This window comes from Brachybacterium sp. J144, from assembly GCF_036321705.1.
GTDB lineage: Bacteria > Actinomycetota > Actinomycetes > Actinomycetales > Dermabacteraceae > Brachybacterium.
Genome location: NZ_JAZDCG010000024.1, coordinates 1 through 56,031, shown reverse-complemented (window position 1 = coordinate 56,031; position 56,031 = coordinate 1). Strand labels below are relative to the sequence as shown.

The 56,031-nt window shown below is 72.8% G+C and carries 52 protein-coding genes and 1 pseudogene (1 of these 53 only partly in view); 21 read left to right on the top strand and 32 right to left on the bottom strand.

The genetic code is table 11. The features are described 5' to 3' along the window. The 3 genes in view from dnaG to dusB are tightly spaced (at most 4 nt apart) and all read right to left on the bottom strand, a layout consistent with a single transcriptional unit that may run on beyond the window. Positions 1-84: the beginning of a DNA primase gene (dnaG, locus tag V1260_RS09500; protein WP_329746575.1), read on the bottom strand. 1,905 nt of this gene lie to the left of the window's left edge; 84 of the gene's 1,989 nt are visible here — the first part of the coding sequence; the start codon lies at positions 82-84; the stop codon falls past the left edge of the window. A gap of 4 nt (positions 85-88) precedes the next feature. Further along, the gene (locus V1260_RS09495) at positions 89-1,426 is read right to left on the bottom strand and encodes a deoxyguanosinetriphosphate triphosphohydrolase (RefSeq protein WP_329746574.1); all 1,338 of its coding nucleotides are present in this window, start codon (positions 1,424-1,426) and stop codon (positions 89-91) included. A gap of 4 nt (positions 1,427-1,430) precedes the next feature. After that, a complete protein-coding gene (gene dusB / locus V1260_RS09490) occupies positions 1,431-2,663 on the bottom strand; it encodes a tRNA dihydrouridine synthase DusB (RefSeq protein ID WP_329746573.1) in 1,233 nt (410 codons plus the stop codon). A 184-nt stretch (positions 2,664-2,847) separates the two neighbouring features. Here dusB and V1260_RS09485 point away from each other — a divergent pair, with 184 nt between their 5' ends. Together V1260_RS09485 and V1260_RS09480 are read left to right on the top strand one after the other, a co-directional pair. After that, on the top strand, positions 2,848-3,882 hold the full coding sequence (locus tag V1260_RS09485; RefSeq protein WP_329746572.1) for an LLM class flavin-dependent oxidoreductase: 1,035 nt from the start codon (positions 2,848-2,850) through the stop codon (positions 3,880-3,882). Between the two features lie 107 nt (positions 3,883-3,989). Further along, positions 3,990-4,358: a helix-turn-helix domain-containing protein gene (locus V1260_RS09480; RefSeq protein WP_329746571.1), complete on the top strand. Its 369-nt coding sequence runs from the start codon at positions 3,990-3,992 to the stop codon at positions 4,356-4,358. Here V1260_RS09480 and V1260_RS09475 read toward each other — a convergent pair. The 4 genes from V1260_RS09475 to V1260_RS09460 all read right to left on the bottom strand — a co-directional run bounded on the left by V1260_RS09475 (position 4,336) and on the right by V1260_RS09460 (position 8,219). After that, the gene (locus V1260_RS09475) at positions 4,336-4,938 is read right to left on the bottom strand and encodes a ClpP family protease (RefSeq protein ID WP_329746570.1); all 603 of its coding nucleotides are present in this window, start codon (positions 4,936-4,938) and stop codon (positions 4,336-4,338) included. The two genes, V1260_RS09480 and V1260_RS09475, sit on opposite strands and share 23 nt — an antisense overlap. Next, positions 4,935-5,597 carry a ClpP family protease gene (locus V1260_RS09470; RefSeq protein WP_329746569.1) on the bottom strand — a complete coding sequence of 221 codons (663 nt, stop codon included), beginning with the start codon at positions 5,595-5,597 and terminating at the stop codon, positions 4,935-4,937. The genes V1260_RS09475 and V1260_RS09470 overlap by 4 nt, the downstream gene beginning before the upstream one ends. Positions 5,598-5,735: 138 nt before the next feature. Further along, positions 5,736-6,776 (bottom strand): DUF4037 domain-containing protein, encoded by a 1,041-nt coding sequence (locus V1260_RS09465; protein ID WP_329746568.1) that lies wholly within the window; start codon positions 6,774-6,776, stop codon positions 5,736-5,738. Positions 6,777-6,827: 51 nt separating this feature from the next. Then, positions 6,828-8,219 carry a glycine--tRNA ligase gene (locus V1260_RS09460; protein ID WP_329746567.1) on the bottom strand — a complete coding sequence of 464 codons (1,392 nt, stop codon included), beginning with the start codon at positions 8,217-8,219 and terminating at the stop codon, positions 6,828-6,830. A gap of 126 nt (positions 8,220-8,345) precedes the next feature. On the opposite strand from V1260_RS09460, the gene V1260_RS09455 reads away from it, so the two are divergent. The 5 genes from V1260_RS09455 (at position 8,346) to V1260_RS09435 (ending at position 12,141) form a co-directional block, all read left to right on the top strand. Then, positions 8,346-9,353 carry a metal ABC transporter substrate-binding protein gene (locus V1260_RS09455; RefSeq protein ID WP_329746566.1) on the top strand — a complete coding sequence of 336 codons (1,008 nt, stop codon included), beginning with the start codon at positions 8,346-8,348 and terminating at the stop codon, positions 9,351-9,353. Continuing rightward, positions 9,350-10,165 (top strand): metal ABC transporter ATP-binding protein, encoded by an 816-nt coding sequence (locus V1260_RS09450; RefSeq protein WP_329746565.1) that lies wholly within the window; start codon positions 9,350-9,352, stop codon positions 10,163-10,165. Before V1260_RS09455 ends, V1260_RS09450 begins: the two co-directional genes overlap by 4 nt. Further along, positions 10,162-11,067, top strand: coding sequence for a metal ABC transporter permease (locus V1260_RS09445; RefSeq protein ID WP_329746564.1), 906 nt, complete (start codon positions 10,162-10,164; stop codon positions 11,065-11,067). The genes V1260_RS09450 and V1260_RS09445 overlap by 4 nt, the downstream gene beginning before the upstream one ends. Before the next feature lie 67 nt (positions 11,068-11,134). Further along, entirely contained in the window at positions 11,135-11,584 is a 450-nt protein-coding gene (locus tag V1260_RS09440) for a Fur family transcriptional regulator (protein WP_329746563.1), read from the top strand. Further along, positions 11,581-12,141, top strand: coding sequence for a DedA family protein (locus V1260_RS09435; protein WP_329746562.1), 561 nt, complete (start codon positions 11,581-11,583; stop codon positions 12,139-12,141). Before V1260_RS09440 ends, V1260_RS09435 begins: the two co-directional genes overlap by 4 nt. 47 nt (positions 12,142-12,188) lie before the next feature. Here V1260_RS09435 and V1260_RS09430 read toward each other — a convergent pair whose 3' ends face one another. Both V1260_RS09430 and recO read right to left on the bottom strand, forming a co-directional pair. After that, positions 12,189-12,995, bottom strand: coding sequence for an isoprenyl transferase (locus tag V1260_RS09430; RefSeq protein ID WP_329746561.1), 807 nt, complete (start codon positions 12,993-12,995; stop codon positions 12,189-12,191). 67 nt (positions 12,996-13,062) lie between these two features. Further along, entirely contained in the window at positions 13,063-13,797 is a 735-nt protein-coding gene (gene recO, locus V1260_RS09425) for a DNA repair protein RecO (protein ID WP_329746560.1), read from the bottom strand. 117 nt (positions 13,798-13,914) lie between these two features. On the opposite strand from recO, the gene V1260_RS09420 reads away from it, so the two are divergent. Continuing rightward, positions 13,915-14,640: an EcsC family protein gene (locus tag V1260_RS09420; RefSeq protein WP_329746559.1), complete on the top strand. Its 726-nt coding sequence runs from the start codon at positions 13,915-13,917 to the stop codon at positions 14,638-14,640. Between the two features lie 9 nt (positions 14,641-14,649). Further along, positions 14,650-15,285 carry a maleylpyruvate isomerase family mycothiol-dependent enzyme gene (locus tag V1260_RS09415; RefSeq protein ID WP_329746558.1) on the top strand — a complete coding sequence of 212 codons (636 nt, stop codon included), beginning with the start codon at positions 14,650-14,652 and terminating at the stop codon, positions 15,283-15,285. Between the two features lie 18 nt (positions 15,286-15,303). On the opposite strand, the gene V1260_RS09410 is transcribed toward V1260_RS09415, so the two are convergent. Further along, positions 15,304-16,230 carry a LysR family transcriptional regulator gene (locus tag V1260_RS09410; protein WP_329746557.1) on the bottom strand — a complete coding sequence of 309 codons (927 nt, stop codon included), beginning with the start codon at positions 16,228-16,230 and terminating at the stop codon, positions 15,304-15,306. A gap of 92 nt (positions 16,231-16,322) precedes the next feature. Between V1260_RS09410 and V1260_RS09405 the strand changes: the two genes are divergently transcribed. Then, a complete protein-coding gene (locus V1260_RS09405; RefSeq protein WP_329746556.1) occupies positions 16,323-17,345 on the top strand; it encodes an EamA family transporter in 1,023 nt (340 codons plus the stop codon). Between the two features lie 52 nt (positions 17,346-17,397). Here V1260_RS09405 and leuA read toward each other — a convergent pair whose 3' ends face one another. The 7 genes from leuA to V1260_RS09370 form a co-directional block, all read right to left on the bottom strand. After that, on the bottom strand, positions 17,398-19,212 hold the full coding sequence (gene leuA / locus V1260_RS09400) for a 2-isopropylmalate synthase (RefSeq protein WP_329746555.1): 1,815 nt from the start codon (positions 19,210-19,212) through the stop codon (positions 17,398-17,400). Positions 19,213-19,365: 153 nt separating this feature from the next. Next, a complete protein-coding gene (locus tag V1260_RS09395; RefSeq protein ID WP_329746554.1) occupies positions 19,366-19,764 on the bottom strand; it encodes a hypothetical protein in 399 nt (132 codons plus the stop codon). A 70-nt stretch (positions 19,765-19,834) separates the two neighbouring features. Next, positions 19,835-20,857 (bottom strand): GTPase Era, encoded by a 1,023-nt coding sequence (era, locus tag V1260_RS09390; RefSeq protein ID WP_329746553.1) that lies wholly within the window; start codon positions 20,855-20,857, stop codon positions 19,835-19,837. Further along, a complete protein-coding gene (locus tag V1260_RS09385; protein ID WP_329746552.1) occupies positions 20,847-22,331 on the bottom strand; it encodes a hemolysin family protein in 1,485 nt (494 codons plus the stop codon). The genes era and V1260_RS09385 overlap by 11 nt, the downstream gene beginning before the upstream one ends. Before the next feature lie 28 nt (positions 22,332-22,359). Beyond that, positions 22,360-22,821, bottom strand: a complete 462-nt coding sequence (ybeY, locus tag V1260_RS09380; protein ID WP_329746551.1) for an rRNA maturation RNase YbeY — start codon at positions 22,819-22,821, stop codon at positions 22,360-22,362. A 1-nt stretch (position 22,822) separates the two neighbouring features. Then, the gene (locus V1260_RS09375) at positions 22,823-23,869 is read right to left on the bottom strand and encodes a PhoH family protein (RefSeq protein WP_329746550.1); all 1,047 of its coding nucleotides are present in this window, start codon (positions 23,867-23,869) and stop codon (positions 22,823-22,825) included. Beyond that, complete coding sequence (locus tag V1260_RS09370) at positions 23,866-24,240, bottom strand: histidine triad nucleotide-binding protein (protein WP_329746549.1); 375 nt, start codon at positions 24,238-24,240, stop codon at positions 23,866-23,868. Before V1260_RS09370 ends, V1260_RS09375 begins: the two co-directional genes overlap by 4 nt. A gap of 77 nt (positions 24,241-24,317) precedes the next feature. Between V1260_RS09370 and V1260_RS09365 the strand changes: the two genes are divergently transcribed. Next, positions 24,318-24,869, top strand: coding sequence for an NADPH-dependent FMN reductase (locus tag V1260_RS09365; RefSeq protein WP_329746548.1), 552 nt, complete (start codon positions 24,318-24,320; stop codon positions 24,867-24,869). A 173-nt stretch (positions 24,870-25,042) separates the two neighbouring features. On the opposite strand, the gene V1260_RS09360 is transcribed toward V1260_RS09365, so the two are convergent. The 3 genes from V1260_RS09360 to hrcA form a co-directional block, all read right to left on the bottom strand. Beyond that, positions 25,043-25,831 carry a 16S rRNA (uracil(1498)-N(3))-methyltransferase gene (locus V1260_RS09360; protein ID WP_329746547.1) on the bottom strand — a complete coding sequence of 263 codons (789 nt, stop codon included), beginning with the start codon at positions 25,829-25,831 and terminating at the stop codon, positions 25,043-25,045. Between the two features lie 16 nt (positions 25,832-25,847). Next, positions 25,848-26,978, bottom strand: coding sequence for a molecular chaperone DnaJ (gene dnaJ / locus V1260_RS09355; RefSeq protein WP_329746546.1), 1,131 nt, complete (start codon positions 26,976-26,978; stop codon positions 25,848-25,850). A 67-nt stretch (positions 26,979-27,045) separates the two neighbouring features. Beyond that, the gene (hrcA, locus tag V1260_RS09350) at positions 27,046-28,056 is read right to left on the bottom strand and encodes a heat-inducible transcriptional repressor HrcA (RefSeq protein ID WP_329746545.1); all 1,011 of its coding nucleotides are present in this window, start codon (positions 28,054-28,056) and stop codon (positions 27,046-27,048) included. 180 nt (positions 28,057-28,236) lie between these two features. Here hrcA and V1260_RS09345 point away from each other — a divergent pair, with 180 nt between their 5' ends. Both V1260_RS09345 and V1260_RS09340 read left to right on the top strand, forming a co-directional pair. Further along, positions 28,237-29,121, top strand: a complete 885-nt coding sequence (locus V1260_RS09345; protein WP_442878148.1) for a DUF3097 domain-containing protein — start codon at positions 28,237-28,239, stop codon at positions 29,119-29,121. A 146-nt stretch (positions 29,122-29,267) separates the two neighbouring features. Further along, entirely contained in the window at positions 29,268-29,984 is a 717-nt protein-coding gene (locus tag V1260_RS09340) for a DUF4870 domain-containing protein (protein WP_329746543.1), read from the top strand. Between the two features lie 237 nt (positions 29,985-30,221). Here the strand turns inward: V1260_RS09340 and V1260_RS09335 are convergent. The 6 genes and pseudogenes from V1260_RS09335 to V1260_RS09310 form a co-directional block, all read right to left on the bottom strand. After that, positions 30,222-30,431 (bottom strand): annotated as a pseudogene (locus tag V1260_RS09335) (DUF1801 domain-containing protein); the annotation flags it as partial. Positions 30,432-30,591: 160 nt separating this feature from the next. After that, positions 30,592-31,755 carry a radical SAM family heme chaperone HemW gene (hemW, locus tag V1260_RS09330; protein ID WP_329746542.1) on the bottom strand — a complete coding sequence of 388 codons (1,164 nt, stop codon included), beginning with the start codon at positions 31,753-31,755 and terminating at the stop codon, positions 30,592-30,594. Between the two features lie 17 nt (positions 31,756-31,772). Further along, positions 31,773-32,492, bottom strand: a complete 720-nt coding sequence (locus V1260_RS09325) for an MOSC domain-containing protein (RefSeq protein WP_329746541.1) — start codon at positions 32,490-32,492, stop codon at positions 31,773-31,775. Continuing rightward, positions 32,489-34,369, bottom strand: coding sequence for a translation elongation factor 4 (lepA, locus tag V1260_RS09320; RefSeq protein WP_329746540.1), 1,881 nt, complete (start codon positions 34,367-34,369; stop codon positions 32,489-32,491). Before lepA ends, V1260_RS09325 begins: the two co-directional genes overlap by 4 nt. Positions 34,370-34,510: 141 nt before the next feature. Then, the gene (locus tag V1260_RS09315) at positions 34,511-35,428 is read right to left on the bottom strand and encodes an alpha-E domain-containing protein (RefSeq protein WP_329746539.1); all 918 of its coding nucleotides are present in this window, start codon (positions 35,426-35,428) and stop codon (positions 34,511-34,513) included. Then, on the bottom strand, positions 35,415-37,097 hold the full coding sequence (locus V1260_RS09310; protein WP_442878147.1) for a circularly permuted type 2 ATP-grasp protein: 1,683 nt from the start codon (positions 37,095-37,097) through the stop codon (positions 35,415-35,417). The genes V1260_RS09315 and V1260_RS09310 overlap by 14 nt, the downstream gene beginning before the upstream one ends. A 62-nt stretch (positions 37,098-37,159) precedes the next feature. Between V1260_RS09310 and V1260_RS09305 the strand changes: the two genes are divergently transcribed. The 5 genes from V1260_RS09305 (at position 37,160) to holA (ending at position 42,950) form a co-directional block, all read left to right on the top strand. Continuing rightward, positions 37,160-37,849, top strand: coding sequence for a type II toxin-antitoxin system PemK/MazF family toxin (locus V1260_RS09305; RefSeq protein WP_329746538.1), 690 nt, complete (start codon positions 37,160-37,162; stop codon positions 37,847-37,849). A 281-nt stretch (positions 37,850-38,130) separates the two neighbouring features. Beyond that, positions 38,131-38,397 carry a 30S ribosomal protein S20 gene (rpsT, locus tag V1260_RS09300; RefSeq protein WP_329746537.1) on the top strand — a complete coding sequence of 89 codons (267 nt, stop codon included), beginning with the start codon at positions 38,131-38,133 and terminating at the stop codon, positions 38,395-38,397. A 261-nt stretch (positions 38,398-38,658) separates the two neighbouring features. Beyond that, positions 38,659-39,552, top strand: coding sequence for a helix-hairpin-helix domain-containing protein (locus tag V1260_RS09295; RefSeq protein WP_329746536.1), 894 nt, complete (start codon positions 38,659-38,661; stop codon positions 39,550-39,552). A 7-nt stretch (positions 39,553-39,559) separates the two neighbouring features. Further along, positions 39,560-41,926 (top strand): ComEC/Rec2 family competence protein, encoded by a 2,367-nt coding sequence (locus tag V1260_RS09290; protein WP_329746535.1) that lies wholly within the window; start codon positions 39,560-39,562, stop codon positions 41,924-41,926. 34 nt (positions 41,927-41,960) lie between these two features. Then, entirely contained in the window at positions 41,961-42,950 is a 990-nt protein-coding gene (gene holA, locus V1260_RS09285) for a DNA polymerase III subunit delta (protein WP_329746534.1), read from the top strand. A 61-nt stretch (positions 42,951-43,011) separates the two neighbouring features. On the opposite strand, the gene V1260_RS09280 is transcribed toward holA, so the two are convergent. The 5 genes from V1260_RS09280 to V1260_RS09260 form a co-directional block, all read right to left on the bottom strand. Further along, a complete protein-coding gene (locus tag V1260_RS09280) occupies positions 43,012-43,749 on the bottom strand; it encodes a vitamin K epoxide reductase family protein (RefSeq protein WP_329746533.1) in 738 nt (245 codons plus the stop codon). A 96-nt stretch (positions 43,750-43,845) separates the two neighbouring features. Beyond that, positions 43,846-44,832, bottom strand: a complete 987-nt coding sequence (locus V1260_RS09275) for an NAD-dependent epimerase/dehydratase family protein (protein ID WP_329746606.1) — start codon at positions 44,830-44,832, stop codon at positions 43,846-43,848. A gap of 5 nt (positions 44,833-44,837) precedes the next feature. Continuing rightward, positions 44,838-47,531: an alpha/beta fold hydrolase gene (locus V1260_RS09270; RefSeq protein ID WP_442878146.1), complete on the bottom strand. Its 2,694-nt coding sequence runs from the start codon at positions 47,529-47,531 to the stop codon at positions 44,838-44,840. Further along, positions 47,528-48,565 carry a 3-oxoacyl-ACP synthase III gene (locus V1260_RS09265; protein ID WP_329746531.1) on the bottom strand — a complete coding sequence of 346 codons (1,038 nt, stop codon included), beginning with the start codon at positions 48,563-48,565 and terminating at the stop codon, positions 47,528-47,530. Before V1260_RS09265 ends, V1260_RS09270 begins: the two co-directional genes overlap by 4 nt. 122 nt (positions 48,566-48,687) lie before the next feature. Further along, positions 48,688-49,722, bottom strand: coding sequence for a sugar phosphate isomerase/epimerase family protein (locus tag V1260_RS09260; protein ID WP_329746530.1), 1,035 nt, complete (start codon positions 49,720-49,722; stop codon positions 48,688-48,690). A 66-nt stretch (positions 49,723-49,788) separates the two neighbouring features. Here V1260_RS09260 and V1260_RS09255 point away from each other — a divergent pair, with 66 nt between their 5' ends. Together V1260_RS09255 and V1260_RS09250 are read left to right on the top strand one after the other, a co-directional pair. Beyond that, positions 49,789-51,024 carry a GNAT family N-acetyltransferase gene (locus V1260_RS09255; RefSeq protein ID WP_329746529.1) on the top strand — a complete coding sequence of 412 codons (1,236 nt, stop codon included), beginning with the start codon at positions 49,789-49,791 and terminating at the stop codon, positions 51,022-51,024. Positions 51,025-51,058: 34 nt separating this feature from the next. Continuing rightward, a complete protein-coding gene (locus V1260_RS09250; RefSeq protein WP_329746528.1) occupies positions 51,059-51,676 on the top strand; it encodes a thymidine kinase in 618 nt (205 codons plus the stop codon). An 88-nt stretch (positions 51,677-51,764) separates the two neighbouring features. Here the strand turns inward: V1260_RS09250 and V1260_RS09245 are convergent, their stop codons facing one another. Next, the gene (locus V1260_RS09245; RefSeq protein WP_329746527.1) at positions 51,765-52,178 is read right to left on the bottom strand and encodes a hypothetical protein; all 414 of its coding nucleotides are present in this window, start codon (positions 52,176-52,178) and stop codon (positions 51,765-51,767) included. Between the two features lie 198 nt (positions 52,179-52,376). On the opposite strand from V1260_RS09245, the gene V1260_RS09240 reads away from it, so the two are divergent. Then, positions 52,377-55,829, top strand: a complete 3,453-nt coding sequence (locus tag V1260_RS09240; RefSeq protein WP_329746526.1) for a bifunctional proline dehydrogenase/L-glutamate gamma-semialdehyde dehydrogenase — start codon at positions 52,377-52,379, stop codon at positions 55,827-55,829. The last annotated feature ends 202 nt before the right edge of the window (positions 55,830-56,031 follow it).

Here is a 56,031-nt window from a genome sequence, read left to right as displayed (position 1 = left end):
GATGTGCTCCCCCACGACCTCGTCGAGGCGGGCGCGCTCGCGCACCAGCTCGACGTCGCTGCGACGGATCAGACCCTGCGCCACCCGCTCAGAGCTCCGAGCCGAGGCCGGGCAGCGGGGTATCCGCGGCGGTGACGTGGGTGACCTCCCGGTCGAAGAGCGCCTCGTGGAGTCGGCGCGCCGTGACGTCGGTGTAGGAGGCGATCTGGTCGACGACCACCCGGCGGCGGGCGTCGTCGTCCTCCGCCGCCTCCCACAGCTCGGCGAACAGGGGGCTGAGATGCGTCGTCCCGGTGTTCCACAGCTGCGCGTAGAGGTCCCGCAGGATCTCCTCCTGCGCCTCGTAGACCGGCTGCTGCGAGGCGGAGGACATGACGTAGGCGGCCGCGAGACCCTTGAGCACCGCGATCTCGAGATGGGTCTCCTCGGGCACGATCACGTCCCCGCGGTACCGGGACAGCGGGGCGGTACCGTGCTCGGCACGGGTCGCCGCGATCGCCGACCGGGTGAAGCGGCCGATCAGCTGGCTGGCCATGTCCTTGAGCGCGGCGGCCGAGCGCATCGTGCCGGAGAAGTCGAGCATCCAGTAGGGCTCGGCCTCGAGCCGGCCGAGCGCCTCGTCGAGGGCGTCGAGGGACTCGCCCGGCATGTACCAGTCCTGGACCACGTACAGCGCGGCGGCCCGCTCCATCGGGTCGTGCAGGGCGCGCAGGTCGAGGGTCCCGCCGGTCACGGCGTCCTCGACGTCGTGCACGGAATAGGCCACGTCGTCGGCCAGGTCCATCACCTGCGCCTCGAAGCACTTCCGGCCCGGCACCGCCCCGACCCGCGCCCACTCGTAGACGTCGAGGTCGTCGGCGTAGGCGCCGAACTTCGGGGAGGCCGGGTCCGGGCCCTGCCCGCGGGTCCACGGGTACTTGATCGCCGCATCGACCCCGGCCCGGGTGAGGTTCAGGCCGTAGGGACGGTCCTCCCCGATGACCTTGGGCTCGAGCCGGGTGAGCAGGCGGAGGGTCTGCGCGTTGCCCTCGAAGCCGCCGAAGTCCGCGGCGAGGGCGTCGAGCACCTTCTCGCCGTGGTGTCCGAAGGGCGGGTGGCCGAGGTCATGGGAGAGACAGGCGGCGTCCACGACGTCGGGATCGCAGCCGAGCTCCGCGCCGATGTCCCGGCCCACCTGGGCGACCTCGAGGGAATGCGTGAGGCGGGTGCGGGAGAAGTCGTTGGACCCGGCGCCGAGCACCTGGGTCTTCGCCCCGAGCCGGCGCAGCGCCGAGGAGTGCAGCACCCGGGCCCGATCGCGCTGGAACGGCGTGCGGGCCTGCGACTTCGGCGCCTCGGGCGCCCAGCGCTCGAGATCCGCGGGGGTGTAGCCGGGCGGCGGGGTGGGGGCGTCGACGGCGGCCGACGCGGTCAGGTCCACGCTCATCGGCTCAGCCCCCCGAGATGTCGAGCTCGGCCTCGTGGAGGCGGGCGCGGTGCTCGTCGGAAAGCTCCCGGGAGTCCATCCAGCCCTCGGGCACCGTCGCGTTCCGCCCGTGGCCGGCGCGGCCGCGCGGCCCCTCGACGGGGGCACCCGGATAGGGGGCGTCGAGGTCCAGCTCTGCGAGCTTGGCGTCGAGATCGGCGAGGGAGTCCATCGCCGTCAGCTGCCGGCGCATCTCCCCGCCCACGGGGTAGCCCTTGAAGTACCAGGCGACGTGCTTGCGCAGGTCGCGCACGCCGCGGCCCTCGTCCTCGTAGAACTCGACGAGCAGCTCGGCGTGGCGGCGCACGATCCGGGCGACCTCCCCGAGGCCGGGCCGGACCCGCTCCTCGCTGCCCGCGAAACCGGCTGCGAGGTCACCGAACAGCCACGGGCGGCCCTGGCAGCCGCGGCCGACGACGACCCCGTCGGCCCCCGTCTCGTCGACCATGCGCAGGGCGTCCTCCGCGGACCAGACGTCGCCGTTGCCGAGCACCGGGATGTCGGTCACCGTCTCCTTGAGATCCGCGATCGCGGTCCAGTCCGCGGTCCCCGAGTACTGCTCCTTGACGGTGCGGCCGTGGAGGGTGATGGCGGCGGCGCCAACCTCCTGCGCGATCAGGCCCGCATCCCGGTAGGTGAGGTGGGCGTCGTCCACGCCCTTGCGGGTCTTCACGGTGACCGGCACGTCCCCGGCGGCGTCGACCGCCGCGCGGAGGATGCGGGTGAACAGCTCGTCCTTCCAGGGCAGCACCCCGCCCCCACCGCGCTTGGTCACCTTGGGGACCGGGCAGCCGAAGTTGAGGTCGATGTGGTCGGCGCCGTCGCGCTCGAGGATCATCTCGATCGAGCGGCTGACGACCGCCGGGTCCACGCCGTACAGCTGCACCGAGCGGGGCCGCTCGCGGTCCGCCATGCGCAGCAGGCGCCAGGATTCCCGATGGTCCTCGAGCAGGGCCCGGGTGGTGACCATCTCGGTCGGGAAGAGACCGCCGTCGTCCGCGCTGTGGAGCGCGCCGAACTCGCGGCAGAGCACGCGGAAGGCCATGTTGGTCACGCCCGCCATCGGCGCGAGCATCACCGGGGTGTCGACGGTGAGACGACCGATCCGCAGGGGTCGCCGAGCGCGCTCCGGGCCGGGGGCGGCCTCGGCGGAGGTCGCGGCGGGAGCGGCGGGCAGGGAGTCGGTCAGCGTGGTCATCGTCCTGGGATTCTCCCACCCCGCGGGCCGCTGCGGGAGGAGCGAGGGGGTGATGTGCATCAGCCGGCGATGGGGAGGGACGTTCCGGGGCCTCGGTCCCGTCGGGCGTCCCCGTGCCGGTGGACAATGGAGCACGGAGCCGTCCCCTCCCGGTCGGCACCGACCGAGCGAAGGGAGTCCCGCCATGACCGCGACCGAGCTCCGAGATCCCCCGAGGCTGGGCGTCCTCGCCCAGATCGACAGCGCGCAGCTCGACGACGGGCGCGACCTGATCCTGCTCGCCGAAGAGCTGGACCTCGACGTCGCCTACCTGCGTGTGCGCCATCTGCAGGATGCCTCGCCCTCCCCGCTCCTCGTGCTCGCGGCTCTTGGACAGCATGCGCGCCGCATCGAGCTCGGCACCGCCGTGATCCCGCTGCGCTTCGAGAACGCGGGCCGCCTCGCCGAGGACCTCGCCACCGCCGATCTGCTCCTCGGCGGTCGGCTCCGGGCGGGACTCGGCTCCGGCTACTCGGCGCACGACGCGATCTACGCGCGCGCCTTCGGCGCCCTCGCCGCCGACCGCGCCGACCACGTCGACCGGGTGCTCCAGGACCTGCTCTCCTTCGTGGACGGGGAGATCGTCGCAGGCGCCGACGCCCATATCGAGGGGGTCGATCCCGGCACGCCGCTGCGCGTCCAGCCGCAGGTGCCCGGGCTGCGTCGCCGTCTCGCCTATGGCGCGGCGAGCCCCGCGCGGGCTGCGATGGCCGGACGGGCGGGCCTCGGGCTGCAGCTCGCGACCATGGCGCCCGACGACGGCTCGGGCCGCTCCTTCGAGGTGCTGCAGCTCGAGGCGCTCGAGGCCTATCGGGAGGCGTCCCGCGCGGCCGGTCACGGCGAGGGACACGTGATGGTCTCGCGGCAGATGGTGCCCGTGGAGACGGAGGAGGAGCTCGAACGCTTCGTCTCCCTGCTACCCCGGGAGCGCGCCGCGTCGCCCGCCGTCCTGGCGGAGCACCGGGCCCCGGAGATCGGCGGGCACGCGGCGGTGTTCAGCCAGGTCGTGGTGGACGAGCCCCTCGCCGTCGCCCAGGCGCTGCTAGCGGACCCGGTGGTGCACGCGGCCGACGAGATCGCGCTGGTGCTCCCCGTCGGCGCTCCGGCGGAGGACCAGCGCCGGGTGCTGCGGGCCTTCGGCACGCTGGTCGCCCCGCATCTGCTGGCCGCGATCCTGTGACCGGGACCGGTCGGCGCTCGCGGCGCGCGGGCGGCGGCCTACCGGGCGGTCTTCCGCCGAGAGCGGAGCGACGCTCCCCCGGCCCGCCGCCGACGTAGTCTCCCGGCATGGACCGGCACCTCGACCCGCTGCTGCGGGAGCTGATGGGGGCGGAGCTGCGCGCCGAACGGCATCGTCAGCGCCGCACCCTCGCCGAGGTCGCCGCGGCGGCCGGGCTGTCCATGCAGCACCTCTCCGACGTCGAGCGGGGGCGGAAGGATCCGTCCTCGGAACTGCTCGCCGCGATCCTCGGCGCCCTCGGGATCGACCTGCCGCTGCTCCTGCTGCGAGCGGCCGACGGCGCCCTCGTCGGTGCCACGGTGCTCGAGCTCCGCTCGACTCCGCGCGCCTCGACGCTCGCCCCCGGGCCCGCCGGCCTCCACGGAGCGGGAGGCCGGGCGGGCGGCTCCCGGGTCAGGCTGCTCGCGGCCGCCTGAGCAGCACCTCGTCGGCCAGCCCGTAGGCGACCGTCGCCGCGGCATCGAGGACCCGTTCGCGCTCGAGGTCCTGCCGGACCCGTTCCGAAGTCTGTCCCGAGTGCTCGGCGATCAGCGACTCGAGGATCCCCCGCAGCCGCTTGACCTCCTCGGTCGCGAGGATCAGGTCCGGCACCGCCCCGCGGCCCTGCGCCTCCAGCGGATGGAGCACCACCCGCGTATGCGGCAGCACCCAGCGCATCCCCGGTGTCCCCGCGGCCAGGAGCAGCACCGGCGCCGCCACGACCTGGCCGATGCATGTCACCGCGATGCGGCTGCGCACGTAACTGAGCGTGTCGTAGAGGGCGAGGACGGCCTGGACGTCGCCGCCGGAGGAGTTGAGGTAGAGGTGGATCGGAGCGTCGGCGGCATCGTTCTCGAGGTGCAGGATCTGCGCGATCACGGTGTTCGCGACGCCGTCGTCGATCGGCGTGCCGATGTAGACGATGCGGTCGCTGAGCAGTCGGGAGAAGACGTCGGCGCTGCGCTCGGCCCCGGTACGGGTGCGCTCGATCACCGACGGGATCGTGTAGCCGCTCATCGTGCACCGCCGATCCCTGCCGGGCGGCTGCCCGCGCCGGGCAGACCGAACGGCAGGATCTCGCGGACGTCAGAGACCACGTGATCGGCGAATCCGTAGGCGACCGCGCCCTCGGCATCCCAGATCCGGTCGCGCTCGGAGTCGCGGGCGATCGTCTCCTCGCTCTGCCCGGTGCGCTCCGCGGTCAGACGGATCAGCAGGTCGCGGTTCCGGCGCAGGTCCTCGGCCTGCAGCTCGATGTCCGCAGCGCTCCCGCCGAAACCGGCCGAGCCCTGATGCATGAGCACCTGGCCGTGCGGCAGCACGTACCGCTTCCCGGGGGTGCCCTGGGTGAGCAGGAACTGCCCGGCGCTGTAGGCCATGCCGAGCGCGACGGTGCGCACATCGCAGGGCACGAGATCCATCAGGTCGCCGATCGCGAGCATGGCCGGGACCAGGCCGCCCGGCGAGTTGATGAGCAGGGTGATGTCGGTGCTCGGGTCCTCGGCGGCGAGGAGCAGGAGCCGGGCGCTCAGGGCGGCGCCGTTCTCCTGGTCGAGCTCCCGGTCCAGCAGGAGCACCCGCTGGTGCAGGAGGTGGGCGGTGGTCAGGGATGAGGCGGACGCGGCCGACGCGGTCTGCGGATCGGCCGATGGTTGGGCGAGAGATGCTGTGGTCATGCCATCAGCCTCCGCCGCGCACCGCCCGGCTGGGGCGTTCTCCGTCGGGAGCTGATCAGCTCTGTGCGGAGCCGCTCAGAGCGGAGCAGCCCGGCGCGCCTCGCGTGCGCGGGCACCCGCCCCCCGGGTCCGCCCTGCTCAGCCGCCGACGAGGCGCCGCCGCAGCTCCGCGTCCACGAGCACGCTGACGTGGTCGCTGATCTGCTCGGCGGTGCCGATCCCCGGCCGGAGCGCGCGGACGGCGGGATCGGTGATCGTCTCCGCGAGCAGCTCCGGGAGCCCGCGCAGGCCGATGTGGGGGCGGTCGAAGAACGGCTCGGTGGCGGGGTCGAGGGTGGGCAGGCGGACCCGGCCCTGCACCGCGGCGAGCAGCTCGATCGCCGCGGTGAGCGCCTGCTGGCGGGTGCGCCAGTCCGGTGCGCGCAGCGCCTCGAGCGCCGTGCTGCGCAGCGCACCGCCACCCGGCAGCGCGGCGGCGGACCGGGCGAGCCACTTGCCGTAGGGCGCCCAGCGCCGATGCAGCAGATGCGCCAGATGGAGCAGGGTGCGGACATGACGTGCGGCGATCACCGCGGACCCGTCGTCGTCCCCGCGCAGGCCCGCGCGCCCCACGTCCGGCAGCTCCTGGCCGATGCGGGTCCAGTCGGCGCCGATCGCATAGCGCCGCACGTCCTCGGGGTATCCGGCGAGCCGCTCGCGGATCCGCGTGATGACCCCGGTGCCGTCGTGGAAGACCGGTCCCGCGGTGACCTCGAGGGCCGCCTGGCCGGTCAGCTGCAGCCAGTCCGTCAGGTCGGCGGGCTCGGGGCCCGCGAGCCGCTGCGGAAGGATCCCCGTGCGCGAGGCGGCGAAGTCCGCTGCCGCGGCGACCTCGGCGCGCTGGCGCACGACCGGGTCCCAGGTGGTCGCGAAGCGCACCGGACGATCGCGCCAGCTCGCAGGCAGTTCCCGCTCGAGCAGGGCGTCGACCTCGGAGGCCGCGCCGTCCTCGACGAGCAGGGTGAGCCGCAGCCCCCAGTCGTGATCACGGGACTGCGCGTCGTCGAACCCCAGCACGTCCGAGCCGGACCCCAGTCGCGCCGCGGCGTACGGAACGCCGGGCATCGACCGCTCGAGCAGGGGCGCGACCACCTGCTCGTGGTAGGCGGCGGACAACGCGAGGCCGGGGCCGTCACTCATGGGAGCACTGTGCCACGTCGACGCCACCCGAGCCTCGCGAGCGGGCCGGCCTCAGGCGCCGACGAGGCGCTCCGCAAGGTAGGACTCGACCTGGTCCAGCGCCACGCGCTCCTGCTGCATGGTGTCGCGCTCACGGATCGTGACGGCCTGGTCCTCGGCGGTCTCGAAGTCCACCGTGATGCAGAACGGGGTGCCGATCTCGTCCTGGCGGCGGTAGCGGCGACCGATCGCCTGGGTCACGTCGGTCTCGACGTTCCAGCGCGCACGCAGACGGGAGGCGAGCTCCTCCGCGCGGGGCACCAGGTCCTCGCTCTTGGACAGCGGCAGCACCGCGGCCTTGACCGGCGCGAGGCGCGGGTCGAGGGCGAGCACCGTGCGGGTGTCGACCCCGCCCTTGGCGTTGGGGGCCTCGTCCTCACGGTAGGCGTCGACCAGGAAGGCCATCATCGAGCGGGTCAGGCCGAAGCTGGGCTCGATGACGTACGGCGTGTAGCGCTCGTTGGCGGCCTGGTCGAAGTACTGCATCTTCGTGCCCGAGCCCTCGGTGTGGCTGCTCAGGTCGAAGTCGGTGCGGTTGGCGATGCCCATCAGCTCGCCCCACTCGCTGCCCTGGAAGCCGAAGCGGTACTCGAGGTCGATGGTGCCCGCCGAGTAGTGAGCGCGCTCGTCCTCGGGGACGTCGAAGCGGCGCATGTTGTCGGGGTCGATCCCGAGGTCCACGAACCAGTTCCAGCAGTCCTCGACCCAGGCCGCGAAGTGCGCGTCGGCCTCGGCCGGCGGGGTGAAGTACTCGATCTCCATCTGCTCGAACTCGCGCGTGCGGAAGATGAAGTTGCCGGGGGTGATCTCGTTGCGGAACGCCTTGCCGACCTGGCCGATGCCGAAGGGGGGCTTCTGGCGGGAGGCGGTGACCACGTTGAGGAAGTTCACGAAGATGCCCTGCGCGGTCTCGGGGCGCAGGAAGTGCAGTCCGGCCTCGCTGTCGACCGGGCCGAGATAGGTCTTGACCAGGCCCGAGAACTGCTGCGGGTCGGTGTACTCGCCGCGGGTGCCGCAGTTGGGGCAGGGAACCTCGGCGAGGCCGCCCTCGGGCGCACGGCCCTTCTTCTCGGCGAAGGCCTCGAGCAGGTGGTCCTCGCGGAAGCGGTTATGGCAGCTCCTGCACTCGACCAGCGGGTCGGTGAAGGTCGCGACGTGGCCGGAGGCCTCCCACACGCGCTTGGGCAGGATGATCGAGGAGTCCAGGCCCACCATGTCGCCGCGGGAGCGCACGAAGGTCTGCCACCACTGCTTCTTGATGTTCTCCTTGAGCTCGACGCCGAGCGGACCGTAGTCCCAGGCGGAGCGGGTGCCGCCGTAGATCTCACCGGCCGGGAACACGAAGCCTCGCTTCTTGGCGAGGGCGATGACGTTGTCCAGCGTGCTGGCGGGGGCCTTGGCCACGGGGAGACTCCTGGTGACGGGGTGGATTCGAACCAGGCCAGCATAGCCAGGGCCGTGCTGTGACGGTGCGCACCCCTTACCCCGCCGACTTGCCTGCGGCCCCGCCCGATGGTGAGAATGATTGTCATGTCCTTCGTGCCTGCGCTCTCCCGACGCTCCCTGCTCTCCCTCGCCGTCCTCGGCGGGGGCGCAATGACCCTCGCCGCTTGCGGCGGAGGCGGGGAGTCCGGGGACGGCACCCCGGTGGTCGTGACCTCGAACTACCCGCTGCGTTTCCTGGTCGAGCGGATCGGTGGCGATCGCGTCACCTCAGTGGACTTCGCCACGCCGGGGGCCGACGCCCACGGGCTCGAGCTGTCCGTGCGCCAGGTGATGCAGGTGCAGGAGGCGGCGCTCGTGCTGCAGATTCCCGGTTACCAGACCGCGATCGACGACGCGATCGCGAGCGGGCCCGGCGACAACGTGCTGGACGTCTCCCAGGTCGTCGACCTGCTCGTCACCGAGCTCGGCGACACCGAGGCCGAGCACGAGGGCGAGAGCGCCGAGGAGCACGCCGACGACACCGCCTCCGACGCCGGCGGGGAGTCGACCGAGGAGGATCACGAGGGGCACGACCACGGCGGCACCGACCCGCACCTGTGGCACGACCCGCTGCGCATCGCCCAGATCGGCGATGCCCTCGCCGAGCGGCTCGGCGAGCTCGACGCGGAGGGCGCTGACGATTACACGGAGCGGGCCGCCGCCCTGCGCACCGAGCTCGAGGCCCTCGACGCGGAGCTGGCAGAGTCCTTCGGCGCCGTCGCGGGGACCCGGACCTTCATCACCAGCCATGCCGCCTACTCCTATCTCGCCGCTCGCTACGACCTGCACCAGGTGGGCATCTCCGGCATCGACCCCGAGACCGAGCCCTCCCCGCAGCGGCTGCTCGAGCTGGAGAAGGTGATCGAGGCCGAGGGCGTCACGACCGTCTTCTTCGAGACGACCGCCTCCCCCAAGGTCGCGCAGACCCTCGCGGAAAACGTGGGGATCACCAGCGAGGAGCTCGACAACCTCGAGACGCAGCTCTCCGAGGACGCCGACTATCCTCAGGTGATGCGCGATAACGCCCGGAAACTCGTGGAGAGCTGGCAGTGAGCGCCGGCTCCCCGGCCGACATCTCAGCGACCGGCACCACCCCGCTGGCCGCCCCGGCCGACGCCCCCGTCCTCGAGGTCGCGGACGCGACCGTCGTGCGCGGCGGGCAGCGCGTGCTCGAGGACATCTCCCTCTCGATCCGCGCCGGGGAGCGGGTGGCACTGCTCGGCGCCAACGGCTCCGGCAAGTCGACGCTGCTCCGCGCGATCGTCGGCGTGCTCCCCCTCGAGTCCGGCCGGGCACGCCTGTTCGGCCGGCCCGTGCGGGACGGCCGCGCGCACGACGCGATCGGTTACGTCCCGCAGGACTCCGCCGAGGCGGGATCGATCCCCTCGACCGCCCGCGAGACCGTCGCGACCGGCCTGCTCGGGGCGCGCCGCTGGTCCGCCCGCAGCCGCGACCCGCGGGTGATGCGCGCCCTGGAGGCCGTCGGGCTGCCGCACCTCGCGGACCGGCCGATCACCCGCATGTCCGGCGGCCAGCGCCGCCGGGTGATGATCGCCCGCGCCCTGGTGCGCTCCCCGCGACTGCTCGTGCTCGACGAACCCTTCGCGGGAGTGGACCTCCCCACCCAGGAGATCATCGCGGGGCTGTTCCGCGAGCTCGCCGCCCAGGGCACGACCCTGCTGGTCGTCCTGCACGAGACCGGCCCGCTCGCCGACGACCTCGATCGGGTGATCGTCCTGGACCACGGCCGCGTCATCCACGACGGGGCCGAGACCGCCCAGCTGCCCGTCGACTCGAGCCACGACCACCCCGCGCTCCCCGACGCCCACGCCGACTGCCTCGGACAGGAGATCCACCCGGCATGATCTCCCCCCTCGACATCCTCACCTCGGACCTGCTGCGCTACCCGCTGATCATCGCGGTGCTCATCGGGCTGACCGCCCCCGTCGTTGGCACCTACCTGGTGCAGAAGCGGCTGTCCCTGCTCGGCGACGGCCTCGGCCACGTGGCGCTCACGGGCGTCGCGGTCGGCTGGCTCGTCGGTGCCTGGACCGCCGCCTCCCCCGCGGATCTCCTCGCCATCCCCGGCGCCCTGATCGCCTCCGTGCTCGGCGCGGTCGCGATCGAGTACGTCCGCGAGATCGGGCACACCAGTCGGGACGTCGCCCTCGCGATCCTGTTCTACGGCGGCATCGCCGGGGGCGTGGTGATCATCCAGCTCGCCGGCGGCACCTCCCAGAACCTCATGGGCTACCTCTTCGGATCGCTCTCCACCGTCACCGCCCCCGACGCCGTGATCGCCGTGGTCCTCGCCGTCGTCGTGCTCGGCATCGGCGTGGGTCTCTCGGGGCTGCTCTCCGCGGTCACCGGGGACGAGGAGTTCGCCCGCGCCTCCGGCCTGCCGGTGCGGCTGGTGAACGTGCTGATCGCCCTAATGGCGGCACTGACCGTCACCCTCTCGATGCGGATCGTCGGCGCACTGATGGTCTCGGCGCTGATGATCGTGCCCGTCGCCGCGGCCCAGCAGCTGGTGGTCGGCTTCGCCCGCACCATGCGCACCGCGATGGTCATCGCCGTGGTCTGCGCTCTCGGCGGACTGCTGCTCACGGTGTACGTCGACCTGCCGCCGGGCGGGGTCATCGTGCTGCTGACGATCGGCGTGTACATCCTCGCGCTCAGCACGCGGGCGATCATCCCCGGTCGCGGACCGCGCCTTCCAGACCTCGACCAGGTGCCTTCTGACCAGGAGACCCGCGCAACGACCTGACGCATCGCGGGCGTCGGTCAGCTCACCAAGAATGGAGGTCCGGGGCCCGATGGCGCACAATCGATCCATGCAACGGAACACTCGCCAGCGCGCCGCGATCCTCGAGACGCTCTCGCAGCTGGACGACTTCCGCAGCGCCCAGCAGATCCACGAGCAGATGCGCACCGACGGCGAGACCGTCGGCCTCGCCACGGTCTACCGGACGCTGCAGGCGCTCTCGACGGCGGGCCGGCTCGACGTGCTGGTCGCCGCCGACGGAGAGTCGCTGTACCGCCAGTGCGAGGACTCCGGGCACCACCACCACCTGGTGTGCCGCGAGTGCGGGAAGACCGTCGAGATCACCGACCCCTCCCTCGAGGCCGCGATGAGCGCGATCGCCCGCGAGCACGGCTTCACGGACCTCGACCACACGCTCGAGGTCTTCGGGCTGTGCGCCGAGCACGCCGCCACCGCGACGGCCGAGGTGACGCAGGCGGCCAAGGACGGCGCGGCCGCCGACGGAGGCCCCCGCGCATGATGGACTGGGTGCAGTCGCTGCCGCTGCTGCCCGCGATCGGGTTCCTGTACGTTGTGATCTGGTTCCGGGCCGGCGGCACGTACCTGCTCGGCCGCGGTGCGCGCCGGGCCGCCGATCGCGGCAGGGTCGCCACCTTCCTCTCCTCCGAGCGTGTCGTGCACGCGACCGGGATCGTGAACCGCTGGGGCGCCCCGGTGGTGGCTCTGAGCTTCCTCACCGTCGGCTTCCAGACCGCCGCCAATGCCGCGGCCGGACTGACCGGGATGCCGCTGCGCCGCTCTCTTCCGGCGCTGGCGATCGGCGGTCTGGCCTGGGCGTTCATCTACGCCACCGTGGGCCTGGTGGTCTTCGCCGGCTGGGTCGAGCTGTTCCTGCGCTCGCCCTGGGCGGCGGTGGCCGTGCTGGCCCTGCTGGTGCTGCTCGTCGCCCTGCTGCTGCGGCACCGACGGCGGACCGGGGGCCTGATCGCTCCCGTCCCCTCGACGGAGTCGGATACGGCGGCTGTCGAATCAACCACGAAGTCGGCCGTCGAGGCCGACGCCGGCGACCGCGCCTGACCTCTCGGCAACCGCCCCGCCGAACCGCGCGCTCAGAGGGTCGGCGTTCAGACCGTCGGCGACGCCTCCGGCACGTCGACGGCCCCGCCGTAGCGACGGTCGCGCCGGGCGTAGTCGGTGATCGCCCGCCACAGCACGCGACGGTCGACGTCCGGCCACAGCTCGGGCACGAAGACCATCTCCGCATAGGCGGACTGCCACAGCAGGAAGTTCGAGGTGCGCTGTTCGCCGCTGGTGCGCAGGAACAGGTCGACATCGGGCATGTCGGGGTCGATGAGGTGACGGGCGAGGGTGCGCTCGGTGATGCCGGAGCCCTTCAGCCGCCCGGCACGGGCCTCCTCGGCGATCTCCCGCACGGCGTCGACGATCTCGGCCCGGCCGCCGTAGTTCACGCACATGTAGAGCGTCATGCGGGTGTTGCCGCGGGTGAGCGCCTCCGCCTCCTTGAGCTCCTTGATGACGCTGCCCCAGAGCCGCTGCTCGCGGCCGATCCAGACGATCCGCACGCCCCAGGAGTTCAGCGTGTCCCGCTGGCGGCGCAGCACGGAGCGGGAGAAGCCCATCAGGAAGCGCACCTCGTCCGGGGAGCGCTTCCAGTTCTCGGTGGAGAAGGCGTAGGCGCTCAGGTGGGTCACGCCGATCTGCAGCGCCCCCGCGACGACGTCCAGCAGCGCCGCCTCCCCCGCCTCGTGTCCGGCCGTGCGGGGCAGGCCCTGCCGGTTCGCCCAGCGCCCGTTCCCGTCCATCACCACGGCGACGTGCGCGGGGATGGTCGGGGCGGGCAGCCGTGGCGGGCGGGCACCGCTGGGGTGCTCGAAGGGCTCGAGGGGGCCGGAGGCGGGTGCGGCGGGCATCGGGATCCTTCGGGTCGGTCGACGGGCGGGGCGGACGGTGTGCGCCGCGGCCCGGTCGGGCTCGGCGTCAGCGGTCGACGTAGTGGAGCGAGCGGACGGAGCGCTCGAGGTGCCAGGTGATGGTGTCGGCGATGAGCCGGCCGGCCTCCTGCTGGATCGTCGGCTCGGCGGCCAGGACATTCTCCCAGTCCCCGGCGAGCAGGAAGATCAGGTGCTCGACAGCGGCCTGGCGCACCGCGACCGCTCCGGGCCGACGGCACGGGGTGCAGACGAGGCCGCCGGCGCGGACGTCGAGCGCGTGGTGCGGGCCGGGGGCCCCGCAGGTCGCGCAGACCCGCAGCTCGGGGGCCCAGCCGGACAGGGCGAGGGTGCGGAGCAGGAAGGCGTCGAGCACGAGCGCCGGCGGGATCCGTCCTTCGCCCATCGAGCGCAGCGCCCCGACCAGCATCAGGAAGCCGCGCTGGCTGGGATCGACGGCCTCGTCGGTGAGCCGGTCGGTGGTCTCGAGCATGGCGCTCGCGGCGGTGTAGCGGTCGTAGTCCGCGGTGATCGGGCCGGCGAAGGCCTCGAGGGTCACCGCCTGCGTGACCGTGTGCAGGCTCTTCCCCGCATGCAGCTGCAGGTCCACGAGGGTGAACGGCTCCAGGCGCGCGCCGAAGCGGCTCCCGGTGCGGCGCACCCCCTTGGCGACGGCGCGGACCTTCCCGTGCCGCCGCGTGAGCAGGGTGATGATGCGATCAGCCTCGCCCAGCGGATGCGTGCGCAGGACGATCGCATCGTCTCGATACAGCTTGTTCTGCATGGTGAGCCCGAATCTACGCCGTGGGGCCGACCGACGCCCGCAGGCGTGCCGCGCCGTGCCGCGCCCTGTGACGCGGTAGCGTCGGCCCACGACACCCGACCCACGGAAGGAACCGCGATGGGGATCTTCTCGATGCTGCGCCGCGACGACTCGGCGACGTCCATGGCCCGCGATGCGATGCACGAGGCGCGGCGCGGCGGAGCCTCCGACCGCCCGAGCTCCGGCGGGGCGATCGACCGGATGGTCGACACCGTCCGCGACATCGGCCTGGACGGGAAGCTCACCTACTCCTCGGCGGCCGAGGTGGCCCGTCGCGCCCAGCGGGGCCGCGCCCGGCGTCGGCCCGAGCTCGCGGTGCGCCGGATCATCCGCTCCCACCGGCGGGGCGTGACCGCCGGCGGCTTCCTCACCGGCCTCGGCGGCGTGGTGACCCTGCCCCTGCTGCTACCCACCAACGTCCTCGAGTTCTACATCCAGTCCACCCGCATGGTCGGCGCGATCGCGGCGGTCCGCGGCCATGACCTCGAGGACCCGGAGATCCGGATCCGGGTGCTCGCCGCCCTCGTCGGCGAGGAGTCCGGGGAGGTGCTGCGGTCCATCGGTCTCGGGCCGATCAAGGGCGCCGCCGCCCGCACCGTCGCCTCCCGCCTACCGGCCAGTCCGCAGTCCGAGATCGTCTCCGCCGTCGGGAGTCGCCTGCTGAAGCGGTTCGGGCTGCGCTCGGCGCGACTCTTCGGGAAGGCGATCCCGGGCCTCGGCGCCGTGCTCGGCGCGATCTCCGACCGCCGCCAGCTGAACCGCATCGCGAAGGCCGCGAAGGCGTCCTTCCCGCCCGTGGGCTGAGCACCGGACATGACCCTCTCCGCCACACAGCACTGGACGCTGATCCATGCCGAGCGCGCCCGCCTCGCCGCGCTCCTGGACACCCTCACCGCACCGCAGTGGCGCAGCGGATCGCTCTGCAGCATCTGGACCGTCGAGCAGGTCACCGCGCACCTCACGGCGGCCGCGCACACAGGGCGCTGGGGATGGCTGCGGAGCATGGTCCTCGCCGGCTTCGACTCCGACACGCACAACGCCCGTCGCCTCGCCGAGCAACTCGGCAGCACCCCGGAGGAGACCCGGCGTCGGTTCCACGAGGCGGTCGATCTCACCATCGCGCCGACACCGGACCATCCCGCCTGGCTCGGCGAGGTGATCGTCCATGGCCAGGACATCGCGCGTCCCCTCGGCATGGCGCTCGAGCCCGATCCGATGGCGGTGCTCGAGGTCGCCCGGTACTTCGTGAGCAAGGACTTCGCGGTCAACAGCCGCACGGCGGTGCGGGGTCTGCACCTGGAGGCCGACGACGCATCCTTCAGCTCCGGGGAGGGTCCGTCGGTCCGCGGCCCGCTGCTCAGCCTCGTGATGGCGATGGCCGGGCGGCCCGGAGCCCTCGACGAGCTCGCGGGGGAGGGCGTCGCCGAGCTGCGGGGCCGGATCACCTGAGTCCGGCGTCTCCGGGCATCACGCGGGAAGCTCGTCCAGGTCCGGCAGGTCGCCGAGGGCCTCCGCCGCCTCGAGCAGCGCCGCCCGGAACGCGAGCAGGGACGGATGCTCCCGGGCGCCCGCGCGGGCGGCGGTGTACAGCCCGCGGTGGGGGTCACCGAGCAGGCGCAGCACCCGCGTGCCGCCGAGGTGCTCCGCGGCGATCAGCCCGGGCACGAAGGCTACGGCGTGCCCGGAGCGCACCAGGTGCACCTGCAGCAGCGGGTCGGGGGTGTCAAAGCGGACCCACGGCTCCACGCCGGCCGCCCGGAGATAGGTGCGCTCCCACGCCCCGGTGCGGGTGCCCTCCGGGTCGAGGGCCCAGGGCATCTCGGCGAGGTCGGCGAGGCGGCGCACCTCGGAGGCCGGGCCATGATCGGGCAGCACCAGGAGCAGGGGGTCGCGCAGCAGCTCCTCGCGGTCGGTACCGCGGCGCACCACCTGCTGGCCGCCGGGATAGTCCTCGCCCAGGATCACGTCGAAGCGGTGGGCGAGCAGCCCCTCGTAGGCCGCCTCGACCTCGCGCTGGGCGATCTCGATCCGCATCCGGGGATGACGCTGCTCGAGCACGCTCACGGCCACGGGGGCGAGGACGATCAGCGGGGTCTGGAAGGAGGCGACGCGGAGCACTCCCCCGGCCTCGCCCCGGGCGGAGACGAGCTCCGCCTCAGCCGTCTCCACGAGCCCGAGCAACTCCTCGGCCCGGCGGGCCAGGCGCACCCCCGCGTCGGTGAGGGAGACGCGTCGGCCCGACTGCTCGAACAGGGTGACCTTCGCCTCCCGCTCCAGCTGGGAGAGCTGCTGGGAGACGGCCGACGGGGACAGCGAATGCTCCCGCGCGATCGCGGACATGGTCTCCAGCCTGCTCAGTTCCCGCAGGAGGAACAGGCGATGCAGGTTGAGCACGGGCACCTCCATTGATCGTTCGGATCTGCTTCACGGTACACGTCGGGAACAGTCGCTGGACCTGGGCGGACCGACAGGGGCAGAGTTGCCTGGTGACCTCCTCCCCCACCGCTCCCGCCCCGGCGCCGGGCGCCCTCGGCGCTCCGCGCGGGCTGCCGCTCACGCCAGTGCTGTTCATCCTCGGATCCTGCTTCTCGCTGCAGTTCGGCGCCGCGCTCGCGACCCAGCTGTTCCCCGCGATCGGCTCCTTCGGCACCACCACGCTGCGCCTGGGCCTCGCCGCGATCGTGCTGCTCGTGATCGTGCGGCCCCGCCCCCTGCGGCTGAACCGCTCGCAGTGGTGGTCGATCCTCGCCTTCGGCGTGGTGATCGGGGGGATGAACGGCAGCTTCTACGCGGCGATCGAGCGGATCCCGCTGGGCACGGCCGTGGCGATCGAGTTCCTCGGACCGCTCGTGGTCGCCGCCGCGCTGTCGACCCGGCGGATGGACTACCTGTGGGTGCTGCTGGCCGTCGGCGGAGTGGGGCTGTTCGGCCTCGAGTCCCTGCTCGGTGCCGCGGACCTCGACCCGATCGGGGTGCTCTTCGCGCTGGTCGCCGCAGTTTTCTGGGGCCTGTACGTGCTGACCAGCGCGAAGGTGGGGCAGACGGTGCCCGGGCAGGACGGCCTCGCGCTCGGCCTCGCGATCGGCGCGCTCACGGTGCTGCCGCTCGGCGCGCCGGGGGCGCTCACCGGCCTGCTCGACCTGCGTCTGCTCGCGCTCGCGGTCGGCACCGCGGTGCTCGCCTCGGTCCTGCCCTACACGCTGGAGCTCGCGGCGCTGCGCCGCCTGCCCCGTCACGTGTTCGGAATCCTGCTCAGCCTCGAGCCGGTGATCGCCCTCGCGGCCGGTCTGCTCCTGCTCGGTCAGCAGGCGACGCCGCTGCGGATCGCGGCGGCACTCCTCGTGGTCGCCGCGAGCGCCGGTGTGACGGTGACGGGCCGTGCGGCTCCGCCCGACACCGCCCAGCCGGTCGACGAGCCACCGGGCTGGGACCTGCCCACGCCCACGCATGCGACGGTCACGAGCGAGATCCCGGTGCTCACCGAGGAGGACCTGCACGGCGAGTCCTGAGGGCCTCCGGGGCGGAACGCAGTGCTCCTGATCCGCCCCGGACCGGCGATGCTCAGGCGCGGGCGCGCTGCTCACGGTTGAGGGCGGAGATGATCGCCTCGAGGGAGGCGCGGGTGATGGACCCGTCGATGCCGACGCCCCAGAAGATCCGGTCGCCGATCTCGCACTCGATGTACGAGGCGGCGAGCGAGTCGTCGCCCTCGGTGAGGGCGTGCTCGGCGTAGTCGAGGATGCGCACGTCGATCTTGCGCTCGGCGAGGGCCTTGACGAAGCCGTCCAGCGGGCCGTTGCCGATGCCGGTCACCTGATGCTCCTCGCCGTCGACGACGAGCGTGACGGTGATGCGGTCGGCGCCGTCACCGGTGGACTCCTGATGCACCGCGCGGAAGCCGAAGCGGCCCCAGCGCCGTCCGGCGTCGGGCGAGGGGAGGTACTCGTCGGTGAAGGCGTCCCAGAGCTGCTCGGGGCTGACCTCCCCGCCCTCGGAGTCGGTCTTGTGCTGGACGATGCCGGAGAACTCGATCTGCAGGCGGCGCGGCAGGTCCAGACCGTGCTCGGTGCGCAGCAGGTACGCCATGCCGCCCTTGCCGGACTGCGAGTTCACCCGGATCACGGCCTCGTAGGAGCGGCCGAGGTCCTTCGGGTCCACGGGCAGGTACGGGACCCGCCAGACGATGTCCTCGACGTCCTTGCCGGCGGCGTCGGCATCGGACTGCATGCGCTCGAGGCCCTTCTTGATGGCGTCCTGGTGGGAGCCGGAGAAGGCGGTGAACACGAGGTCGCCGCCGTACGGGCTGCGCTCGGGGACGGGCATCTGGTTGCAGTGCTCGACGGTGCGGCGCACCTCGTCGAGGTCCGAGAAGTCGATCTGGGGGTCGATGCCCTGGCTGAACAGGTTCAGGCCCAGGGTCACCAGGTCCACGTTGCCGGTGCGCTCGCCGTTGCCGAAGAGGCAGCCCTCGATGCGGTCGGCGCCGGCCTGGTAGCCGAGCTCGGCGGCGGCGACGCCGGTGCCGCGATCGTTGTGGGGGTGCAGGGACAGCACGAGCGAGTCGCGGCGGTCGAGGTTCCGGTGCATCCACTCGATTGAGTCGGCGTAGACGTTGGGGGTCGCCATCTCGACGGTCGCCGGGAGGTTGATGATCATCTTCCGCTCGGGCGTGGGCTTGATGACCTCGATGACGGCGTTGCAGACCCGCAGCGCGTACTCGAGCTCGGTGCCGGTGTAGGACTCCGGGGAGTACTCGTAGGTGATCTCGGTGTCGGGGACGGTCTCCTCGTACTTCTTGCACAGCAGGGCGCCCTGCACGGCGATGTCGAGGATGCCGTCCTCGTCGGCGCGGAAGACCACGTCCCGCTGCACGATCGAGGTCGAGTTGTAGAGGTGGACGACGGCCTGCTTCGCGCCGGCGATCGCCTCGTAGGTGCGCTCGATGAGGTGCTCACGGGCCTGGGTGAGGACCTGGATCGAGACGTCCTCGGGGATGCGGTCCTCGTCGATGAGGGTGCGCACGAAGTCGAAGTCGGTCTTCGAGGCGGCGGGGAAGCCGACCTCGATCTCCTTGTAGCCCATCTGCACGAGCAGCTCGAACATGCGCAGCTTGCGCTCGGAGTTCATCGGGTCGATGAGGGCCTGGTTGCCGTCCCGCAGGTCGACGGCGCACCAGCGCGGGGCGCGGGTGATGCGGTTGTCGGGCCAGGTCCGGTCCGGGAGGTCCACGCGGATCTGCTCGTGGAAGGGGAGGTACTTGTGGGTCGGCATGCCGGAGGGCTGCTGCGGGGAGCCTCCGGTGGGGCCGACGACGGGGGTGGCGGGATCGGCCGTCGCGGCGATGCTCGGCGCGGTGGTGCTGGGGGTGGAGTTCACGGGAGGTCCTTCTCGCTGGGGTACCGGTCGCCGGACACAACATCAGCCGCGGCGGGGTCCCGGCGTTCAGGTCCCGTCGCGGCGGCTAAGCAGGAGCAGCGATCCACGCATGGCGGTCACGGTAGCACCGTCGGCGGGACGACTCCGGGCGGGTCACGATGCGAACGGCGCGGCGCGGGGCGCGGCCGCGGCCCCGTCCGCAGCGGCCTGCACCGACGCCGCCAGCGACTGCGATGGCGGGATGCCGCCCGGCGGCTCCCACCGGGGCATGGTCAGGATCAGCACCACCAGCACGGCCGTGACCAGGAACCACGCCCCGAACGCCGCGGCGAGCACGACGGCCCGTCGGCCGTGCGGCGCGAGCAGGCCCTCTCCGACCGCGGCGGCCAGGCCGAACGGGATCCCGAAGATCATGCCGAGGATCAGGCCGTAGCCGTGCGGATCGCTCCCCGGATCGAAGCGCGATTCCACCACCGCCGCGATCATCCGGATCCATATCACCCCACCGCCGATCAGCACGACGGCGCCGAGGATCCGGAGCACGAGGTCCACCCCGCGATGCGGCTCCGGCGGCCTCCCGCCGCGGGACTGTCGCCAGCGCCCACCGCTCCGCCGTCCACGCTCAGAACCCCAGTCGACCCAGCTGCTTGGGGTCGCGCTGCCACTCCTTGGCAACCTTGACCCGCAGGTCCAGGTGCACCTTGCGGCCCAGCAGCGCGTTGATCTCGGCGCGGGCCCGGGAGCCGACCTCCTTGAGTCGGGATCCGGCGCGGCCGATGATGATCCCCTTCTGGCTGTCCCGCTCGACGAACAGGGTCGCGCGCACCACGAGGCGACCGGTGCCCGGCTCGACCGGCGTGAACTGGTCGCCGTCGGGGTCGACCTCGACGACTTCCTCGACGACCACGGCGATCGAATGGGGCAGCTCCTCGCGCACGCCCTCGAGAGCCGCCTCGCGGATCAGCTCGGAGATACGGTCATCGCGCGACTCCTCGGTGAGCTGGTCGTCGGGGTACAGCTGCGGCCCCTCGGGCAGCTGTGCGGCGATCACCTCGAGCAGCACGTCGATCTGCTCGCCCTTCACCGCGGAGATCGGCACGATCTCGTCGAAGCTCATCAGCTGGTCGACGCTCATCAGGTGCTCGGCGAGCTGGTCCCGGCCCACCAGGTCGATCTTGGTGACGATCGCGATGACGCGCGGGCCGCGGCGGCCCTGGCGCATCTCCACCAGGTCCTGGGCGATGAAGCGGTCGCCGGGGCCGATCTTCTGGTCCGCGGGGAGGCAGAAGCCGACCACGTCGACCTCGCCGAGGGTCTCGCGGACCAGGTCGTTCAGCCGCTCGCCGAGGAGGGTGCGGGGGCGATGCACCCCGGGGGTGTCGACGAGGATGATCTGGGCGGCCTCGGAGGTGACGATCCCGCGGATCGCCCGCCGCGTGGTCTGCGGCTTCGAGCTGGTGATCGCGACCTTCTCCCCCACCAGCGCGTTCGTCAGCGTCGACTTGCCGACGTTCGGCCGGCCGACGAGCGCGACGAAACCGGAGCGGTGCGGCGCTCGGTCGGCGAGCTCGCCGGTCTCGGGCGCGGAGGTCGGATTCGCCGCGGCGGCGTCGGTCAGGTCGGTGGGGTCGAGCTCATCGCTCATCGGGGTTCTCCTGGCGTGCGGCGTCCCCCGCGGCGGCGGGGTGCGGGGCGGGATGGTCGGGGTGGTCGGCGGGGCTCTCGTCGGCGGCCGAGGACGGGGAGTGCGGGGGCGCGACTGCTTCGCGGGCCGTCGCGGCGACGAAGGCGGGCATCTCGGCCGTCTCCGTCGTCACGTCGGCCTCCCCGTCCGCGATCCGGCGCGCTATCACGGTCGAGAGGCGCTTGCGTCTGCCGGCCGTGCGCTCGCCCTCGAGCTCGAGGCCGAACGCGACCGCGCGGCTGCCGACGATCGGCACGCGCCCCGTGACCTTGCCGAGCAGTCCGCCGACGCTGTCGATGTCGGTGTCTTCGAGATCGAGCCCGAACAGCTCGCCGAGCTCGTCGAGGGACGCACGGGTGGGGACGCGGAAGCGGCCGTCGCCGAGATCCTCGACCTCGGGGGCGACGGGGTCGTGCTCGTCGGCGATCTCGCCCACGATCTCCTCGAGGACGTCCTCGATGGTGACGATGCCGGAGACGCCCCCGTACTCGTCCACCAGCACGACGATGTGCACCCGGCTGGTCTGCATCTGCCGCAGCACCTCGTCGGCCGGCACGAACTCCGGCACGAAGCGGGCGCGGCGCATGATCTCCGTGACCGGGCGGTCGGGCCGCGGGTCCCACGGGGCGTGCACCGCCCGCATCACGTCCTTGACGTAGAGCATGCCGCGGAGGTCGTCGACGTCCTCGCCGATCACAGGGATGCGGGAGAAGCCGGAGCGGACGAACAACCGCATCGCCTCCGTCGCCGTGGCCGTCGCGGCGACGGTGATCATGTCAGGCCGGGGGACCATCAGCTCGCGCACCATCGTGCCGCGCAGCTCGAAGACGCCCTGGATCATGTCCCGTTCGCCGTCGCCCACGTGCTCGTCCTCGAGGGCCCGGTCCACGCCGCGTCGGGCGGTGCGCGCCGGGTCCTCGGGTCCCTCGCCCCCGTGGGGGCGCGCCGCGACCCCGGCGCCGACGCTGACCAGCAGCCCCGCGGGGAACCACAGCACGCCGCGCACGATCTGCACCAGCAGGTGGGTGGACAGGAGCACCGACTCGGCGCGCCGGCGGCCGATGGTGCGCGGCGACGCCGCCGCGATGATCAGCAGCAGGAGCGCGGAGACGGCGAGGGCGAGGAGCGCGGGCAGGACCCAGCCCTCGACCCCCACCGCCCCCAGTCCGAGGAAGGACGCGGCGGTGATCGCGATCAGGCCGACGGCCTCCGCGAGGGTGCGGCCGAGGCTCACCGCGGCGAGGGTGCGGGCCGAATCCGTGTGCTGGTCCAGCACACGGGCGCGCACCGCCTCGGGCAGCTCGGCGCTGTCACGCTCGAGGGCGCTGCGGGAGACCGACAGGTGCGCGGCGTCGACCGCGGTGAGCACCGCCGCCAGCACCAGGGCCGCCGCCGCGAGGGGGATGAGGATCAGCAGGGCCACGGCCGCAGTCATCGGACCACCCCCTGCCCGGGCATGCCGCTCAGGAGCTCTCCTTCGAGGCCAGGAAGGTCAGCAGGAGGGTGCGCTGCAGGTCGAACATGACTTTCCGCTCCTCGGCCTCCATGTGGTCGTAGCCGAGCAGGTGCAGGATCGAGTGCACGCTGAGCAGGAGCAGCTCCTCCTCGGTGCTGTGGCCGGCCTCCGCCGCCTGCTTCGCGGCGACGCTCGGACAGAGCACCACGTCGCCCAGCAGTCCCTCGGGGGATGGCTGCTCGGCGCTGCCGGGGGTCAGCTCGTCCATCGGGAAGCTCATGACGTCGGTCGGACCGGGCAGGTCCAGCCACTGCACGTGCAGGCGCTCCATCGCCTCCTCGTCGACGAAGAGGATCGACATCTCCGTCGCCGGGTGCAGATGCAGCCGCTCGAAGACGAAGCGGGCCAGCTCCACGAACTCACGCTCGTCGACGACTGCGGTGGTTTCGTTGCGGATCTCGATGGTCATCTCAGCTCCCCGACCCCTCGCGCCGCCGGTGGTCGCGGTTCCCGCCGGGGCGGACCTCCCAGCGCCCGTAGGCCTCCACGATGTCGCTCACCAGCCGGTGGCGGACCACGTCGCGGGAGGACAGGCGGCAGAAGGAGATGTCGTCGATGCCTCCGAGCACCTGCTCGACCACCCGCAGACCGCTCTTCTGCCCGCCCGGGAGGTCCACCTGGGTGACGTCGCCCGTGACCACCATGGTCGAGTTGAAGCCGAGCCGGGTGAGGAACATCTTCATCTGCTCAGGCGTCGTGTTCTGCGCCTCGTCGAGGATGATGAAGGCGTCGTTGAGGGTGCGCCCGCGCATGTAGGCGAGCGGGGCGACCTCGATGGTCCCCGCCCCCATCAGGCGCGGGATCGAGTCGGGGTCGAGCATGTCGTGCAGCGCGTCGTAGAGCGGGCGCAGGTACGGGTCGATCTTCTCGTTGAGGGTTCCGGGCAGGAAGCCCAGCCGCTCCCCCGCCTCGACGGCGGGCCGCGTCAGGATGATGCGGTTGATCTGCTTGCTGAGCAGCTGCTGCACCGCCATCGCGACCGCGAGGTAGGTCTTGCCGGTGCCCGCGGGGCCGATCCCGAAGGTGACGGTCGAGGCCTCGATCGCCTCGATGTACTTCTGCTGCCCGAGCGTCTTGGGGCGAATGGTCCGACCGCGGCTGGAGAGGATCGTGCGCGAGAGCACCTCCTCGAGACGGCGGCCCTCCGCGCGCTCGTCCCCGTAGAGGTTCGCGGCGCGCTGGACCGCCTCGGCGGTGACGGCCTGGCCGGTGCCCGCGAGCTCGATGAGGCTGCGCACGATGTGCTCGCTGCGGCGCAGCGCATCCTCGGTGCCGCGCAGGGTCACCTGGTGGCCGCGCACGTGCACGTCGGTGTCCGGGACGGCGTCCTCGAGGGCCGCGAGGGCCTGGTCGTTCTCCCCGAGCACCTGGAAGGGGCTGAGGTGGTCCGGGATGGCGAGACGGCGCTCGAGCACCGCGGGGGCGCGGCCGGGGGCCGGGGTGACGTCAGAGGTCACAGTTCTCCTTCGGCGAGTTCTCCCGCCAGGACGTGGGCATGGACGTGGAAGACGGTCTGACCGGCGCTCTCCCCGGTGTTGAACACCAGACGGAAGTCGCCGCGCGCGTGCTCGGCGGCCACGGAGCCGGCGACCTCGACGACATGGGCGAGCAGCTCCGGGTCCGCGGCGAGCTCGCGCACGTCCCGCGAGTGCACGCGCGGGACGACGAGGACGTGGAGCGGCGCCTGCGGATGCAGGTCCCGGAAGGCGATCACCCGCTCATCCTCGTGGACGCGGTCCGAGGGGATCTCGCCCGCGACGATCCGGCAGAACACGCAGTCGGGATCGACGGCGGGGGCGACGGAGGGCTCGGACGGCGCGGAGGTCATGGCATCGAGTCTACGGCGTGACGCATGTCGCCACAGTTCGCGGAATCACCGGTCAACTGTGAGATGTTGTTGAAACTATGACGACTCTTGGAATCCTCACCTCCTCCGCCCGCCCCGCTCGCGTGGCCTCCCCCGTCTCCGAGTGGGTCGAGTCTCTCGCCGGCGATCGCTTCGAGATCGAGCACCTCGATCTCGCGCAGATCGCGCTGCCCGCCTTCGACGAGCCGGCCAGCCCCAAGTCCGGTGCTGAGAAGACCACCGCGCACGGTCAGGCGTGGGCCGACCGCGTCGCCGCGCTCGACGCCCTGGTGATCCTCACCCCGCAGTACAACGGCTCCTATCCGGGTGCGCTGAAGAACGCCATCGACTACCTCTACGCCGAGTGGAAGGACCTCCCCGTGGTCCTCGTCGGCTACGGCTGGGGCGACGCGAGCGAGGTGCTGCCGCTGCTCGAGGTGCTCATGGGCCGGGTCGATGCCGACGTCGTCGCCTCGGTGGGCCTCGGCTTCCGGGAGGACCTCTCCGTCGAGGGCGAGCTGTTCGTGCGCGAGGAGCGCACCGCCGCCCTGCGCGCCGCCCTCGAGACCGTCGCCGCGAAGGTCGAGGAGCTGCAGAGCGTCTCCGCCTGACCCCTGACCCCCTCGGAGCGTGCCCGGTGCTGCCGGGGGGGGTTTGTTGTCCCCATGGTTCCAGTGTTTCCTCCCGACCCTTACCCCATCTGGGAATCGCCTGGGGCTCCTGTTCTCGCTTCGTCGCCTCCGGGGTCCCGGTCGTCTCCGGGGTCCCTGAGCGATCCGGCGGATCAGCCCCAGCGGCCGACGAGGGCGCTGATCACGGCGAGAGCGGCGGGGCCCGCCGTCGAGGAGCGCAGCACCTCGGGGCCGAGCAGCACGCTGCGGGCGCCGGTTCCGCGCAGCGCGTCCAGCTCGGTCTCGTCGATCCCGCCCTCGGGGCCGACGACCACCACGATCTCCTCGACGCCGGCCTCGCTGGCGCCGCGCAGCTCTTCGGCGAGGGTCATCAGCGAGACGGACTCCTGCTCGTGCAGCACCAGCACCAGGGCGCTGTCGGCCGCGCGCTCGCGCAGGTCCTCGACGAGCCGGGTCGTGGTCACCGCCTCCGCCACCTCCGGGATCCCCGGCCGACGGCACTGCTTGACGGCCGCCCGGACGGTCCCCTCCCACTTCGCCCGTCCCTTGGCGAGCTTCTCGCCGCGCCACACGGAGACCGAGCGCTGCGCGATCCAGGGGACGAGGCGGTCCGCGCCGAGCTCCGTCGCGGACTCCACGGCCTGCTCGTCACGGCCGCCGGTGGCGAGGGCCTGGACCAGGGTGAGTCGGGGCAGGCGCTGGACCGCCGGGCTCGGGTCGGCGAGCAGGCGCAGATCCAGCTGCTCCTTGCGGGCGGCGGTCACCTCGGCGAGGACCTGGCGGCCCGGGGCGTCGGTGAGCAGGACCCGCTCCCCCGCGCCGATCCGGGCGACCTTCGCGGCATGCCGCCCCTCCTCCCCCGCGAGCAGGAGGGCATCGCCCTCGCGCGCGCCCGCGAGGGCGTCGTCGAGGATCAGGAAGCCGGGCGGGGTCGTGGGCATCGGCGCGGTGCTCCGCTCAGAGGTCGCGCAGGCGGTCACGGAGCTTCGCGAAGGGGCCGTGGCCCTTCTTGCGCGTGGTCTCGTCGCCCCGCAGCGCCGCGAGCTGCTCGAGCAGCGAACGCTCCTCGTCGCTGAGCGAGGTGGGGACGTCGACGTCGAGGACCACCCGGATGTCGCCGCGGCGCTCACGCCGCAGCGGGGTGACCCCGAGGCCCTTGAGGGTGATCTGGTCGCCGGGCTGCGAGCCGGGCTTCACGTCGATCTCCTGGATGCCGTCGAAGGTCTCGAGCGGGACGGTCGCCCCGAGCGCCGCCGAGGTCATCGGCACGGCAATCGTGGTGACGAGGTCGTCGCCGTCGCGGTCGAAGGTGTCGTGCTCGGAGACGGAGAGCTCCACGAACAGGTCGCCGGAGGGTCCGCCGGCCTCGCCGACCTCGCCCTCACCGCGCAGCTGGATGCGGGTGCCGTGCTCGACGCCGGAGGGGACGCGCACGGTGACCTCGCGGTCGGAAGCCGTGCGGCCGTGCCCGGAACAGGCGGTGCAGGGAGACTCGATGACGTCGCCGTGCCCGCCGCAGGTGGGGCAGGGCGCCATGGTGACCATCTGGCCCAGCAGCGACTGGGCGACGCGCTGCACATGACCGGAGCCGTTGCAGGCGGTGCAGCGGGTGGGGCTGGTGCCCGGCTCGCAGCAGGAGCCGGAGCAGCGCTCGCACAGCGCCGCCGTGCGGAAGGTGACCTTCTGCTCGGTGCCGAAGACGACGTCGCGCAGGTCGATGCGGATGCGGCGCAGCACGTCGCCGCCGCGGCGCTGCCGAGGCACGGGGCCCTGGCCGCGACCGCGCATGCCCGCGGCACCCGCGAACATGTCGAAGATGTCGCCCATGTCGAAGCCGGCGCCGCCGCCGAAACCGCCGGGGAAGCCGCCGCCCATGCCCGGGCCGCCGCCCATGTCGTACTGACGGCGCTTGTCCGCATGGGACAACGTCTCGTAGGCCTGGGACACCTTCTTGAAGGTCTCCGCCGCCTCAGGATCGGGGTTGACGTCGGGGTGAAGGCTGCGCGCGAGCTTGCGGTAGGCCTTCTTGATCTCCTCGGTCGAGGCGTCGCGGGAGACGCCGAGGAGCTCGTAGTAGTCGTCGTTCACCAGTGGGGTCCTTGCGGTGTGGGTGGGAGCAGAGATAGAGGGGCGGAGACGGACCTCCGCACGGCGATCACTCGAGGTAGCGCGACACGTACCGCGCGATCGCCTGCACCGTGGAGATGCCGGTGACGTAGTCCATCCGGGAGGGGCCGAGGATCGCCAGATGGGAGCCCGCGCCGTAGCCGGCCCCGACCACCGCGGCCTGGGTCAGCGCGGACTCGCGCAGCTCGGATCCGATGCGGACCTCGACCGCGCCCGGCGAGGCGTGCATCTCGGTGAACAGCCGCAGCAGCACGAGCTGCTCCTCGAGGACGTCCAGCAGGGGCTCGACGTCGCGGGCGAAGTCCTCCGCGCTGCGGGCCAGGTTCGCGGTGCCCGCGAGCATGATCCGGTCCTCGACTCGGGCCGCGGCGAGGGCGATGAGCGCCTCGGCGACCTCACGGGCGGAGTCGCGGTCCGGGCGGCTGACGGTCTCTAGCAGGTCCCCGAGCGGGGCGGAGAGGTCGGTGACCTCGCGCCCCGCGACGGTGCGGTTCAGCGCATCACGCAGACCGGCGTAGTACTCGGCGTCGCGCCCCGGGGTCACCGGGATGGTGCGCTGGTCCACGCGGCCCGACTCGAGGATCAGCACCACCAGCAGCAGGGACTCGGCGACCTTGACCAGCTCGACGTGGCGCACCCGAGCCTGCCGGCGGGCCGGGTACTGCACCATCGCGACCTGCTGGGTGAGCTGCGCGAGCAGGCGCACCGTGCGGGCGAGGAGCTCCTCGACGTCCCCGGACTGCTCGAGCAGGGCGTGGATCGCGCGGCGCTCGGGCACCGAGAGCGGCTTGACCGTCGCGACGTGGTCGACGAAGGTCCGGTAGCCCTTGTCCGTGGGGACGCGGCCCGCGGAGGTGTGGGGCTGGTGGATCAGCCCCTCCTCCTCGAGGGCGGACATGTCGTTGCGCACCGTCGCGGCGGAGACGCCGAGCTCGTGGCGCTCCAGCAGGGACTTCGACCCGACGGGTTCGCGGGTGGCGACGTAGTCCTCGACGATGGCGCCGAGGATCTGCAGCTTGCGGCTGTCCGTTCCTCTCACCTCCGACGGGCGGGGACCCGCTGTGGGTCCGATGTGCTTTGGCTCCGATGTGCTGTGCTGCGGGCGGGCCGCGGTGCGGACCCGTCGGACGGCCGACGGGGCTGGCACTTGGGGCCGCCGAGTGCCAATCCTACGCGCCCCGCGCGGTGCTCCCCGGGAGGCGTTCGCCACGGGGGTATCGTGCCGGGCGTGCCTGCAGCCTCCTCCTTCCCCGACCGGTACGGCCGAGACGTGCTGTCCTCGACCCCGCCCGCCCACCATCGCCGCCGCCCCGTCGCGACCGAGGTGCCCGCCCGCAAGGATCTCGTGGTCGAGGAGGCCTCGACCGGCTTCACCGGGGCGGTGACCCGGGTCGAGAAGATCGCCGGGGAGCTCGTGGTCGAGCTCGAGGACGGCCGCGGGGTGCGCCGCACCTTCCCGCTGGGTCCCGGATTCATGATCGACGGGAAGCCCGTGGTGCTCACCCGGGCCGTCGCCCAGCAGGCGCCCGTGCGCAAGCGCTCCGCGAGCGGCTCGGTGTACGTCGAGGGCGCGCGGGCCCGTACCGCCCGCGCCTCCCGGATCTGGGTCGAGGGCACCCATGACGCCGAGCTGGTGCACAAGGTGTGGGGCCACGACCTGCGCATCGAGGGCGTCGTCGTCGAGCAGCTGGAGGGCGCCGACAACCTCGTCGAGCGGGTGCAGGAGTTCGCTCCCTCCCCCACCCGGCGCCTCGGGATCCTGGTGGACCACCTGGTGCCCGGCTCCAAGGAGTCGCGCATCGCGCAGCAGGTGATGCGCCTGCCCGGTGCGGCGGGGAACGTGATCGTGCTCGGCCACCCGTACGTGGACGTCTGGCAGGCCGTGAAGCCCGCTCGCGTGGGCCTCGACCGGTGGCCCCACGTCCCCAAGGGCACCGACATCAAGATCGGGACCCTCGCCGCCCTCGGCTGGCCGCACGGGGACAAGCACGACGTGGGCCTCGGCTGGAAGCGGATCCTCGAGACCGTGCGCTCCTACGCCGATGTCGAGCCGACGCTGTCCGGGCGCATCGAGGAGCTCATCGACTTCGTGACCGTGGACTGAACGCCCGGGGCGCGACGAAGGTCGCGGGGGAAAACCCCCGGTGACCGGGGAGGCCCACCCCGGTGACGACGCGCAGAGCGGTCGTTAGGCTGGCCACATCGCACAACCGCCGGTCCATCCGGGTCAGCCCGAGGGAAGAGTCCACGATGAACCAGTCCGAGCACCCGCACGATCCCTTCGCCCGCGAGTCCGAGGCCTCCGCCGCACCGGAGTTCCCGGCCGCATCCACCCAGCCCGTCGGGGCCTCGGCCGAGCCCGCCCCGTCGGCCGATCCGTTCGCGGCGCCCGCGGTCTCCGACCCGCACGCGGGGGCGGCCCAGCCCTCGGGCGCTCCGTCGCCCCAGCCGGCCTACGCCGCCCCGCAGGCTGCGTCGGCGGGCCCCGCCCCGCAGCAGCCCGCCCATCCCACCTCAGGAGCCCCCATGTCCTTCGACCAGGCCCCCGCCCATATCAAGGGCGTCTACCCCGGCCCGCTCCCCGGTCAGCCCGCGAGCGACTCGGACGCCAAGCTGTGGTCGATGTTCGCGCAGCTCTCCACGATCGTCGGCTACGTGATCGGCGCCGGATTCCTCGGATGGCTCGGGCCGCTGATCATCTTCCTGGTCTACAAGGACCGCAACCGCTTCATCCGCTTCAACGCCGCGGAGGCTCTGAACGCCGCGATCGCCGTGTTCATCGCCGAGATCGCGCTCAGCATCGTCATCACGATCATCGCGATCGTCACCTTCGGCATCGGCTCGGTGCTGTATGTGCTCGTGGCCGTACCGGCCATCCTGCACATCGTCTTCGCGATCCTGGGCGCCGTGAAGGCGAACCAGGGCGAATGGTGGAACTACCCGCTGAACATCCGGCTCGTGAAGTGATCGCCCGCTCCGCACGCTGAGCAGTCCGCTCCGCCGAGCACGACGAGCCCCCGGGGACCCGACAGGGTCGCGGGGGCTCGTCGCTGTGGTCGGTCGTGCCGCACGGCCACAGGCGGACGCGTCGCTCCGCCGCGGCGCGTCACATCCAGGGGACGGCATCCTCCTCGAACTCGCGAGACGGCGCCGGGCGAGGCGACGCAGCACCTGCTCCGGGAGCGGATCCGCGTACGGCAGTTTCACGCTGCCCTTCCCGGTCTCGAGCCCCTGGAGCTCGGAGGCCAGCGCCTCCTTGGCGCTCGGGGTCACGGTGAAATTCGCATGGGCGCGATGTGCGCTGACGACGAGCAGGATGGTGCCGCGCGGGTGGAGGAAGGCGGGCGCTCCCCACTTGATCGCCTCGGTCGCCTCGGGTAGCTCCTCGCGCACCAGGCCCCGCAGCGCGCGCATCCGGCTGAGCGCGGGCTCCTCGAGCGCGTCGAGGTACCCGTCGATCGTGGTCGGGCGGGATCCGGTCGCAGGCGTCATGGAGCCAGTCTGCGCGCCGACGGATCCGGCAGCCACCGGTTCCGACGCATCGGTGTCCCGGCGGCGACGACCGACCACGGGCTCAGGGCACGAGGTCGCGGATCACGGCATCGGCGAGCAGGCGCCCGGGGCGCGTCAGCACCGCCCGGCCGTGCGCCAGGGCCTCGGGATCGAGATGGCCCCGGTCGCGGTGCACGGCGAGCATGTCCCGGCGCTCCGCGGGCACGACCTCGACCGCGAGGCCATCGGCGATGCGCAGCTCGAGCATGATCCGCTCGACGAGGCGGTCCTCAGCGGCGACCTGCTCGGAGTCGGCCACCGGCAGCTCGCCGTCGGCGAGCATCCGCGCGTAGCGGCTGGGGTGCTTGACGTTCCAGGAGCGCAGGCCGTCGCGGTGGCGGTGCGCGCCGGGGCCGATCCCCCACCAGTCCCCGCCCTGCCAGTAGGAGAGGTTGTGGCGGGAGCGGTGCTCCGAGGTGCGGGCCCAGTTGGAGACTTCGTACCAGGACAGCCCGGCCGCGCTCGCCAGATCGTCGACGAGCTCGTACTTGTCGGCCATGTCGTCGGGGTCGGGGGCCTGCAGCTCGCCACGGCGCAGCTGCCGCGCCATCGCGGTGTTCCCCTCGATGATCAGAGAGTAGGCGGAGAGATGGTCGACCTCACAGGCGAGCGCCGCCCGGACGGAGGTCTCGACATCCGCGAGGGTCTCGCCGGGCGTGCCGTAGATCAGATCGAGGCTCACCTGCAGCCCGGCGTCCTTCGCCCACTGCACCACCTGCGGCACCCGCTCGGGGTCGTGGGTGCGGTCCAGGGTCGCGAGCACGGAGGGGACGGCGGACTGCATCCCGATCGAGACGCGGGTGATACCGCCCTCGGCCAGGCGCGAGAGCGAGGCGCGGGTGACCGAGTCGGGGTTCGCCTCGGTGGTGACCTCTGCCCCGGGGGCGAGCGGGATCCGGGAGCGCAGGTGATCGAGCATGGCGACGAGGTCGTCCGCGGGCAGCAGGGTGGGGGTGCCGCCGCCGAAGAAGACGGTGGAGATCTCGTCGTACTCGTAGCCGGCCGCACGGTCCGCCGCGAGGGTCAGGTCCATCTCGGCCCGGGCGTTGTCGGGGTACTCGCGCTGAGATCCGCCGCCGCCAAGCTCGGTCGCCGTGTAGGTGTTGAAGTCGCAGTAGCCGCAGCGCACGGCGCAGAAGGGGACGTGGACGTAGACGGAGAGGTCCTTGCCCGCCGTCTCCGTCATCGCCGTCGTCCCGGCTGTCACAGCCCCATCCCGAGCCCCAGTCCACGGCCGGTGGAGCGCAGGCGGTCCGGGAAGCGGGCGTCCCCGTCGGCCCGGATGAGGGCGTTCTGCGCGGCGCCGACCAGGGAGTCGTAGAGCACCGTGGAGGTGTCCTGTGCCCAGTCCAGCAGAGCGCGCGCCTGCTGCGGCGACAGCCCCCGGAAGGAGTCGGCGATGCTCACACCGTGCTCGGGCCGGGAGATCACCTCGATCGCGTCCTCGGCACGGGTCTCCCCCTCGACGAGCACCCGGAAGTAGGCGCCCGCGTGGCCGCCCTCGGTGAAGCGTCGGCCCCAGCGGCGGTCCCCCATCCAGGCGGCGAAGGTGCCGCAGGGATTGCGCGGGCAGGTCGCCTCGATCTCGGCCGACCCGATGCGCCACCGCTCCCCGATCACGGTGCCGTCGGTGTCCTGACCGGCGGTGACGAGGTTCTCGCCGAAGGCGCCGTCGGGCAGCGCCTGCGAGCGCTCGGCCGCGTACTGCTCGCGCACCTCTCGCGAGTAGGCGTAGACGGCCTTGAAGATCCCGCCGTGGTGCTCGCGATCGCCCTGCACGTCGCCGAGCACGCCGTGGGTCAGCAGCCGGATCGGGCCGTCCACGGGCCTCTTGTCGATGCCGCTCATCAGGCCCCGCTCGGGGACCGGGAAGAGCTGCGCGACCGTGCAGACCGCGGCGATCCGTCCCGCTGGGGCGGTCACTTCTTCTTGCCGTCCTTGCCGGCCTCGGCGGCGTCGGAGGAGAGCGCGGCGATGAAGGCCTCCTGCGGCACCTCGACGGAGCCGATGTTCTTCATGCGCTTCTTGCCCTCCTTCTGCTTCTCCAGGAGCTTGCGCTTGCGGGAGATGTCGCCGCCGTAGCACTTCGAGAGCACGTCCTTGCGCATGGCGCGGATGTTCTCGCGGGCGATGATGCGCGCGCCGATCGCGGCCTGGATCGGGACCTCGAACTGCTGGCGCGGGATGAGGTTCTTGAGCTTCCCGGCCATCTCGACGCCGTAGTTGTACGCCTTGTCGCGATGGACGATCGCGCTGAAGGCATCGACCGGCTCACCCTGCAGCAGCATGTCGACCTTGACGAGATCGGCGGTCTGGGAGCCGGAGACGTCGTAGTCGAGGGAGGCGTAGCCGCGCGTCTTCGACTTCAGCTGGTCGAAGAAGTCGAAGACGATCTCCGCGAGCGGCAGGGTGTAGCGCAGCTCGACGCGGTCCTCGCTGAGGTAGTCCATGCCGCCGAGCTGGCCGCGCTTGGACTGGCACAGCTCCATCACGGCGCCGATGAACTCGCTCGGCACCAGGATGGTCGCCTTCGTGATCGGCTCGCTGATCTCCGCGACCTTGCCCGTGGGGAAGTCGGAGGGGTTCAGCACCTCGACCTCGGTGCCGTCCTCCATCCGCACGTGGTAGACGACGGAGGGCGCGGTGGAGATGAGGTCGAGGTCGAACTCGCGCTCGAGGCGCTCACGGATGATCTCGAGGTGCAGCAGGCCCAGGAACCCGACGCGGAAGCCGAAGCCGAGAGCGGTCGAGGTCTCCGGCTCGTAGTTCAGGGCCGCGTCGTTGAGCTTGAGCTTGTCGAGGGCGTCGCGCAGCGCCGGGTAGTCCGAGCCGTCGATCGGGAAGAGCCCGGAGTAGACCATGGGCTTGGGGTCCGAGTAGCCGGCCAGCGCCTCGGTCGCCCCGCGCACCGAGGTGGTGATGGTGTCGCCCACCTTGGACTGACGCACGTCCTTCACACCGGTGATCAGGTAGCCCACCTCGCCGGGGCCGATGCCCGTGGTGGGATGCGGCTCCGGGGAGCTCACGCCGATCTCGAGCAGCTCGTGGTGGGCACCGGTGGACATCATGTCGATCCGGTCGCGGGCGCGCAGGTAGCCGTCGACCACGCGGACGTAGGTGACCACGCCGCGGTAGGTGTCGTACACGGAGTCGAAGATCATCGCGCGGCAGGGCGCCTCGACCTGTCCCTCGGGGGCGGGGAGGGTCCGCACCACGTGGTCGAGCAGCTCGGGCACGCCCTGGCCGGTCTTGCCGGAGACCCGCAGCACGTCCTCCGGCTCGACCCCCACCAGCTGGCCGATCTCCGCGGCGTACTTCTCCGGGTCCGCGCCGGGCAGATCGATCTTGTTGAGGACGGGGATGATGGTGAGGTCGTTCTCCATCGCGAGATACAGGTTCGCGAGGGTCTGCGCCTCGATGCCCTGGGCGGCGTCGACGAGCAGGATCGCGCCCTCGCAGGCGGCCAGCGAGCGGGAGACCTCGTAGGTGAAGTCGACGTGGCCGGGGGTGTCGATCATGTTCAGGGCGTAGTTCACGCCGTCGACCTGCCACGGCATGCGCACGGCCTGGCTCTTCACGGTGATGCCGCGCTCGCGCTCGATGTCCATGCGGTCGAGGTACTGGGCGCGCATCGCGCGCTCGTCGACGATCCCCGTGATCTGCAGCATCCGGTCGGCCAGCGTCGACTTGCCATGGTCGATGTGGGCGATGATGCAGAAGTTGCGGAGCCGCTCCTGGGGCGTCGACGCGGGCACGATGTCCCGGGCCTCATCGGCAGCGATCCTCGGGGTCACCGGCATTCGTCCTCTCGTACGGGGATCCGGGCGCGCGCGTGCGCCGGGCATCGGTCCATCGTCTCACGGTCGGCTCCCGTCGCCGCCTCGCCCCGGCGCCGACGGGCCGACGTCACACGGGCTCGTCGGGTCCGGGGTGCCCCTCGCTCAGCTCGCGGGATGGAAGTAGGTCGCACCGAGCGCGCGGGTGACGGCGCCCGTGACCATCTGCAGCTGCTCCATCTCCTCCTCGAAGTCCGCGACCAGGTCCTCGAGGGAGCGGAAGCGGAGGCTCGCCGCGGCGCGGCCCACGATCCGCCGTCCCGGCTCCTCGGTGCCCATACGGTCGAAGGTCGAGCCGTGGAGCTTGGCGAGGGTGTCGAGCGCCTCGTCGACCTCCATCAGGCAGTACGCGGCCGAGCGCGGGAAGATCGAGTCCAGCAGCAGGAACTCGATCGCGCGCGAGGCCCGCACCCGCCCGCGGTAGGAGCGGATGTACGCCTCGTGGGCGCTGCAGGTGCGCAGCAGCAGCACGGTCGAGGCGTCGGTGGTGTTCTCGAGGTCGTGCCCCTGCAGGACTCGGGCGAGCATGTCCACCCGCTCGAGCAGCTGGCCGATGCGCAGGAACAGCCACGCCTCGTCACGGGTCATCGAGGAGTCGATCAGGCCCGTCACCACGGCGCAGCGGTCCGTGGCGTACTGGAAGGCGCCGTGCATCCGGGAGGGCCACAGCTGACGGGGCAGGCCGAGGGTGGTGGCGTTGATCGACTCCCACACCTCGGTGGACAGCACCTCGCGGGCGCCGCGCGCGTTCTCCCGCGCCGCCTGCAGCGCCCCGGCGACCGAGGAGGGGTTCGCGCGATCGGTGACCAGGTCCTCGAGCACCTCCTGCACGGTGAGCTGCTCCTCGGCCGGCCGCTGGATCCCGAAGATCTCGTACAGCGCGCGGCAGGAGTCGGAGACCCCGAGGTCCGGGTCCTCGGTGAGGGACTGCAGCCCCACGTCGAGGATGCGGGCGGTCTGATCGGCTCGCTCGACGTAGCGGCCGATCCAGAACATCGAGTCGGCGATCCTACTGAGCATCATCGGCCCCCTTCGGCGCGGTGTCGGTCTCCAGGTCCAGGGCGTCCTCCACGTCGATCAGCGGGATCGCGGCGGTGACCGGCGCGGGCTCGCGGACGCTCGGCTCGGCCGCCTCCTCGCGGGGGTCGTCGAACTCGTCGCCGTCGAGGTCGGTGGGGTCCTCGATCCCCTCCTCCGCGAATACGGCCGACGGGACCTCGCCGGCGGCGGGTCCGGCCCCCGGGGCCGAGCGCTCGGGAGCGAGCACCCAGGTGTCCTTGGAGCCGCCGCCGCGGGAGGAGTTCACGATCATCTCGCCGCGAGGCAGGGCGACCCGGGTCAGTCCACCGGGCAACACCCACACGTCGTCGCCGCTGTTCAGGGCGAAGGGGCGCAGGTCCACGTGGCGCGGCTCGGGCCCGTCCTCGACGAGGGTGGGGATGGTGGAGAGCTGCACGACGGGCTGCGCGATCCAGCCTCGGGGGTCGGCGCGCAGCCGCTCCCGCAGGGCGTCGAGCTCCGCGGTGCTCGCAGCGGGACCGATCACGATGCCCTTGCCCCCGGAGCCGTCGACGGGCTTGACCACCAGCTCGTCGAGCCGGTCGAGCACCTCGGCGAGGGACTCGGGTTCCTCGAGGCGCCAGGTGTCGACATTGGGGAGGATCGGCTCCTCGGAGAGGTAGTAGCGCACCAGGTCGGGCACGTAGGTGTAGGTCAGCTTGTCGTCGCCGATGCCGTTGCCGATCGCATTGGCGACGACGACCGTGCCCGCGAGGATCGCCCGGACCAGACCGGGCACGCCGAGCATGGAGTCGGGGCGGAACACCTCGGGGTCGATGAAGTCGTCGTCGGTGCGCTTGTAGATGACGTCGACGCGGCGCAGTCCGGCGGTGGTGCGCATGTAGATGCGGTCGTTGCGCTCCACGAGGTCGCCGGCCTCGACCAGCTCGACGCCCATCGTCCGCGCGAGCAGGGAATGCTCGAAGTACGCGCTGTTGAAGCGGCCCGGGGTGAGGACGACGACGGTCGGGTCCTCCTCCGCGGTGTCCGGGGCGGCGGCCTGCAGGGCGGAGAGCAGCCGGCCCGGGTACTCGCCGACCCGGCGCACGGGGCGGCTCGTGAACAGCTCCGGGAAGGTCTGCGCCATGGCGCGGCGGTTAGAGAGGACGTAGCTGACCCCGCTGGGGGTGCGGACGTTGTCCTCGAGCACGCGGAACTCGCCCGAGCCGTCGCGCACGAGGTCGATGCCGGAGATGTGGATGCGCACGCCGTTCGGCGGCCGGTAGCCGCGCATCGCGTCGACGACATAGGTCGAGGAGCGAACCAGCTGCTCGGGGATCACCCCGTCGGCGACCGCGCGCTCCTCGGTGTAGAGGTCGTCGAGGAAGTGCTCGAGGGCGCGGACGCGCTGGGCGATGCCCCGCGAGACGCGCGCCCACTCCTCGGCGTCGATCACCCGGGGGATCGCGTCGATCGGGAAGGGGCGCTCCTCCCCGGCGTAGTCGAAGGTGATGCCCTGGTCGAGATAACTGCGAGCGAGCGACTCGGAGCGGGCACGGAACTCCTCGGGGCCGAGCCCCGAGAGCGCCTCGTGCAGGGCGGCGTAGGTGGGGCGCACGACGCCGTCGGGCGCGAACATCTCGTCGTTGCCCGCGCTGGGGTCGACGCTCCGGAACAGCGGGGTGGAGGTCATGCGTACCATTCAACACCGTCCCCACCTCGGCTCGGGCGAGAGCGCCCAGGAAGAGACGACCCATGTCGCTGCTGTCCCGGCTCGGTTCCCTCGCCCGCACCCTCGCCCGCGATCCGCAGGTCCGTCACGGGGTCACGCGACTCGGGCGGGAGGCCCTCGAGTCCGTCCGCGAGCGACGACGCGGCACGCCGCAGGAGGCGCGCCGCCCGGGCGCGTCGGACTCCCCGGCCCGCCGGACCGACACCCCGGAACGTCCCGGACAGGAGACCGCGGGACAGCGATCCTCGGACGGCGCCGAGAGCGACGGCGCGCTGCACGACCGCACCGGCTCCTCCGCTCTCGCGCTCGAGTACGCGCCCCGGGACGACGACCACGCCGATCCGGGCGAGATCGCCTGGGCCTGGGTGCCGTTCGAGGAGGACATCACCCACGGAAAGGACCGCCCGGTGCTGGTCCTGGGCCGCGAGGACGCCGCCGTCGGCGGACGGGACGGCAGCGGTGACGTGCTGATCGCCCTGATGCTCACCTCCCGCGACCGCGCCGCCACCGGCGGGGTCTCCACCGACGAGCACGGTGCGACGTGGGTGGACATCGGCTCCGGGGACTGGGACGCGCAGGGGCGCCCCTCCGAGGTGCGCGCCGACCGGCTGCTGCGGATCGCCCCCGGGACGGTGCGCCGCGAGGGGGCCCGGCTGGACCGCGACCGCTACGACCGCGTCGCCGCGGCGGTGCGCCGAGTGCACGGCTGGTGAGGCCGATGACCAGGCCGATCATCTGAGAGACACGCCGCACATAGGGTTCGTGGCGAGGTTCCGCTCTGCTAGAGTCCTTCTCCGTATGTGTGACATACCGTTCGGTGTGCGCAAGCCGTCGACCCGCCGTGTCAGGGTCGAGGGATCTGCGACCCGGATGAGTACTCGTGGCAGCGTCCCGGTACCGACGTCTCCAGGCGAATCCCCACCGCCGTCCCCGTCGATGCCGGTCCTCGGCCGCCGCGGGAGATCCACCAGAGCATCACAAGAGAAGAGTCTTCGTGGCAAACATCAAGTCCCAGATCAAGCGGAACAAGACGAACGAGAAGGCGCGCCTGCGCAACCGTGCGTACAAGTCCGAGCTCAAGACCTACGTGCGCAAGGTGCGCGCTGCCGTCACCGCGGGCGACGCCGACGCCGCCGGCGAGGCGCTGAAGCTCGCCTCGCGCAAGCTCGACAAGGCCGTCTCCAAGGGCGTCATCCACCAGAACCAGGCCGCGAACCGCAAGTCCGGTCTCGCCAAGCTGGTGGCTTCCGTCCAGGCCTGATCGCCCGGCACCACGCCTCGGGAGAGCCCCGCATGCCCCGGCATGCGGGGCTCTGCTGCGTCCAGGCCCGCTGCGCGCGATGATCCGATGGGCCGGACCGGGCCAGCCCGCGTCCCCGGGGCCGCGGGACGGCGGCGGTCCACTCCCCCGCCGGCGTCCCGGACGCCACCGGCGGCCCGGACCGTTCCTCCCCAGGGGCGGTCCGTCCCCAACCGTCCCGCTCCGGACGCGCTCTGCGGCGCCCCGATCTACGGTCGCGCCATGGGAGCATCACGAGAAGCAGGGCGCGGGTCCCGGCGGGCCGCGCGACACCGGCGGGCATCGGCGGGGCCCGGAACCGTCCCGCGCGACGAACCGGAGCCGCTCGACGCGGACGAGCCGCTGGTCCGTCGCCTCGACCACGCCCCGCAGCGCCCTTCCCGCCTGCGCCGCCTCCCCGCGCCGACGCCCGCGGCGCTCGTCGGCCTCGCGGTGCTCGTGCTCATCGCGGGCGGCGTCATCCATCTCTCGAGCGCGGGCACCGCCGTCCCCCTCGACGAGACCGCCGCGACGGGAGAAGAGGTGCCCACGGGCGCCAGTGATACGGGGAGCGGCGCCGGGAACAGCGCGGGAAGTGGCGCAACGGCCCCGACTCCCTCGGAGGGGCCTTCCACCGCCCCGGAGGACTCGGCCGGGGCCGAAGCGGAGAGCACCGACGAGGTGGTCGTGCACGTCTCCGGCGCGGTCACGGCGCCGGGTCTCGTGCGCCTGCCCGCGGGGTCCCGCGTCGACGATGCGCTGCGCGCGGCCGGGGGGACCACCGAGGAGGCGGACCTCTCGGCGATCAATCTCGCCCGGCCCCTGACCGACGGCGAGCAGGTGCACGTACCCCGGCCCGGGGAGGAGCCGCCGCCCGTGGCCGCGGCCCCGGCGGGGTCCTCCGGGGAGCCCGGCGCCGGAGACGGCGCCCCCGCCTCCGCAGCGTCTCCGATCGACCTCAACACCGCGACGGTGCAGCAGCTCGTCGAGCTGCCCGGGGTAGGCCCCGCGATCGCGCAGCGGATCGTCGACCATCGCGAGGCGAACGGCCCCTTCACCTCGGTCGACGACCTGCTCGAGGTCTCGGGGATCGGCCCAGCGACCCTCGAGAAGATCCGTCCCCTCGCCACCGTGTGAGCTCCCGATGCGCCGCTCCGACCTGCTCCTGCTCCCCGGCGCCACCGCCGTCTGGGCTCTCGCCGTCCTCGGCGTCACCGCGGGGGCCGCCGCCGCGATCGCCGCGGGCGCCGTCCTCATCGCCCTCGTCCTCACCGCGATCCTGCTGACCGGCGGCACCAGCACCGCACAAGGTCTGTTCGCGCATGTGGCCGTGGTGGTCCTCGCCGGGGCGCTGCTGTTCCCCGCCCTGCTCCGGCACAGCGGCACCGACACCGCGCTCGAGGACGCCGCCGCGTCGGGACGGATCGTCGAGCTCACGCTCGTCGCCGGTGGAGACCCGGCAGCGCCGACGAGCGGACCCGCGTGGAGTCGCGGCGGCCTGCAGACGATGGCGCGCACCGTCCGCGGCACCGTCCGCATCGGCCGTGAGGAGAGCCGCCTGCCCGCCTCCGTCCCCCTGCTGCTGCGCGCCGACGGAGCGGCCGCCGAAGACCTCGGCCAGGCCCGGGACAGCGACCACCTCCTCGTGCGCGGCACCCTCTCCGCCTCGGGAGGCCTGCTGGTCCTGCGCGCGCACGAGGTGACGGTGCTCGGCCGGGGCGGGCCGGTGGGCCACGCCCAGGAACTGCGGCACCGACTGCGCGCCGAGGCGAGGGAGGCGACCTCCCACCTGCCCCCGGATGAGGCCGCGCTCGCCCGCGGCATGACCACCGGGGACACCGCGGGCCTGAGCGCGCGCAGCGAGGAGATCATGCAGCGCGCCGGGATCTCGCACCTGGTCGCGGTCTCCGGCGCGAACATCGCCCTGGTGCTCGCCGCCGTGCTCGGGCCGCTGCTGCTCGCCGGGGTGCGCCGACGGCCGCGGATCGCCCTGGCAGGCCTGGCGATGGCCGGCTACGTGTGGATCGTCGGCGACGAGCCGAGCGTGCAGCGCGCCGCGACCATGGCCGCGCCGCTCCTCGCCGCCCGCTTCGCTGGGGTGCGCGCCTCCCCCGTCGCGGCCCTCGCGCTGACGATCGCGCTGTGGTCGGTGCTCGACCCCGTCACCGCCGCGTCGATCGGTTTCCTGCTCTCCGCCCTCGCGACCGCCGCGATCCTTCTCGCCGCGCCCCCGCTCGGCCGCGCGCTGGTCGCGATGAGCGGCGAGCGGATCGGGGAGACCACCGCGCTCGTCCTCGCCGTGCCCCTCGTCGCCCAGTTCGCCTGCACCCCGCTGCTGATCCTGCTCTCCCCCGAGGTGTCCGTCTGGGCAGTCCCCGTGAACATGATCGTTGGGCCCCTCGTCGGGCCCTCGACCGTGATCGGCCTCGTCGCCCTCGTGCTGGGCACGGTGCTACCCGGGGTCGCCGCCGTGCTGTTCACGGTCGCCGCGGGCGGCGCTCACCTGGTGCTGCTCGTGGCCCGCACGGCGGACGCCCTGCCCGGCTCACGGATCTCCGTGCCCGAGGGGACCGCTGGGGTGCTCCTCGCGATCGCGGCGATCCTCGGCCTCGCCCTCGCGATCGCCGGCCGTCGACGGCGGCTGGTGCGCTGGGCGAGCGCGGCCGTACTGGTCGCCCTGCTGGCACCGACCGTCGGACGGGTGGCGCTGCCCGGGAGGAGCTCCCCGGAGTGGATCGTCGCCGCCTGCGCCGTCGGCCAGGGGGATGCGGTGCTGCTGCGCTCAATCGGGCCGCCGGCGCGGGCGGTGACCGTCCTGATCGACACCGGACCGGAGCCCGAGCCGCTGCGCGAATGCCTGGATCGGCTGGGGGTGCAGCGCATCGACCTGCTCGTCCTGTCCCATCCGCATGCAGACCACACCGGGGGCCGGGCCGCACTCTCCGGTGCCCGCCTCCCGGCCGAGCAGTGGATCTGTCCGCTGCCCGAGGCCGCCGGGCAGGTCGTGCCCGGTCCCGCCGCGCGGGCCGCCCGCACGGGGGACGCCTGGGAGCGGGACGGGCTCACGCTCGAGGTGCTGTGGCCGCCGAGCGCGGAGGCGGCGCAATCGGCCGCTGCCCGCGAGGACGGCTCCGGGGAGGGCGATGCCGCGAACGACTGCTCACTCGCCCTGTCCGTGCGCTGGCCCGACGGCACGCGCCTGGTGAGTCTCGGCGACCTGGAGCCCGTCGCGCAGGCCGAGCTGGAAGCGCTCGATCCCGGGCCGACGGACCTCCTCAAGGTCGCCCATCACGGCTCGCGGCGTCAGGATCCGGGTCTGTACGCGCAGCTGGACGCGGACCTCGCCCTGATCACCGTCGGCGCCGACAACACCTTCGGCCATCCCACGGACGACCTCCTGGACCTGCTCGCCGGCACGGGCACCCGGGCTGTGCGCACCGACCGCCACGGCACCGTCGTACTCCCCGCCGAGGACCCCGGGGCGCCACGCTCCGTCGGCCCCGCCCGCTAGGATCGTGCGGGTCCCCGAGCAGTCAGGAGCTCCCGTGAGCGATGTCGAGTGGCACAGCGTCCCCCTCGCCCCGATCGTGCTCCTCCAGGGCACCGAGCCGCTGATCGCCTCGCGCGCCCTCGAGCGGCTGCGGCGCCTCGCCCAGGAGGCCGATCCCTCGGTCGCGGTCCACGAGCTGGTGGGCGAGTCCGCGGGGGCGGGAGCACTCGCGCAGGTCGCGAGCCCGTCGCTCTTCGGGGAGCCGCGCTTCGTGGTGGTGCCCGAGCTGCAGTCCGCCCCGGACGCCCTGGTCGGCGAGCTGCTCGACTACCTGCCGCGGCCCGAACCGGATGTCACCCTGGTCCTCATCCACCGCGGCGGCAACCGCGGGAAGAAGCTGCTGGACGCGCTGAAGAAGGCGGGGGTGCCGCGGGTCGACGCGAGCCCCGTGAAGCGCCTGCAGGACAAGCAGGCCTTCGTCGCCGCGGAGTTCGCCCGCACCGAGCGCCGGATCCAGCCGGAGGCTCTCGGCGCGCTCGTGGACGCCTTCGGCACCGATCTCTCCGAGCTCGCTGCCATCAGCCGTCAGCTCATCCACGACTCCATGCCCGAGCCGGGGCAGCAGGCACCGGTGGTGAGCCTCGAGGACGTCCACGCCCTCACGGCCGGTCGTGTCGAGTCCACCGCCTTCGCCGTGGCCGATGCCGCGATCGCCGGGCGCGAGCAGGAGGCGCTGCAGCTCCTCCAGCAGGCACAGCTCGCCGGGGCCGATCCCGTGCCGATCGTCGCCGCGATCGCCTCGAAGATGCGCTCGCTCGCGAAGGTCACCGCCCCGAACGCGAGCGCCCGCACCCTGGGCATGCCGGACTGGATGCTGCGCAACCTCGGACGCGAGGCGCGCGCCTGGAACGACCGTTCCCTCGCCCGGGCGCTCGAGGCGGTGGCGCGCGCGGATCATGAGGTGAAGGGCGCCGGCCGTGATCCCCGCTGGTCGGTGCAGCGCATGGTCATGGAGATCTGCCGGGCTCGACGCGCCGCCCGCTGAGGGACGGGCTCGGATCAGCCTGTCAGATCAGCCCATCGGATCAGGCTCTCAGATCAGTTCGTCAGATCAGCCCGAAGGTCGCGAGCCACTGCCGCCAGAAGCCGGCGGCGATCACCAGGATCACCAGCAGGTACCAGGCGAGGGTCAGCACCACCCAGTGCCGCAGCACGCGGGCGAGGGGCGTCGGGAGGCGCAGGTCCCCCGCCTCGATCGTGTGGGCGAGCGCCGCGAAGAACATCGGCGCCGTGACCGTCCACACCACCATGCACCACGGGCACAGGGCGCGGATCACGAAGATCGCCGAGATCGCCAGGAAGTGGATGTACCCGAAGGCGAAGGTCATGCCGCCGAGCCGTGCCCAGCGGAACCAGCGCGGCAGCGTCGTGCCGGAGATCATCAGCGCGCCGATCGCCCCCATGATCGCGAAGCCCGCCAGGCCGATCGCCTGGTTCGGCAGGCCCAGAGCGCTCGCCTGCCAGGTCATCATCACGTTGCCGCAGGAGATGAACGGGTTGATGTCGCAGGAGAGGGAGGCGCCCGGGTTCTCGAGCAGGTACTCCTTGTCGATCATCAGCGTCAAGGCCGCGAGCCAGCCCACGAGGCCGCCGATCAGCAGCACCAGGCCCGTGGTGCGAGCAGGAGCGCGTCGTCGGGCGGCGCGTGCGGCGGCGATCTCGGCCTCGACCTCGGCGAGCAGCTCGGCGTCCGAATCGTGCTCAACGTCCGAGCCGTGCTCGGGATCGGTCGCCGCTCCTCGGGACGCGTCGGACGAGGCTGCGGGGCGGGCGGTGTCGCTCATGGGCTGCGCTTCCGGGACGGAGGGACGGGAAAGAGAGGACGGGACGGAGAGGACGGGAACGAGAGGCCGGGCGCCGGGGCCGCGGGACGGGGCGGATCAGCCGCGCACGGGGTGCTCCCGGAACCAGGCGGCGAGGCGCTCGTTGCCCTCGTCGAGGGACACCTCGGGCCTCCAGTGCAGACGCTCCTGGGTGCGCCGCTGGTCGAACCAGTGCGCGGTGGACATCTGCTCGGCGAGGAACTCGGTCATCGGCGGCTCGTCGGTCCCGGGCCGCACCTCCCAAAGCCGCTCGATGACCCGACCGGCGAGGCGTGCGGCGGCTCCGGGCACCCGCAGACGGGGCCGGGGCACGCCGGCGGCGTCGCACCAGCCGTGGAAGACGTCGCGGACGGTGCGGGGCTCCCCGTTCGTGACCACGAAGCTCTCGCCGTGCACGTCCTCGATGCGGTCCAGCGCCGCGACGATCGCGGAGGCGGCGTTGTCGACATAGGTGGTGTCGATCAGGGCCATGCCCTCGTCGAGCAGAGGCAGTCGCCCGCTCGCGGCGCGGTCCACGATCCGCCCCACCAGCTGGGTGTCCCCCGGACCCCACACGATGTGCGGGCGGACGCTGGTCACGAGCAGTCCGTCGGACCCGTCGGCGGCCATCGCGAGCAGCTCCGCAGAGGCCTTCGTGCGGGAGTACGGGCCGCGGGCCCGCTCGGGATCGGCCGGGGTCGCGTCCAGCCCCTCGATGGCGCGGCCCAGGTGCGCGACCGACGGGGACGAGACGTTCACGAGCGCGCCGCCGCCCCGAGCGCGCAGCGCCTCGACCACGTGGGAGGTGCCGCCGATGTTGATCGCCCGGTACTCCTCCTCCGGTCCGGAGATCGAGACCTTCGCGGCGAGGTGCACGACGGCGTCGACCCCGTCGACGGCGCGCCGGACGTCCTCCGCATCGGTCAGGTCGCCGCGCACGTCGGTGACGCCGGGGATTCCGGCCGGGCGGCGCTGGAACGCGGAGACTTCCGCCCCGCGGTCCCGCAGCAGGCTCGCGACGGCACCGCCCAGAATCCCAGAGGCGCCGGTGACCAGCACCTTCATCCCGCTCACAGGGAGTCCGCCCGCTCGCCGCGGAGGGTCTGCCCCGCCCAGCGGGACAGCGCGGCGCGGTCGATCTTCGAGTTGTGGCGGATGTCGGTGGGTAGGGCTCGCGTGGTGAACACGGCGACGACCTCGGCCCCGGTGCGGTCGCGCACCGCGCGGCGCACGGCCTCCTGCAGGGAGGTCTCGGCGGCGCGGGGCTTCCCCGCCTTGCCGGGCCGGTAGCCGTCCTCGGTCTCGAGGATCACGACGATCTGCTGGGTGCCGCGGGGGCCGACGACGGCGGCGCCGGCGCGGCGCACCGTCGGCACCGACTCGGCGGCCTCTTCCACCTGCACGGGGGTGAGCAGGCCGGCGGCCGTCGCGAGCACGTGCGCGGCGCGGCCCTCGATCCAGAGCCGTCCGGCCTCGTCGAGGTGGCCGACGTCGCCGGAGGCGTGCCAGCCCGCGAAGCGCATCGACGCGTGGGTGGTGCCCCACAGCATGAGGTAGCGGTCGCGCACGTGGGGGGCGCGGATCAGCACCTCGCCGGTGACGCCCGGCGCGGTGGTGATCTCGCCGGTGGTGCGGCCCTCGGCGTCCATGGCGGCGATCGCGACCTGCACCCGCGGGACGGGGGTACCGACGCACACGCCGGAGCCCTCCCCGGCGGCCTCGATGCCCTCGAGGTCGATCGCGGCGACGGCGAGGCACTCGGTCATGCCGTAGGGGGTGAGCGCGCGGGCGTGCGGCATCAGGTCCCGCAGCCCGCGCAGGAGGTGCGCGGGGATCGGGGCGCCGGCGGAGAAGAAGCTCGCGGCGGAGGCGAGGGCGGCCCGGCCGTGCTCGTCGAGATCCTTCGCGGTGTCCAGGATGTTGCGCAGCGCGGCGGGGGCGGTGAACACGGCGGGCTCGCCGAGCGCCGCGATCGCATCGGCCAGCGCGGAGGCGGTGAGCTCCCCGGGCCGGGTGATGTCCATGTCCGGCACGACGGTGGGGGCGCCGAGCGCCGGGCCGAGCAGGGCGAAGGGCGCGAAGCCCGCGACCAGTCCCCGCTCGGGGTCCAGCTGGAGGGTGTCGCCGACCGCCGTGAACATCGCGCTCATCTGCCGGTGGGTGTAGACGGCGCCCTTCGCGGGCCCGGTCGAGCCGGAGGTGAACAGGATCGCGGCGTCGTCCTCGGGATCGGGCCAGCTCGCCTCGAGAGGCGCGCCCAGATCGCGCATCAGCGAGCCGGAGCGGGCGAGCTGCGCGATCGAGGTCTCGACGCCGAAGGCGGTGCGATCCAGCGTCGGCAGCTGCTCGACGCTGATCCGACGTCCCGGCCAGCCGAGCGCCCGCGCGGCGGCCAGGGCCTTCGGGATCGCGATGATCCAGTCCGGGTGCGAGCCGATGACGGCGCGCGACAGTCCGGCGACGCCCAGGCCTGCGTCGGCGATGACCGCGACGGCGCCGATGCGCAGGCAGGCGTAGAGCACGGCGGTGAGGTCGGCGCCGGGGGTGATCAGTACGCTCACCCGGTCCCCGGGGCGCACGCCGTGGCCGAGGAGGCCCGCGGCGATGTCGTCGACCCTGCGGTTCAGCAGCGACCAGGAGATCTCGCGCGGCTCGCCGTCCCCGCCGTCCATCTCGACGACGGCGGGACTGTGGGCGTGCCGCGGATCGGCAGCGAGGCGGGCGATGGGCTCGCCGACGTGCCGCCCCGGGGCGGGCTCGGCGGCGGCCGACACCGGCGTCCAGGCGGTGCTCGCCGCGGGATCCAGCGGCTCCTCGGCGTCTCCGAAACGGGCGCGCAGCCAGTCCGCGACCAGGCCCGCGACGTCGGCATCCTCCCACACCAGATGGGAGGCGCCCTCGAATCGGTGCACGTCGGCATGGGGCACCCGGGTCAGCAGGTCCCGCAGGAAGCGGTCGGAGAAGGTGATGTCCCGCGGCCCCCACGCCATCAGGGTCGGGACGTGGAGCTCGGTGAGGCCCTGGGCGACCCGCTCGAGGGTCGCGCGCGAGGGATGGTCCGCGGCGGCGGGGATGTCGGCGACGAACTGGTCGATGCCCAGCCGGCGGGAGCGGCCACGGTACGGGGCGAGATAAGCGTCCTGGACCTCCTTCGGCAGCGGCGGCGACGACAGCGCGAGGGTCGTGCGCAGGAAGGCGTCGGTGAGGGAAGTGGAGGCGGTGCGGAAGCCGGGGGCCGAGGCGAGCTGCAGCGCCTTCGGCAGCGCCTCCTCGATCTCCTGATGCACCCCGGTGTTGGTGAGGATCATCCCGGCCAGGTCGTGCCGGTTGTCGAGCGCCCAGCCCGAGGAGATCAGACCGCCCCAGTCGTGCCCGACGGTCACCACCGGGCCGCGCAGGGAGAGCGCGTCGGTGAGCAGGGACAGGTCGGTGATGCGGTCCTGGTAGCGGCGCGTGACGCCGGTGCGCTCGGACCAACCCATGTCCAGTTGGTCCACGGCGATGACCCGCCAGGGGATGTCCTCGCGGATCAGGGAGCGGAACAGGAAGGAGTAGGTGGGGTTGCCGTGGACGGCGAGCAGCGTGCCGCGCGGGGCGATGCCGCGCTCGGCGAGCCACGGGACGGAGTCCAGCAGGTGCCAGCGGCGGGGCGTGCCAGTGTGGTCGCGCACCTCGAGGGTCCGGCTGAGCCGGGCGTCGACGCCGGGGAGGGCGGGGATCTCGGGGGCCTGCGCGCGGCGGCGGCCGGTCTGTCGCTCGGTCACCACTGGACCTCCATCATCGCGGTGTTCAGTCCGGAGCCCACGCCGAGCAGCAGCACGCGCTCCCCGCGCGCGATGTTGCCCTGGTGGTGGGCGAGGGTCATCGGCACCGCCTCGGCGGCGATGTTCCCCCAGTCGGGGAAGGTCACCGGGATGCGGTCCATACCCACCCCGGTGATCTTGGAGAAGTTGCGGGTGTACACCATCGAGACCTGGTGCGGGATGATGTGCTCGATCGAGCGGAAGTCGTGACCGGCCTCGTTGGCGGCCTTCCAGGTGTCGAGGATCAGGCTGATCCCGTTCTCCAGCAGTCCCGCGGAGTCGGTGCGCATGTCGTGCATGTCGCCGATACACAGCTCGTGGTGCTGGGTGCCGGCCCGCGCCTCGGTGCGGATCAGGCGGTGCCCCTCGGGGTGGGCGTCGGCCGGGCCGAGCACGGCGGCCGCGGCCCCGGAGCCGAGGGTGAGCGCCGCGAACTGGTTGTTGAAGTCCTCGCGCACCGCGGTCTTCGAGTTCAGGCGGTCGATGGTGCCGCGCTGGGCCCGCTCGACGTCCTCCGCACCGACGATCAGTGCATAGCGGATCTGGCCGGAGTCGATCATGCCGGCCGCCATGGTCATGGCGTTGACGAAGCCCAGGCAGGCGTTGGTGATGTCGAAGTTCATCGCGCTCGTGGGCAGGCCCAGCGAGTGGTGCACGGTCGTGGCGACCGCGGGCTCGAGGTGCTGACGGGACACCGAGGCGTTGATGATCAGGTCCACCTGATCGCGGACGATCCCGGCCTTGGCGATGGCGCGCTCGGCGGCGAGGACCACGCCCTGCCGCCAGCCGTTCTCCCGATCGCGCCACCAGCGGCGCTCGTAGACGCCGGCCACACGCTGCAGCACGCCCTTGGGCAGACGGAGCCGTTTGCGGGCGGGCGCGAGCATCTCGTCGATCTCATCGGAGGTGACGGTGACCTGCGGCAGCGACATCTCCACCGAGAGCAGGCTCGCGTTCTGATGGACGAATCCCGTGTTCCCGTTCCCACTGGCCATCTGCGCGCTGTACCTCGTTCGTTCCGTGCCGTGTCTCGTCGCATGGCCGCCCGGCGCATGCATCGGCCATTGTCACACCCGCCCCTGGAGGGTGTCCGACGGGGTGGCGGATCCCACGTCGCTCAGGCGGGGTCGTCCCCCGGGGCCCGGTCGTTTCCCTCGCCCTGCGGTGCCCCGCCCTGCGGTGCCCCGCCCTGCGGGTCCACGCCCTCGTCGCCGTCGTCAAGGTGGTGGCCGAGGTGGTGGCGGGCGAACAGCAGGCACTGGCGCAGCACCTGCTCGCGCTTCTCGGCGTTGCCGCTCGTGGAGACCTCGAGCAGCACGGACCCCTGCCAGCCCCGGTTCGCGAGGCGGCGCAGCACCTCTGCGCACGGCTGGTTGCCCTCGCCGGGCGGGAGATGCTCGTCCTTGGTCGTGCGTCCGGAGCCGTCGGCGAGATGCAGGTGCGTGAGCCGATCCCCGAGACGGTCGATCATCGCGAGCGCGTCGTCGCCCGCGGTCGCGGCATGGGAGAGGTCCACGGTGACGTGCTCGTAGTCCTCGTCGGTGGGGTCGTGGTCCGGGAGGTAGGTCATCAGCTCCCGCACGCCGAGCCGCCACGGGTACATGTTCTCGACCGCGATCGCGATGCCGTGGCGTGCCTCGAGCTCGGCCACCCCGGCCACGAACTCCTTCGCATAGGAGCCCTGCCAGCGGAACGGCGGGTGCGCGACCACCGTCGGCACCTCCAGCTCCTTCGCCAGCTCGACCGTGCGCTCGATCTTCACCCACGGATCTCGGCCCCACAGGCCCTGGAGCAGGAAGAGGGTCGGGGCGTGCAGCGAGAGGATCGGCTGCTCGTACCGCTCGACGTACTCGCGCAGCCGGTCCGGGTCCTGGCTGTCCTTGGCGTAGGAGACCATCACCTCGATCCCGTCGTAGCCGATCTCCGCGGCGAGACGGAAGCACTCCTCGACGCCGGCCGGGAAGACCGACGAGGTCGACAGACCCACAGGGATGCGCCGCTGCGGGTTCTGCTCGGAGCGCGGATCCCCGGCGGAGAGGCGCTTGAACAGCTCCTCGCGGCTCGCCCGCTGCGCACGGTTGGGGCGCGTGTACGGCTTGCGCGAGGCCAAGCGCGGCGTCCCCGTCGTAGGACGGTCTCGGCGTGGGTTCACGGCGGCTCCTCGGTCGGGATCGGGCCGAGGTCAGTATGCAACAGCACCGCCCCTAGACTCCTCGGCATGCGTGCACGCGAGCTCACCGCCGACGACCTCCTCCCCTATCAGCGGCTCACCCGTCTCGCCTTCGGCGGCGGCCCGGTCACCGAGCAGGAGGCCCGCCCCTTCTCCCCCGGGCTGATCCCGCTGGGCATCTCCTCCGCCGATCTGCCGGGCGGGGCCGACGGGGTCATCGCCGCGGGGGCGCAGATCCGTCGGGACCGGATCACGCTCGGCGGCGGCACGGCCGACTGCGGCGGGATCGGCGGCGTCGCGGTCCATCCGGCGCACCGGGCCGGCGGGCTCTTCGGCGAGCTGATGACCGCCGTGATCGCCCGCTGCGCCACCGAGGGCATGGCGTTCTCGATGCTCTACCCGGCGAACGTCGCGATCTACCGCGCCCTCGGCTATCAGATCGTCTCCCAGGTGCAGAAGGTGCAGGTGCCGCTGCTCGACCTGCAGCGCCTGCGCCCCGTGCCCGGGACCCACCTGGAGGCCGTGACCGCGCAGTCCTTCGAGCGGGTCCACGCCCTCTACCGCGAGCTGACGGCCGGGGACAACGGCATGCTGACCCGGGAGGGGCCGCTGTTCCCGACCGGGCATCCGGGCGGCACCTGGGAGGCGGTGCTGCTGGTCGGCGAGGACGGCACCGACCGCGGCTACCTCTCCTTCACCCGCACGGGCGGCGAGGAGGGCATCGGCCTCGAGGTCCATGAGGTGCTCGGCCGCACCCGCGAGGACCGCCTCGCCCTGCTCCGCTCGCTCGGCACCTGGTCCACGGTGACCGAGCAGGTGCGGATCCGCGTGCGGGCCGAGGATCCCCTGCTCGACGCCCTCCCCGGAGGGCGCACGCGTATGGATCCGCAGCTGCAGCCCTGGGTGATGGTGCGGGTCATCGACACCGCCGCCGCACTCTCGGCCCGTCCGGCGCCCGCGGGGCTCGAGGGCACGCTGCGCCTCGTCGTCACCGATGACACGGTCCCCGCCGGCACCGCCCGGGCCGCGGGCGAGTTCGTCGTGCGGATCGCCGACGGGCGGGTCGTGGTGGACCTGGAAGGTGCGGCCGACGGGTCCGACGTCGGCGGAGTGTCCGGCTCTGTGCATCTCGACGTGCATGCCGCCGCGCTGCTGCTGATCGGCGGGCGCTCGATCGCCGACGCCGAACGGCTGGGCCTCGGCGCCCGGGCCGACGCCCCGGCCCGCGCACTGCTCGACACCCTTCTCTCCGGTCCGCGGCCTGCCGTCATGGACCAGTTCTGACCACGACCCCGATCCCTGGGAGGGACCAGGCCCGATGGCCAAGCTGCACTTCAAGTACGGAGCGATGAACTCCGGCAAGTCCGACACGCTGATCAAGACCGCCTACAACTACGACGAGCGTGGCCTCGCGACCCTCACCGTCAAGCCCGCCCTGGACACCAAGGGCGAGGACTGGGTGGTGGCCCGCGGCGGTGCCCGGCGCCGCGTCGACGTCCTCGCCCATGCCGGCGAGGACCTCCGGGAGCACGTGCTCCGCTCCGCACGGGAGCGGGAGCTGCTGCCGCTGCACTGCGTCCTCGTCGACGAGGCGCAGTTCCTCGAGCCCGACCAGATCGACCAGCTCTTCCTGATCGCGAAGCGGGACGGGATCTCGGTGATCTGCTACGGACTGCGCACCGACTTCCGCACGGCGACCTTCCCCGGAGCCCAGCGCCTCTTCGAGCTCGCCGACAACGTCGAGAAGCTGCCCACCATGTGCCGCTGCGGCTCGCAGGCCGAGTTCAACTGCCGCCGGGTCGGGGAGCGGTTCGTCTTCGAGGGCGAGCAGGTCGCGATCGACGGCGAGGACTCCGGTGCCGTCACCTACATGTCGCTGTGCGGACCGTGCTTCCTCGACGAGCAGACGACGGCCGGGGTGCGCGTGCTCGGCTGAGCACGGCACCCCGGCCGTCGGGTGCTGTGGCTGGGACGCAGACGATCAGGGCCCTCCCATCAGGCGGCGGGCCCGTCGGCCCCTGTGCTCAGGAGCTGAGCGGACCGCCCTCGGAGACCTCGGCGTCGCCACCCGCGGCGGACTCGCTCGCGGCCACCCCGTCGGCCGCGGCGGTGAGATCCTCGGACTTGTCGACGCCCTGGGCACCGTCGGCACCCTCGGTGTCCCCACCCGCCAGGCGCTGCTTCGCCCCGGCCGCCGCGGATCCCACGGCCTCCTGCACGGTGGCCGCGACCTCGGGGGCCTTCGCCTTCACGGTGTCCGCCGCCTCGTGCGCGGCCTTCCCGGCGGCGTCCTTCGCCTGCGCGGCGCGACGCTTGACCTCGGGGTCGTCGGCGACCTGACGGGCCGTGCGCTCGAGGGACTCGTACGGGCCCCGTCCCATCGAGGATCCGATCACGAAGCCGATCGCCACGCCGGCCAGAAAGATGAACTTCTTCATGGTGCTCTCCCCTGCACTCGGGACTACTGCGCCGGACCGCGGTCCGCACGCGCTGACATCCCGAGACTAGCGATCACGGTCCGGGAACGGCCAGGGATCGGCGCCGCGGAACCGCGCGGAGGAACTACGATCGCCGTGGGCGACGACGCCCGCACCGCATCACCCGCCGGCGATCCCGGCGTCCGAGGAGTCACCGAGTTGTCCACGCAGTCCGAGACCGCATCCCCCGCTCCCGCCCCCACCGCCCTCACCGTCGAGGACGTGTCCGCGCAGGTGCGCACCTGGTTGGCCGCCGCGGCCACCCGGCCCACCCCGGCCCCCGCCCGCCTGCTCTCCGACCTGCTGCAGGATCCGAAGGGACTCGACTTCACGCTCGCCTTCGTGGACCGGGTGATCCGCCCCGAGGATCCGCGGGCGGCGGCCGTCGAGCTGCGCCGCCTCGCCCAGGACCCGCCGGCCTTCCTCCCCGGCGCCCTGCGCCGCGCGGTCTCCCTCGGCGGCACCGCCTCCCGCCTCGCCCCGTCGGCCGTGGTGCCCACCGCGCAGGCCGCGATGCGGCGCATGGTCTCGCACCTGATCGTCGACGCCCGGCCCCGCCCGCTGTCCGCCGCCATCACCCGTCTCACCGCCGACGGCACCACCTTGAACATCAACCTGCTCGGCGAGGCCGTGCTCGGGGCGCAGGAGGCGGCGCGACGGCTCGAGGGCGTCCACGAGCTGGTGCGGCGTCCCGACGTCGACTACGTGTCGATCAAGGTCTCCTCCGTCGTCGACCACCTGCCCCTGTGGGCCGCGGACCGCACCGTCGACCACATCGTCGAGACCCTGCTCCCCCTATACCTGGTCTGCGCGCGCGCCGAGCAGCCCACCTTCCTCAACATGGACATGGAGGAGTACCGGGATCTCGAGCTGACCTTGAGGGTCTTCGAGAAGCTGCTGGACCGGCCCGAGCTCGAGCACCTGCATGCCGGGATCGTGTTGCAGGCGTATCTCCCCGACGCCCCGCGGGCGATGGCCCGCCTGCGCGCCTTCGCCGAAAAGCGGGTCGCCGCGGGCGGCGCCCCGATCAAGGTGCGCCTGGTCAAGGGCGCGAACCTGGCCATGGAACGGGTCGACGCCTCCGTGCACGGCTGGCCCGCGGCTCCGCTCGGCAGCAAGGAGGAGACCGATGCCCAGTACAAGCGGATGCTCCTGGAGGCCCTGGACCCGCAGGGGCTCGCCGCGGTGCATCTCGGCGTCGCCGGCCACAATCTCTTCGACCTCGCCTTCGCCCACCTGCTGATGCGCGAACGGGGCATCCCCGCCGGGCCGGACAGCGGCGTCGAGTTCGAGATGCTCGCCGGCATGGCACCCGCCCAGCAGGCGGTGGTGCGGGAGACCGTCGGCACCATGCGCCTGTACGTCCCCGTCGTGCAGCCCCGGCACTTCGACGTGGCGGTGTCCTACCTGGTGCGCCGGCTCGAGGAGAACGCCTCCTCCGAGAACTTCCTGTCCGCCGCCTTCCGGCTCGAGGACAGCGACGAGCTCTTCGCCCGGGAGGAGGGGCGCTTCGCGCGCGCCCTCGAGCGCGCCCTCGGCGAGACCTCCGTCCCCACGCATCGCGTCCAGGACCGCAGCCACGAGGTCAGCGGCGGGCGCGTCGACCTGAACACCGAGACGATCCCATCCGTGCCCGGCGCCTTCCGCAACACCCCCGACACGGACCTGTCGACCCCCGCGAACCAGGCGTGGGCCGAGGGGATCACGCGGCGCATCCGCTGCTCGACCCTTGGCGAGACCGAGGCGAAGGCGGCCCGCGTCGAGTCCGCCGACGAGGTCGACGCCGCGATCACCCGCGCCCTCGCGGCCCAACCGCGCTGGGCGGCGCTCCCCGTCGAGAAGCGCGCCATGCTGCTGCGCCGCACCGCGGGAGTCCTGGCCGCGCACCGCGCCGAGCTGCTCGAGGTGATGGCCGACGAGACCGGCAAGACCCTCGAGCAGGGAGACCCCGAGGTGTCCGAGGCGATCGACTTCGCCCTCTACTACGCCGAGCAGGCGGAGCGGCTCGCCGCACACCCCGAGCTGGTCTCGACCCCCCGCCCGCTCACCCTGGTCACCCCGCCGTGGAACTTCCCGATCGCGATCCCGACCGGCGGCGTGCTCGCTGCCCTCGTGACCGGCAGCGCCGTGCTCATGAAGCCCGCCCCGCAGGCGCTGCGCTGCGGCGCGTTGCTGGGACGGCTGCTCCAGGAGGCCGGCTTCCCCGAGGGGGTGCTGACGGTCCTGGACGTCCCTGAGGACGAGACCGGTCGGGCGCTGATCTCCGATCCCCGTATCGACCAGCTGATCCTCACGGGGGCCTCGGAGACCGCGGCGCTGTTCGCCTCGTGGCGGCCCGAGCTGCGGATCCTCGCCGAGACCAGCGGGAAGAACGCGATCGTGGTGACCCCGCAGGCGGATCTGGATCTCGCCGCCCGGGACCTGGCCGCGAGCGCCTTCGGCCACGCCGGGCAGAAGTGCTCGGCCGCCTCGCTCGCGATCGTGGTCGGATCCGTGGCCCGCTCGCGGCGTTTCTACGCCCAGCTCGCCGACGCGGTCCTGAGTCTCGACGTCGACCACCCGATCGAGCCCACCGCCCAGATGGGCCCCGTCATCGAGACCCCCGGGGAGAAGCTCCGCGCCGGGCTCACCGAGCTCGGCCCCGGCGAGAGCTGGCTCGCCGAGCCGAAGCCCCTCGACGACGAGGGACGTCTGTTCTCCCCCGGCGTGCGCACCGGGGTCCGGGAGGGATCCGCCTTCCACCGCACCGAGTACTTCGGGCCGGTGCTCGGCATCATGGAGGCCCCGACGCTCGCGGACGCGGTGCGGATGCAGAACGGCACCGACTTCGGGCTCACCGCGGGCCTGCACTCCCTGGACCCGGCCGAGATCGCCTGGTGGACTGAGCACGTCGAGGCTGGGAACCTCTACGTGAACCGCGGCATCACCGGCGCGATCGTGCAGCGCCAGCCCTTCGGAGGCTGGAAGCGGTCCGCGATCGGGCAGACCGCGAAGGCCGGCGGCCCCAACTACCTCGTGCACCTGATGGACCACACCGAGGCGGACGCGCTGCCCGACCCCTCCGATCCGGCCTGGCTCGAGGCGGCCCGCCGCTCGGACCGCGAGCACCGTGCCGGCGTCTTCGCCCCCCGGGACGAGCAGGACCTGCACGGAGAGATCAACGTCCTGCGATACCTGCCGCTGCCGGTGCTGGTGCGCGCCGAGCAGGGCACCACCGCCGCGCAGCTGCGCCGCGTGCTCCACGCCGCCCAGACGGCGGGCGCCGAGGTCGAGGTTTCCGTCACCGCCTCCGAGCTCGTGCAGGCCGCGGCCGACGAGGGCTTCGCGGAGGTGACCGTTGAGGACGCCGCGGCCTTCGCCGGTCGCTACGGGGAACTCGCCGTGCCCCGCGTACGGGTGCTGGGACGGATCGGCGAGGAGCTGCGGGCGGCGGCCGCGGCCCGGATCGACATCGCCCTGTTCACCGGGGGCCCGGTCGCGAGCGGACGCGTCGAGCTGCTCGCCTTCCTCCGGGAGCAGGCGATCAGCGCGACGGATCATCGCTACGGGAACCCCCTGCCGCATCCCCTGGACCTCACCGGCGGCGCGGGCTGGGAGCGCGGCCCGGCCTGAGCGGCAGGCCGTCGGCCGCGGGCGACCGGACCTGCGGCCACGCTGCCGTCGGCCACCGGCCACCTCCGACCTCTCGCGCCGACTTCCTGCGCCGAGTGCTGCATCCGGACCGCAACGCTCCCCGTATGACGGTCCAGATGCAGCACTCGGCGCCCCTGCCCGCCCCGCCGGCCACCGAGGAGAACGAGTTGTGTGAAGCTGG

Excerpts from the sequence above, each read along its gene's own strand:
- V1260_RS09495 (WP_329746574.1), bottom strand. The coding sequence starts at position 1,426 with ATGAGCGTGGACCTGACCGCGTCGGCCGCCGTCGACGCCCCCACCCCG.
- dusB (WP_329746573.1), bottom strand. The coding sequence starts at position 2,663 with ATGACCACGCTGACCGACTCCCTGCCCGCCGCTCCCGCCGCGACCTCC.
- V1260_RS09485 (WP_329746572.1), top strand. The coding sequence starts at position 2,848 with ATGACCGCGACCGAGCTCCGAGATCCCCCGAGGCTGGGCGTCCTCGCC.
- V1260_RS09480 (WP_329746571.1), top strand. The coding sequence starts at position 3,990 with ATGGACCGGCACCTCGACCCGCTGCTGCGGGAGCTGATGGGGGCGGAG.
- V1260_RS09475 (WP_329746570.1), bottom strand. The coding sequence starts at position 4,938 with ATGAGCGGCTACACGATCCCGTCGGTGATCGAGCGCACCCGTACCGGG.
- V1260_RS09470 (WP_329746569.1), bottom strand. The coding sequence starts at position 5,597 with ATGACCACAGCATCTCTCGCCCAACCATCGGCCGATCCGCAGACCGCG.
- V1260_RS09465 (WP_329746568.1), bottom strand. The coding sequence starts at position 6,776 with ATGAGTGACGGCCCCGGCCTCGCGTTGTCCGCCGCCTACCACGAGCAG.
- V1260_RS09455 (WP_329746566.1), top strand. The coding sequence starts at position 8,346 with ATGTCCTTCGTGCCTGCGCTCTCCCGACGCTCCCTGCTCTCCCTCGCC.
- V1260_RS09445 (WP_329746564.1), top strand. The coding sequence starts at position 10,162 with ATGATCTCCCCCCTCGACATCCTCACCTCGGACCTGCTGCGCTACCCG.
- V1260_RS09440 (WP_329746563.1), top strand. The coding sequence starts at position 11,135 with ATGCAACGGAACACTCGCCAGCGCGCCGCGATCCTCGAGACGCTCTCG.
- V1260_RS09435 (WP_329746562.1), top strand. The coding sequence starts at position 11,581 with ATGATGGACTGGGTGCAGTCGCTGCCGCTGCTGCCCGCGATCGGGTTC.
- V1260_RS09430 (WP_329746561.1), bottom strand. The coding sequence starts at position 12,995 with ATGCCCGCCGCACCCGCCTCCGGCCCCCTCGAGCCCTTCGAGCACCCC.
- recO (WP_329746560.1), bottom strand. The coding sequence starts at position 13,797 with ATGCAGAACAAGCTGTATCGAGACGATGCGATCGTCCTGCGCACGCAT.
- V1260_RS09420 (WP_329746559.1), top strand. The coding sequence starts at position 13,915 with ATGGGGATCTTCTCGATGCTGCGCCGCGACGACTCGGCGACGTCCATG.
- V1260_RS09415 (WP_329746558.1), top strand. The coding sequence starts at position 14,650 with ATGACCCTCTCCGCCACACAGCACTGGACGCTGATCCATGCCGAGCGC.
- era (WP_329746553.1), bottom strand. The coding sequence starts at position 20,857 with ATGAGCGATGAGCTCGACCCCACCGACCTGACCGACGCCGCCGCGGCG.
- V1260_RS09385 (WP_329746552.1), bottom strand. The coding sequence starts at position 22,331 with ATGACTGCGGCCGTGGCCCTGCTGATCCTCATCCCCCTCGCGGCGGCG.
- ybeY (WP_329746551.1), bottom strand. The coding sequence starts at position 22,821 with ATGACCATCGAGATCCGCAACGAAACCACCGCAGTCGTCGACGAGCGT.
- V1260_RS09370 (WP_329746549.1), bottom strand. The coding sequence starts at position 24,240 with ATGACCTCCGCGCCGTCCGAGCCCTCCGTCGCCCCCGCCGTCGATCCC.
- V1260_RS09365 (WP_329746548.1), top strand. The coding sequence starts at position 24,318 with ATGACGACTCTTGGAATCCTCACCTCCTCCGCCCGCCCCGCTCGCGTG.
- V1260_RS09360 (WP_329746547.1), bottom strand. The coding sequence starts at position 25,831 with ATGCCCACGACCCCGCCCGGCTTCCTGATCCTCGACGACGCCCTCGCG.
- V1260_RS09340 (WP_329746543.1), top strand. The coding sequence starts at position 29,268 with ATGAACCAGTCCGAGCACCCGCACGATCCCTTCGCCCGCGAGTCCGAG.
- hemW (WP_329746542.1), bottom strand. The coding sequence starts at position 31,755 with ATGACGGAGACGGCGGGCAAGGACCTCTCCGTCTACGTCCACGTCCCC.
- lepA (WP_329746540.1), bottom strand. The coding sequence starts at position 34,369 with ATGCCGGTGACCCCGAGGATCGCTGCCGATGAGGCCCGGGACATCGTG.
- V1260_RS09315 (WP_329746539.1), bottom strand. The coding sequence starts at position 35,428 with ATGATGCTCAGTAGGATCGCCGACTCGATGTTCTGGATCGGCCGCTAC.
- V1260_RS09310 (WP_442878147.1), bottom strand. The coding sequence starts at position 37,097 with ATGACCTCCACCCCGCTGTTCCGGAGCGTCGACCCCAGCGCGGGCAAC.
- V1260_RS09305 (WP_329746538.1), top strand. The coding sequence starts at position 37,160 with ATGTCGCTGCTGTCCCGGCTCGGTTCCCTCGCCCGCACCCTCGCCCGC.
- V1260_RS09295 (WP_329746536.1), top strand. The coding sequence starts at position 38,659 with ATGGGAGCATCACGAGAAGCAGGGCGCGGGTCCCGGCGGGCCGCGCGA.
- V1260_RS09290 (WP_329746535.1), top strand. The coding sequence starts at position 39,560 with ATGCGCCGCTCCGACCTGCTCCTGCTCCCCGGCGCCACCGCCGTCTGG.
- V1260_RS09280 (WP_329746533.1), bottom strand. The coding sequence starts at position 43,749 with ATGAGCGACACCGCCCGCCCCGCAGCCTCGTCCGACGCGTCCCGAGGA.
- V1260_RS09275 (WP_329746606.1), bottom strand. The coding sequence starts at position 44,832 with ATGAAGGTGCTGGTCACCGGCGCCTCTGGGATTCTGGGCGGTGCCGTC.
- V1260_RS09265 (WP_329746531.1), bottom strand. The coding sequence starts at position 48,565 with ATGGCCAGTGGGAACGGGAACACGGGATTCGTCCATCAGAACGCGAGC.
- V1260_RS09255 (WP_329746529.1), top strand. The coding sequence starts at position 49,789 with ATGCGTGCACGCGAGCTCACCGCCGACGACCTCCTCCCCTATCAGCGG.
- V1260_RS09250 (WP_329746528.1), top strand. The coding sequence starts at position 51,059 with ATGGCCAAGCTGCACTTCAAGTACGGAGCGATGAACTCCGGCAAGTCC.
- V1260_RS09245 (WP_329746527.1), bottom strand. The coding sequence starts at position 52,178 with ATGAAGAAGTTCATCTTTCTGGCCGGCGTGGCGATCGGCTTCGTGATC.